This window comes from Actinacidiphila bryophytorum, assembly GCF_016916835.1.
GTDB lineage: Bacteria > Actinomycetota > Actinomycetes > Streptomycetales > Streptomycetaceae > Actinacidiphila > Actinacidiphila bryophytorum.
This window is the reverse complement of sequence record NZ_JAFFIX010000039.1, coordinates 1-44,395: the sequence shown is the minus strand read 5'-3', so window position 1 is coordinate 44,395 and position 44,395 is coordinate 1. Positions and strand designations below refer to the sequence as shown.

At 73.5% G+C, this 44,395-nt stretch carries 47 protein-coding genes and 1 pseudogene; 18 read left to right on the top strand and 30 right to left on the bottom strand.

All coding sequences use genetic code 11. The features are described 5' to 3' along the window. Positions 1–164 precede the first annotated feature (164 nt). Positions 165–1,097, bottom strand: a complete 933-nt coding sequence (locus JT723_RS33110; RefSeq protein WP_205048583.1) for a class I SAM-dependent methyltransferase — start codon at positions 1,095–1,097, stop codon at positions 165–167. Positions 1,098–1,148: 51 nt separating this feature from the next. Here JT723_RS33110 and JT723_RS33105 point away from each other — a divergent pair, with 51 nt between their 5' ends. Both JT723_RS33105 and JT723_RS33100 read left to right on the top strand, forming a co-directional pair. Next, positions 1,149–1,751 (top strand): helix-turn-helix domain-containing protein, encoded by a 603-nt coding sequence (locus JT723_RS33105; RefSeq protein ID WP_205048582.1) that lies wholly within the window; start codon positions 1,149–1,151, stop codon positions 1,749–1,751. A 136-nt stretch (positions 1,752–1,887) separates the two neighbouring features. Then, positions 1,888–2,439 (top strand): COG4315 family predicted lipoprotein, encoded by a 552-nt coding sequence (locus tag JT723_RS33100; RefSeq protein ID WP_205048581.1) that lies wholly within the window; start codon positions 1,888–1,890, stop codon positions 2,437–2,439. 81 nt (positions 2,440–2,520) lie between these two features. On the opposite strand, the gene katG is transcribed toward JT723_RS33100, so the two are convergent. After that, complete coding sequence (gene katG, locus JT723_RS33095) at positions 2,521–4,761, bottom strand: catalase/peroxidase HPI (protein ID WP_205048580.1); 2,241 nt, start codon at positions 4,759–4,761, stop codon at positions 2,521–2,523. A 213-nt stretch (positions 4,762–4,974) separates the two neighbouring features. On the opposite strand from katG, the gene JT723_RS33090 reads away from it, so the two are divergent. Continuing rightward, a complete protein-coding gene (locus JT723_RS33090; RefSeq protein ID WP_205048579.1) occupies positions 4,975–5,409 on the top strand; it encodes a Fur family transcriptional regulator in 435 nt (144 codons plus the stop codon). Here JT723_RS33090 and sigJ read toward each other — a convergent pair. Next, positions 5,406–6,362 (bottom strand): RNA polymerase sigma factor SigJ, encoded by a 957-nt coding sequence (sigJ, locus tag JT723_RS33085; protein ID WP_205048578.1) that lies wholly within the window; start codon positions 6,360–6,362, stop codon positions 5,406–5,408. The genes JT723_RS33090 and sigJ overlap by 4 nt on opposite strands. A 500-nt stretch (positions 6,363–6,862) precedes the next feature. Between sigJ and JT723_RS33080 the strand changes: the two genes are divergently transcribed. Beyond that, on the top strand, positions 6,863–7,492 hold the full coding sequence (locus JT723_RS33080; protein ID WP_205048577.1) for an LUD domain-containing protein: 630 nt from the start codon (positions 6,863–6,865) through the stop codon (positions 7,490–7,492). Here the strand turns inward: JT723_RS33080 and JT723_RS33075 are convergent. From JT723_RS33075 to JT723_RS33055, 5 genes are all read right to left on the bottom strand, one after another. Further along, positions 7,461–7,967, bottom strand: a complete 507-nt coding sequence (locus JT723_RS33075) for a hypothetical protein (protein WP_205048576.1) — start codon at positions 7,965–7,967, stop codon at positions 7,461–7,463. The two genes, JT723_RS33080 and JT723_RS33075, sit on opposite strands and share 32 nt — an antisense overlap. A 177-nt stretch (positions 7,968–8,144) precedes the next feature. After that, on the bottom strand, positions 8,145–8,732 hold the full coding sequence (locus JT723_RS33070; protein WP_205048575.1) for an AAA family ATPase: 588 nt from the start codon (positions 8,730–8,732) through the stop codon (positions 8,145–8,147). Next, positions 8,729–9,685, bottom strand: a complete 957-nt coding sequence (locus JT723_RS33065; protein WP_205048574.1) for a nucleotidyltransferase domain-containing protein — start codon at positions 9,683–9,685, stop codon at positions 8,729–8,731. The genes JT723_RS33070 and JT723_RS33065 overlap by 4 nt, the downstream gene beginning before the upstream one ends. Before the next feature lie 16 nt (positions 9,686–9,701). Beyond that, positions 9,702–10,592, bottom strand: a complete 891-nt coding sequence (locus tag JT723_RS36335; RefSeq protein WP_205048573.1) for a TIR domain-containing protein — start codon at positions 10,590–10,592, stop codon at positions 9,702–9,704. A 122-nt stretch (positions 10,593–10,714) separates the two neighbouring features. Next, a complete protein-coding gene (locus tag JT723_RS33055; protein WP_205048572.1) occupies positions 10,715–11,704 on the bottom strand; it encodes an ArsR/SmtB family transcription factor in 990 nt (329 codons plus the stop codon). Between the two features lie 55 nt (positions 11,705–11,759). Between JT723_RS33055 and JT723_RS33050 the strand changes: the two genes are divergently transcribed. Next, entirely contained in the window at positions 11,760–13,031 is a 1,272-nt protein-coding gene (locus JT723_RS33050; protein WP_205048571.1) for an MFS transporter, read from the top strand. A gap of 60 nt (positions 13,032–13,091) precedes the next feature. Continuing rightward, positions 13,092–13,655, top strand: coding sequence for a DinB family protein (locus tag JT723_RS33045; RefSeq protein ID WP_205048570.1), 564 nt, complete (start codon positions 13,092–13,094; stop codon positions 13,653–13,655). A 19-nt stretch (positions 13,656–13,674) separates the two neighbouring features. On the opposite strand, the gene JT723_RS33040 is transcribed toward JT723_RS33045, so the two are convergent. Continuing rightward, positions 13,675–14,190 (bottom strand): O-acetyl-ADP-ribose deacetylase, encoded by a 516-nt coding sequence (locus JT723_RS33040; protein WP_205048569.1) that lies wholly within the window; start codon positions 14,188–14,190, stop codon positions 13,675–13,677. 85 nt (positions 14,191–14,275) lie between these two features. Next, positions 14,276–14,914, bottom strand: a complete 639-nt coding sequence (locus JT723_RS33035; RefSeq protein WP_205048568.1) for a winged helix-turn-helix transcriptional regulator — start codon at positions 14,912–14,914, stop codon at positions 14,276–14,278. Between the two features lie 91 nt (positions 14,915–15,005). Between JT723_RS33035 and JT723_RS33030 the strand changes: the two genes are divergently transcribed. Next, complete coding sequence (locus JT723_RS33030) at positions 15,006–15,788, top strand: SAM-dependent methyltransferase (protein ID WP_205048567.1); 783 nt, start codon at positions 15,006–15,008, stop codon at positions 15,786–15,788. Positions 15,789–15,806: 18 nt separating this feature from the next. Here the strand turns inward: JT723_RS33030 and JT723_RS33025 are convergent, their stop codons facing one another. The 4 genes from JT723_RS33025 to JT723_RS33010 all read right to left on the bottom strand — a co-directional run bounded on the left by JT723_RS33025 (position 15,807) and on the right by JT723_RS33010 (position 19,087). Next, entirely contained in the window at positions 15,807–16,814 is a 1,008-nt protein-coding gene (locus JT723_RS33025) for a hypothetical protein (RefSeq protein WP_205048566.1), read from the bottom strand. A gap of 139 nt (positions 16,815–16,953) precedes the next feature. Then, positions 16,954–17,346: a hypothetical protein gene (locus JT723_RS33020; RefSeq protein WP_205048565.1), complete on the bottom strand. Its 393-nt coding sequence runs from the start codon at positions 17,344–17,346 to the stop codon at positions 16,954–16,956. A 12-nt stretch (positions 17,347–17,358) separates the two neighbouring features. After that, on the bottom strand, positions 17,359–18,222 hold the full coding sequence (locus JT723_RS33015; protein WP_205048564.1) for a heavy metal-binding domain-containing protein: 864 nt from the start codon (positions 18,220–18,222) through the stop codon (positions 17,359–17,361). Further along, positions 18,215–19,087, bottom strand: a complete 873-nt coding sequence (locus JT723_RS33010; protein ID WP_205048563.1) for a heavy metal-binding domain-containing protein — start codon at positions 19,085–19,087, stop codon at positions 18,215–18,217. The genes JT723_RS33015 and JT723_RS33010 overlap by 8 nt, the downstream gene beginning before the upstream one ends. 166 nt (positions 19,088–19,253) lie before the next feature. Between JT723_RS33010 and JT723_RS33005 the strand changes: the two genes are divergently transcribed. The 4 genes from JT723_RS33005 (at position 19,254) to JT723_RS32990 (ending at position 22,595) form a co-directional block, all read left to right on the top strand. Continuing rightward, positions 19,254–19,796 carry a GNAT family N-acetyltransferase gene (locus JT723_RS33005; RefSeq protein WP_205048562.1) on the top strand — a complete coding sequence of 181 codons (543 nt, stop codon included), beginning with the start codon at positions 19,254–19,256 and terminating at the stop codon, positions 19,794–19,796. Positions 19,797–19,930: 134 nt separating this feature from the next. Continuing rightward, a complete protein-coding gene (locus tag JT723_RS33000) occupies positions 19,931–20,989 on the top strand; it encodes a ketoacyl-ACP synthase III family protein (protein ID WP_205048561.1) in 1,059 nt (352 codons plus the stop codon). A 141-nt stretch (positions 20,990–21,130) separates the two neighbouring features. Then, positions 21,131–21,760 (top strand): LUD domain-containing protein, encoded by a 630-nt coding sequence (locus JT723_RS32995; protein ID WP_205048560.1) that lies wholly within the window; start codon positions 21,131–21,133, stop codon positions 21,758–21,760. Positions 21,761–21,818: 58 nt separating this feature from the next. Further along, complete coding sequence (locus JT723_RS32990; RefSeq protein ID WP_205048559.1) at positions 21,819–22,595, top strand: glucose 1-dehydrogenase; 777 nt, start codon at positions 21,819–21,821, stop codon at positions 22,593–22,595. A 78-nt stretch (positions 22,596–22,673) separates the two neighbouring features. On the opposite strand, the gene JT723_RS32985 is transcribed toward JT723_RS32990, so the two are convergent. Both JT723_RS32985 and JT723_RS32980 read right to left on the bottom strand, forming a co-directional pair. Then, positions 22,674–23,486 carry an LLM class F420-dependent oxidoreductase gene (locus JT723_RS32985; RefSeq protein ID WP_205048558.1) on the bottom strand — a complete coding sequence of 271 codons (813 nt, stop codon included), beginning with the start codon at positions 23,484–23,486 and terminating at the stop codon, positions 22,674–22,676. Positions 23,487–23,517: 31 nt separating this feature from the next. After that, a complete protein-coding gene (locus JT723_RS32980; RefSeq protein WP_205048557.1) occupies positions 23,518–24,702 on the bottom strand; it encodes a cytochrome P450 in 1,185 nt (394 codons plus the stop codon). A gap of 309 nt (positions 24,703–25,011) precedes the next feature. On the opposite strand from JT723_RS32980, the pseudogene JT723_RS32975 reads away from it, so the two are divergent. After that, a pseudogene (locus JT723_RS32975) lies at positions 25,012–25,548 on the top strand (sigma factor); the annotation flags it as partial. 37 nt (positions 25,549–25,585) lie between these two features. Here the strand turns inward: JT723_RS32975 and JT723_RS32970 are convergent. Next, a complete protein-coding gene (locus tag JT723_RS32970; protein ID WP_372441408.1) occupies positions 25,586–26,767 on the bottom strand; it encodes a metallophosphoesterase in 1,182 nt (393 codons plus the stop codon). Between the two features lie 214 nt (positions 26,768–26,981). Here JT723_RS32970 and JT723_RS32965 point away from each other — a divergent pair, with 214 nt between their 5' ends. After that, positions 26,982–28,220: a chitinase gene (locus JT723_RS32965; protein WP_205048554.1), complete on the top strand. Its 1,239-nt coding sequence runs from the start codon at positions 26,982–26,984 to the stop codon at positions 28,218–28,220. Positions 28,221–28,381: 161 nt separating this feature from the next. Here JT723_RS32965 and JT723_RS32960 read toward each other — a convergent pair whose 3' ends face one another. Beyond that, positions 28,382–28,963 (bottom strand): TetR/AcrR family transcriptional regulator, encoded by a 582-nt coding sequence (locus JT723_RS32960; RefSeq protein ID WP_205048553.1) that lies wholly within the window; start codon positions 28,961–28,963, stop codon positions 28,382–28,384. 86 nt (positions 28,964–29,049) lie between these two features. Here JT723_RS32960 and JT723_RS32955 point away from each other — a divergent pair, with 86 nt between their 5' ends. Together JT723_RS32955 and JT723_RS32950 are read left to right on the top strand one after the other, a co-directional pair. Next, a complete protein-coding gene (locus JT723_RS32955) occupies positions 29,050–29,931 on the top strand; it encodes an SDR family oxidoreductase (RefSeq protein ID WP_205048552.1) in 882 nt (293 codons plus the stop codon). A 167-nt stretch (positions 29,932–30,098) separates the two neighbouring features. Beyond that, a complete protein-coding gene (locus JT723_RS32950) occupies positions 30,099–30,683 on the top strand; it encodes a TerD family protein (protein ID WP_205048551.1) in 585 nt (194 codons plus the stop codon). 67 nt (positions 30,684–30,750) lie between these two features. Here JT723_RS32950 and JT723_RS32945 read toward each other — a convergent pair whose 3' ends face one another. Continuing rightward, positions 30,751–31,434, bottom strand: a complete 684-nt coding sequence (locus JT723_RS32945; RefSeq protein ID WP_205048550.1) for an ArsR/SmtB family transcription factor — start codon at positions 31,432–31,434, stop codon at positions 30,751–30,753. A 65-nt stretch (positions 31,435–31,499) separates the two neighbouring features. Between JT723_RS32945 and JT723_RS32940 the strand changes: the two genes are divergently transcribed. After that, complete coding sequence (locus JT723_RS32940) at positions 31,500–32,012, top strand: hypothetical protein (protein WP_205048549.1); 513 nt, start codon at positions 31,500–31,502, stop codon at positions 32,010–32,012. Here the strand turns inward: JT723_RS32940 and JT723_RS32935 are convergent. The 8 genes from JT723_RS32935 to JT723_RS32900 all read right to left on the bottom strand — a co-directional run bounded on the left by JT723_RS32935 (position 31,993) and on the right by JT723_RS32900 (position 39,665). Then, complete coding sequence (locus JT723_RS32935) at positions 31,993–32,973, bottom strand: Dyp-type peroxidase (protein WP_205048548.1); 981 nt, start codon at positions 32,971–32,973, stop codon at positions 31,993–31,995. The two genes, JT723_RS32940 and JT723_RS32935, sit on opposite strands and share 20 nt — an antisense overlap. 72 nt (positions 32,974–33,045) lie before the next feature. Further along, entirely contained in the window at positions 33,046–34,563 is a 1,518-nt protein-coding gene (locus JT723_RS32930) for a M4 family metallopeptidase (RefSeq protein ID WP_205048547.1), read from the bottom strand. Between the two features lie 7 nt (positions 34,564–34,570). Further along, positions 34,571–35,818, bottom strand: coding sequence for an NAD(P)/FAD-dependent oxidoreductase (locus JT723_RS32925; protein ID WP_205048546.1), 1,248 nt, complete (start codon positions 35,816–35,818; stop codon positions 34,571–34,573). Next, positions 35,819–36,136 carry a Rieske (2Fe-2S) protein gene (locus JT723_RS32920; protein WP_205048545.1) on the bottom strand — a complete coding sequence of 106 codons (318 nt, stop codon included), beginning with the start codon at positions 36,134–36,136 and terminating at the stop codon, positions 35,819–35,821. Positions 36,137–36,206: 70 nt separating this feature from the next. Continuing rightward, on the bottom strand, positions 36,207–37,421 hold the full coding sequence (locus JT723_RS32915; protein WP_205048544.1) for an NAD(P)/FAD-dependent oxidoreductase: 1,215 nt from the start codon (positions 37,419–37,421) through the stop codon (positions 36,207–36,209). Between the two features lie 231 nt (positions 37,422–37,652). Then, a complete protein-coding gene (locus tag JT723_RS32910) occupies positions 37,653–38,471 on the bottom strand; it encodes an SAM-dependent methyltransferase (protein WP_205048543.1) in 819 nt (272 codons plus the stop codon). Between the two features lie 79 nt (positions 38,472–38,550). After that, the gene (locus JT723_RS32905) at positions 38,551–38,802 is read right to left on the bottom strand and encodes a DUF397 domain-containing protein (RefSeq protein ID WP_205048542.1); all 252 of its coding nucleotides are present in this window, start codon (positions 38,800–38,802) and stop codon (positions 38,551–38,553) included. After that, positions 38,799–39,665 carry a Sco1979 family transcriptional regulator gene (locus JT723_RS32900; RefSeq protein ID WP_205048541.1) on the bottom strand — a complete coding sequence of 289 codons (867 nt, stop codon included), beginning with the start codon at positions 39,663–39,665 and terminating at the stop codon, positions 38,799–38,801. Before JT723_RS32900 ends, JT723_RS32905 begins: the two co-directional genes overlap by 4 nt. Positions 39,666–39,862: 197 nt before the next feature. On the opposite strand from JT723_RS32900, the gene JT723_RS32895 reads away from it, so the two are divergent. Both JT723_RS32895 and JT723_RS32890 read left to right on the top strand, forming a co-directional pair. Then, the gene (locus JT723_RS32895; RefSeq protein ID WP_251513082.1) at positions 39,863–40,327 is read left to right on the top strand and encodes an ATP-binding protein; all 465 of its coding nucleotides are present in this window, start codon (positions 39,863–39,865) and stop codon (positions 40,325–40,327) included. Further along, positions 40,324–40,704: a recombinase family protein gene (locus JT723_RS32890; RefSeq protein WP_251513084.1), complete on the top strand. Its 381-nt coding sequence runs from the start codon at positions 40,324–40,326 to the stop codon at positions 40,702–40,704. Before JT723_RS32895 ends, JT723_RS32890 begins: the two co-directional genes overlap by 4 nt. 75 nt (positions 40,705–40,779) lie before the next feature. Here JT723_RS32890 and JT723_RS32885 read toward each other — a convergent pair whose 3' ends face one another. From JT723_RS32885 to JT723_RS32875, 3 genes are read right to left on the bottom strand one after another with little or no spacing between them, the layout of a single operon-like run. Then, a complete protein-coding gene (locus JT723_RS32885) occupies positions 40,780–43,227 on the bottom strand; it encodes an FtsX-like permease family protein (protein WP_205048540.1) in 2,448 nt (815 codons plus the stop codon). After that, positions 43,221–43,358, bottom strand: a complete 138-nt coding sequence (locus JT723_RS32880; protein WP_240166570.1) for a hypothetical protein — start codon at positions 43,356–43,358, stop codon at positions 43,221–43,223. Before JT723_RS32880 ends, JT723_RS32885 begins: the two co-directional genes overlap by 7 nt. Beyond that, positions 43,352–44,092: an ABC transporter ATP-binding protein gene (locus JT723_RS32875; RefSeq protein ID WP_205048539.1), complete on the bottom strand. Its 741-nt coding sequence runs from the start codon at positions 44,090–44,092 to the stop codon at positions 43,352–43,354. The genes JT723_RS32880 and JT723_RS32875 overlap by 7 nt, the downstream gene beginning before the upstream one ends. Positions 44,093–44,395: the final 303 nt, after the last annotated feature.

The window sequence follows — 44,395 nt, the reverse complement described above, 5'->3', positions numbered from 1 at the left end:
CGGGTCGGTGACCACCCGCGCGCGTGGGGGCTGAGCGCGCCCACGCGGTGACAGCCGCAGATCAGGTGCAGCCCCGCGGCCCAAAGACGCTCACCCTCCGCCCAGAGGGCACCTGTCCAGGGGCGCGGGGGACGGCGCGGCCTGGTGCGTGACCGCCGTGGGGGCTAGGACGGGCGGAGGCCCGCGAAGATCGTGGTCGGGGAGAGGAGGAAGGCGTCCGGGCGGTGGAGGATGCTCGTCGGGGCGGAGGGGGAGAGGAGGGCGTCGAGGGTGGTGAGGTCGGACGGGGGAAGGGACTCCGTCGCGGTGTCGCGGATGCGGGTCAGGTAGGACGCGAGGTAGGTGCGGGCGGGGGTGGGGAGGGGGGCGGGGATGTCGAGGACGCGGGTGAAGGACGTCACCTCGGTCAGGCCGGCCGCCGCCAGCATGGCGGGCCAGTCGTCGACGGCGGGGACGTAACCCGGCAGCTCGGAGCGCATGAGGGCGAACCACTCCTCCTGCACGGCGTCCAGGCGTGCCTGGATTCCGGGCGCGCCGAGACCGATGTCCCGCGGCAGGAACCGCATGGGCAGCCCGCCCTCGGCGACGGCGAGCACGCCCCCGGGCCGCAGCACGCCGGCGAGGGCGTCGAGCGCGCCCTGCTGGTCGCCGAGGTGGTGGACGGCCATGCTGCTCCAGACGACGTCGGCGGTGCCGAGCCCTGCGTCGAGCCCGTCGGGCAGGTCGGCGTGCCGTACGGTGACCCGGCCGCCGAGGCCGAGCCGTTCTGCCCGGGCCAGCGTCCGGTCGAGCAGGGCCTGGGTGCCGTCGACGGCGACGACCTCCGCGGTGGGGAACTCCTCGGCGAGGACGCAGGTCATCACGCCGGGCCCGCTGCCGGCGTCGAGGATGCGGCGGACCTCGTGGCCGGGGCCGAGGAGTTCCCGCAGCCGGGCCGCGGTGGCCCGCAGGACGGGGAGCCGCAGTTCACCGGCGTTCTCCAGGGTGTCGGCCATTGCCTCCCAGTCGATGTCGGTCTGGTGGCCGTGGCCATGCCCATGGCCGTGCCCGTGCCCGTGCCCGGCGTGGTTTCCGTGCGTGGTTGCGTCAGCGCTCATGCCGGGCAGCGTGCCCCGCACCTCACGCGTTCGGCAACTATTGTTGCCGTTATGGAAACACCGGCACCCCACCGCGACCACCAGGCCGTACTGGACGAGGTCGGCCCCCGCCTGAAGCGGCTGCGCGCCCAGCGCAAGCTGACGCTGGCTGCCCTGTCGGAGACGACCGGCATCTCCAAGAGCACCCTGTCCCGGCTGGAGTCGGGCCACCGCCGCCCGAGCCTGGAACTGCTGCTGCCGCTGGCCGCGGCCTACCGCGTACCGCTGGACGACCTGGTCGGGGCGCCGGAGGTCGGCGACCCCCGGGTGCGGATGGCGCCGCGGACGATGCCGTTCGGCGGCACCGTCGTACCGCTGTCCCGCGGGCCCGGGCCGCTGCAGGCGTACAAGATGATCGTGCCGGACCGCGGCAGCGAGCCGGAGCTGCGCACGCACGAGGGCTACGAGTGGCTGTACGTGCTGGACGGCAAGCTGCGGCTGGTGCTGGCCGAGCACGACCTGACGCTGGAGCCGGGGGAGGCGGCGGAGTTCGACACCCGGCTGCCGCACTGGTTCAGCGCGACCGGCGGCGGGCCTGCCGAGGTCCTGAGCCTGTTCGGCCGGCAGGGCGAGCGTATGCACGTACGGGCCAAGCCCCGGGCCGGCGGCAGCTGAAGCGCATGCCCCGGACGGCGCTCCCGTGTGGCCGGAGGGTGGGCGGCGGCGTGTAGTGGGTGGTGGTGCGGCCCCGGCGAGGCGGGCCGCCCGCCGCCCGCCACGGGCGCCCCAGCCGAGGATCCGAGGAGTAGCCGTGAGGCCCCACGTCCGAGTCATCGCCGCCCTGGCGGGTACGGCCTTCGCCGCCGTCGCGGCGTCCGCCTGTTCAGGGAGCAGCAGCCCCAGCGCCGCGTCCGACGGGGGGACCGCGTCCCCTCCGGCGTCGGTGGCGCTGCAGGAGGCGGCGAAGACCGCTCCCCCGACGGTCACCACCAAGCAGGTGTCGCTGGGCAAGATCCTCGTCAACGACAAGAACCTCACCCTGTACTTCTTCGAGGCCGACAAGACCTCGAAGTCGACCTGCACGGGCGCCTGCGCCGCCGCCTGGCCGCCCCTGGTGGTGAAGAACAAGCCGACCGGCGCCGGCGGTGTCCAGAGCAAGCTGCTGTCGACCAGCGAGCGCTCCCAGGGCACCAACCAGGTGACGTACAACGGCCACCCGCTGTACCGCTTCGCCGGCGACCGCAACCCCGGCGACGTCAACGGGCAGGGCCTGAACAACTTCGGCGCCAAGTGGTACGTGGTCGGCACCGACGGCAAGACGATCACCACCGCGACCACGACGAACCCGGGCTCGGGCTACTGACCCCGGCACGGCGGAGGGCGGCCCCGCAGTCCGCTCACGGACTGCGGGGCCGCCCTCGGGCCGTACGGCGGGGACCGGCGCTCAGACCAGGTCGAAGCGGTCCAGCTCCATGACCTTGACCCACGCGGCGACGAAGTCGTTCACGAACTTCTCCTTCGCGTCGTCGCTCGCGTAGACCTCGGCGACCGCGCGCAGCTCGGAGTTCGAGCCGAAGACCAGGTCGGCGCGGGTGCCGGTCCACCTGGCCTGGCCGGTGGCCGCGTCGCGGCCCTCGAAGACGCCGGCGTCCTGCGCGGTGGGCGCCCAGGTGGTGCCCAGGTCGAGCAGGTTGACGAAGAAGTCGTTGGTCAGCGTGCCGGGGGTGGCGGTCAGCACGCCGTGCGAGGACTTCCCGTGGTTGGCGCCGAGCACCCGCAGGCCGCCGACCAGGACGGTCATCTCGGGGGCGCTGAGGGTGAGCAGGTTGGCCCGGTCGAGCAGCAGGTACTCGGCCGGCAGCCGGTTGCCCTTGCCGACGTAGTTGCGGAAGCCGTCGGAGGTGGGCTCCAGGGCCGCGAAGGACTCGACGTCGGTCTGGTCCTGCGATGCGTCGGTGCGGCCCGGGGTGAAGGGCACCTCGACCGTGACACCGGCGTCCTCGGCGGCCTTCTCGACGCCCACACCGCCGGCCAGCACGATCAGGTCGGCGAGCGAGATCTGCTTGCCGCCGCTCTGCCCGGCGTCGAAGGCGTCCTTGACGCCTTCCAGGGTGCGCAGCACCGAGGCCAGCTCGTCGGGGCCGTTGACCTCCCAGCCGCTCTGCGGTTCGAGGCGGATGCGGGCGCCGTTGGCGCCGCCGCGCTTGTCGCTGCCGCGGAAGGTGGAGGCCGACGCCCACGCGGTGGACACCAGCTGGGCGACGGTGAGGCCGGAGGCGAGGATGCGCTCCTTGAGCGCGGCCACGTCGGCGGCGTCCACCAGCGGGTGCGAGACCGCGGGTACCGGGTCCTGCCACACCAGGACCTCGCTGGGGACCTCGGGGCCGAGGTAGCGCACCACGGGGCCCATGTCGCGGTGGGTCAGCTTGAACCACGCGCGGGCGAAGGCGTCGGCGAACTCCGTCGGGTTCTCCAGGAAGCGGCGGGAGATCTGCTCGTAGGCCGGGTCGATGCGCAGTGCCAGGTCGGTGGTGAGCATCGTCGGGGCGTGCGTCTTGGCCGGGTCGTGCGCGTCCGGCACGGTGCCGGCGCCCGCGCCGTCCTTGGGCTTCCACTGGTTGGCGCCCGCGGGGCTCTGGGTCAGCTCCCACTCGTAGCCGAAGAGGATCTCGAAGAAGCGGTTGTTCCAGGTGGTGGGGGTGTCGGTCCAGGCGCCCTCGAGGCCGCTGGTGATCGTGTCGCCGCCCTTGCCGGTGCCGTAGGAGCTGCGCCAGCCCAGGCCCTGCTGCTCGATCGAGGCGGCCTCGGGGTCGTCGCCGACGCTGTCGGCGGGGCCGGCTCCGTGGGTCTTGCCGAAGGTGTGGCCGCCGGCGATGAGGGCGACGGTCTCCTCGTCGTTCATCGCCATCCGGCGGAAGGTCTCGCGGATGTCGCGGGCGGAGGCCAGCGGGTCCGGGTTGCCGTTGGGGCCTTCGGGGTTGACGTAGATCAGGCCCATCTGGACCGCGCCGAGCGGGTTCTCCAGCTCGCGGTCGCCGGTGTAGCGCTCGTCGCCGAGCCAGGTGGTCTCGGGACCCCAGTAGACGTCCTCCTCGGGCTCCCAGACGTCGGCGCGGCCGCCGCCGTAGCCGAAGGTCTCGAAGCCCATCTGCTCCAGGGCGACGTTGCCGGCCAGCACCAGCAGGTCGGCCCAGGACAGGGACTGGCCGTACTTCTTCTTGACCGGCCACAGCAGGCGGCGGGCCTTGTCGAGGTTGGCGTTGTCGGGCCAGCTGTTGAGCGGCGCGAAGCGCTGCTGCCCGGCGCCGGCGCCGCCGCGGCCGTCGCTGATGCGGTACGTGCCCGCGCTGTGCCACGCCATCCGGATGATGAACGGGCCGTAGTTGCCGTAGTCGGCCGGCCACCAGTCCTGCGAGGTGGTGAGGGTCTCGGCGATGTCCGCCTTCACGGCCGCCAGGTCGAGGGTCTTGAAGGCGGCGGCGTAGTCGAAGTCCTCGCCGAGCGGGTTGGACACGGCGGGGTTCTTGGCCAGGATCTTGACGTTGAGGCGTTCCGGCCACCACCCGCGGTTGCCACCGCCCTGCGTCGGGTGCGGCGCACGGGCCGCGTGCGGAACCGGGCAGCCCCCCGCGCTCTGCGTCTCCGTCTTGGGGTCGGTGACGATGGCGTCGTGGTTCTCAGTCATGGAAATCCTTCCGGACCAGGCGGGTCACGTGCGGTCGGTCGCCGTACCGGAGTCGTTGTGTCCCTTGGCTACCGCCGGAACCGATCCTACGATGGACACAATCCAAGTCAAGAAGCGGGCCAACTGCACACACCGTCGAAAAACGGGTGCCCGCTGCTAAGGTCCTGGTATCCCGGGAAATCGAAAGAACGAACAGGCGACAGGTGGGCCGACATGAGTGACCTGCTGGAAAGACTGCGAGGGCGCGGCTGGCGGATGACCTCCCAGCGGCGTGTCGTCGCACAGGTCCTCGACGGCGACCACGTGCACCTGACGGCCGACGAGGTGCACGCCAGGGCGGCGCTGCTGCTCCCGGAGATCTCCCGGGCGACGGTCTACAACACGCTCGGCGAGCTGGTCTCGCTCGGCGAGGTCATAGAGGTGGCCACCGACGGCCGCGCGCGGCGCTACGACCCGAACGCCCACCACCCGCACCACCACCTGGTCTGCTCCACCTGCGGCACGGTCCGCGACGTCCACCCCACCCGCGACCCGCTGACCGACCTCCCCGTCGAGGAGCGCTTCGGTTTCACGGTCGCGGCGGCCGAGGTCACCTACCGCGGCCTGTGCCCGTCCTGCACCCGGGCACCGGCCCAGGCGCCCGCCTAGCCCGCCGGGGCGAGGGTCCAGGCGCGGAGTTTTTCGGGGTTGCGGACCGCCCAGATGCGGGTGATGCGGTGGTCGGCCAGGTGGAAGGCGTAGACGGTGACCGTCACGCCGTCGTGCTGGGCGATCAGGCCGGGCCGGCCGTTGACCGTGCGCTCGGTGAAGGTCAGGTGCGGGGCCGCGCGGGCGATGTCGATATGGGCCTGGGCCACCTGCGGTCCGCCCTCGACGGGGTGCAGGATCGCGGCGGCCAGGCCCCCACTGTCGGCGATGAGGGTGGCGCCGGGGTCGAGCAGGCCGACCAGCGCCTCGATGTCCTTGGCCTCCCAGGCCTGCTTGAACTCCCTGACGATGCCCGCCTGTTCGGCCGCCGGGGTGGCCGACGCGCGCTCGGCCCTGATGCGCTGCCGGGCAGAGGAGGCCAACTGGCGGCAGGCACCGGGCGTACGGCCGGTGATCTCGGCGATCTCCGCGAAGGGGTAGCGGAAGACGTCGTGGAGTATGAAGGCGACCCGCTCGGCCGGGGTCATCGACTCCAGGACGACCAGGAAGGCCATGTTGACCGACTCGTCGAGGGTGACGCGGTCGGCCGGGTCGGCCGTTGCGGCGCCTTGCGTGTGCTCGGGCAGCGGCTCGGGAATCCACTCGCCGACGTAGCTCTCCCTGCGCGCCCGCGCGGAGCCGAGCATGTCCAGGCAGATCCGGCTGGCCACCGTCGTCAGCCAGGCGCCGGGCGACTCGACGGCGTCCTGCCTGCGGCGGGACATGGCGAACCAGCGGGTGTACGTCTCCTGGACGGCGTCCTCGGCCTCGGCCAGTGAACCGAGCAGGCGGTAGGCCAGGTTGATCAGCCGGCGCCGCTCCTTCATGATCGCGTCCAGGCGGGGGTCTGCCGGGCCGGTCTCGCCCGGGCCGGTCTCGCGCCGGCCGCTCTCCGGCTCGGATCGGGTCCTCATGGTGTCGACGGCTCCCTCGGTCGCGGCGTGCCCACCCCCTCACGACAACCCCGCCCGCCGAAACGTGACGGCCGGAAGGTGAGGGCGGAAACCGGCCGCGGACGCATCCGACGTGCGCGGCCTGACATTCCGGGGGGCTACGCGGTCGGAAGGGTGAGAGGAAACCGCCGTCCGCGAAGAGGAAGCCGCGCAGCACGATGACCAGTCCAGTCGTCCAGCGTCGCACCTGCCATGCGCCTGCGCCTGTACCTGCGCCGACGTCTGCCCAGGCCTCCCGAACCGCGCCCGGCACCGAAGGGCCGCCGACAGGCGGCCGGGGCACGCGTGGGTGACCGTCGTTCACCGCGACGCTCTTCCTCCCCGCGCCGGACGGCGCCACGCGTGCCCCCCACGACCCGGAGCACGGCTCGCACCACGTCCCGAACCACGGCTGGAAGCACGACCCGAACCACGATTCACCCCGTGACTCACCCCATGACGACAGGTCCAGGAGAGACATCGTGACTTCGCAAGTTCCCACCACCCTCTTCGCCGACCCCGTGTCGGAGGAGCGCCTGGAGCGGACGGCGGCCGCGCTGGCGGAACACGGCTTCGCCGTGGAGATCCTCGACGACGCCACCGCGGCCCGCGCCCGCGTGCGGGAGCTGATCCCCGAGGGCGCCACCGTCTTCACGTCGGCCAGCGAGACCACCCGGCTGTCCGGCATCGAGGAGGACATCAACACCAGCGGGCGCTACGAGGCGCTCAAGCCGGTCGTCCTCGGCATGGACCGGGCCACCCAGGCCGACGAGATCCGCCGGCTGCTGGCCAGCCCCGACGTCGTGATCGGCAGCGTCGCCGCGGTGACCGAGACCGGGTCGATGGTCGTCGCGTCGGCCAGCGGCAGCCAGCTCCCGCCGTACTCAGGCGGCGCCGGCAAAGCCATCTGGATCGTCGGCGCGCAGAAGGTCGTCCCCGACCTCGACACCGCGATGCGCCGCCTGGAGGAGCACACCCTCCCGCTGGAGAACGTGCGCGCCCAGGCCGTCTACGGCAAGCCCAGCCACATCAACCGGCTGCTCATCATGAACGCGGAGCCCTTCCCCGGCCGGGCCACCGTCATCCTGCTGCGCGAGGCCATCGGCTTCTGACCTCCCCGCCCGCCCCGGTCCGGTGCCCGTCGGGGGGTGCCGGGCCGGGGTCCGCCCGGCCGAGGACGTCGTCGCGGTCCCAGGTGGTGGCCAGGATGCGGGCCACGTCGGCACGCTCGGAGCCGGTGACGTAAGGGAGTTCGTCCCGGTCCCGCACCCCGGTGAGCACCGGCGCGTGCAGCAGGTCGTCACCGAAGGGCGGCACCGCGTTGGCCAGCGTCCCGGCGAGGACCAGCTGCTCGTAGTCGTAGGACTCCCAACTCGCCTGCGCCCGCCCGAACTCGGCCTCGCCGACGCGCAGCCACGTCCCGACGACCAGCGTGAAGCCCCCGGTCAGCCGCAGCGGCAGCAGGCAGCCCACGAAGCAGCCGACGCCCTCGGCCTCCAGCAGCGCCCGCAGCCCGCCGGCATGGCGCAGAGCCGTGTCCCCGCCGGCCAGGCAGTCCGGCACGGGGAAGCGCCTGTCGATCCGCATGGGCCGCACTGTAGCGGCGGGGTCCGACACCCGCGGCGCCCCCGGAGGGGGCGAAAACGGGATGCGGCGCCGCGCGCGCCCGGGCGACCACGAAAGCCGGTCCCGCCGCCCGTCCGGCGCACATCGGGCTCAGCGTCGACAGCAGCACACCGGGGATGTCCAGCGGGTTGCCGCAAGTCACCCGTCCGCGGGACCGATGCCGCCGCCCGGCGGGGGAGCGCCGGCCAGGTCCGCCGCCAGGCCGCGCAGCCAGCGGTCGGTCTCCGCCGCCGAGCGGTGGCGGGCGATGCGCGGCAGGTCGCCGGTGCGGGCGGCGGCGGCCAGTTCGTACTCCTGGCGCAGCGGTGCGTGCGAGCGCAGCGCCCACAGCAGGATGGAGCGGCGGCCGAAGAGCCTGCCGAGGCGCTCGGGGTTGCGGGCCTCCGCGTTGGACCGGGTGGCCAGGCGGCGCAGCGTACGCCGGAGCAGGCGGCGGAAGATGACCGGCAGCGGGTAGTCCAGCCACACCACGAGCTGCGCGCGGCTCCAGGTCAGCTGGCGTACGGCCGCGTAGTTCCCGTCGATGATCCACGCGTTTGTGGCCGCGATGGCCGCGACCTGCTCGCAGAAGTCGGTGGTGGCGACCTCGCGCCAGTCCCGCTCGTAGCGCAGGGTGTCGAGTTCGGTGTGCGGGAGGCCGCCGAGGCGGGCCAACTCCCCCGCCACCGTGGTCTTTCCGCTCCCGGTGGTGCCGACGACGAGGATGCGGCGTACGGGCTCGGTCATGACGGGCGGCCTCCGCGCCGGGGCTTGACGTCGCCGAGGTAGGCCCAGACGGCCTCCTCCACCGCGTCGAAGGGCAGCCCGCCGAACAGCGCGAGCAGCCCGCGGTAGTAGTCCTCCCGGGCGAGCTGCGGCGGCCGTTCACGGCACCTGTCAGTGAGCGCCGCGTAGGCGGCGTCCAGTTGCAGGAAGGGCCGGAGCGCGGCCCGGATGCCGTCGAAGCGGTGGCCGCGCAGCCTGCCGAAGGCGGCCAGCACGTCGTCGGCCCGGTCGGGGGCCGGGTAGGCGGCCCGGTGCGCGAGGATCTGCCGCATCAGGTGGACGGGGAAATTCTGCGCGAAGCCCATCAGCTTCAACTGCCCCGCGTCCGGCTCTCCGTAGCGCATCGACCGCAGCGGCTGGCCGCGCCACTGCGTCGCGAACGACATGGCGTAGTCCCTGATCTGCCGGGTCCTGGTCTTCTTGTCGCGCGGCACCCCGGCCAGGTAGGCGGTGTGGAAGGCCTGCCAGGGCTCGCCCTTGGCCGCGGCCAGCGCCCCGATGTGGTCGTGGAAGCGCAGCCCGGTGGCGTCGAAGACCTCGCGCTCGGTCCGCAGCGAGGTGATGGGCATGCTGCCGGTGACCAGGTTCTCCCGGGTGACCAGCCGCTCGGACTCGGCCCCGATCTCGATGACGTCGACCTGCGGGACCGCGTGCCGTCCCTGCACCTGCTCGGTGTATATGCGCAGGACGTCGGCGACGCCCTCGTCGAGCCCGGTCGTGCCCGGGGCGCGGAAGACGGCGACGTCGATGTCGCTGCGCGAGGTCGGCCTGCCCCAGGCGACCGAACCGCACAGGACCGCCGACCCGCCCTGGAAGGCGGGCAGTTCGCTGATCCGGTGGGCGACCCACAGCACGTCGTCGGGCGGTGTCGGCTCGGTGGAGACCGCTTCGCCGTAGGTGAGGTAGCGCGGCATCTGCCCCTCTCCCCCGCTAGAGGTTGCCGTCGAGGAAGCGCTGCACGCGGCTCTCGATCGCGTCCACCGGGGCGCCCTCGGCCAGCCGGAGGTAGATCGTGCCGCCGAGGTCGGCGGGCATCTTCGCGTCGCCCACCCGGATGATCAGGCAGCGCTCCTTGCCCTTGGAGGCGATGAAGTGCCCTGCTTCGAAGACCACGTTGTCGCGCGGCGCCGCGCCGCCCGCGACACCGTCGAGCGGGTCGTCCTCGGTGAAGAGGAAGATCCCCGCGGTGCAGGTGGCGCGGGCGCGCTCGATCTCGCCGAGGATCGAGGCGCCGCTGCGGAAGTCCACCGCCCAGTCGTGCACGGTCGCCCCGTGCCGGGTCAGCAGCAGGTTGATCTGCGCCGCGATGCCGCGGCTCTTGCTGCAGTAGCCGAGGAAGACGTCGCTGCGCCGGCCCATCTCGCCCAGCCACCCGGTGAAGCGCCGCCGGAATTCCTCGCTGCGCGTCCAGTCGGCGGTCGCGTCCTCGGGCAGCCGGGTCAGGACGGTGCGGCTCGCGCCCGGCCAGGTGGCCGCCCGCTCCTCAACGCCCTGCTCGACGATCAGCATCATCGGCAGCCCGAGAGTGCGGGCCACCGCGGTGTCGTAGTGGTTGTACTCGCCGACGAGCCGGGCGGACGCGTCCGGCTGCGACAGCGTCCAGCGCGGGAACCCGATCATCACCGCACCGACGCAGGAGCGCATGACCTGGTCGACGTTGTCGAAGTTCCAGTGCAGGTCGGCAGCCCGCCCCAACTCCCAGAAGGCCTCGGGGGAGTAGCCCGCCGCCCGGATCTCCGCGACGATCGCGGCCTTCACCGCCCGGCGCCTGGCGTCGAGGCTCCGGTCGCCGGTGGAGCTGACGAACACCCTTCTGTCCACGACGGCAGTCCTCACGGTCCAGGTATCGGCGTCGGCCTCCGAGCATTCCACACGGGGGTGCGGGCGCGGCTGCCCTTTGCCCGTATCGCCGCTGCGGCAGCGGGACTTGGGCGCCCCGGGAATCAGCCGCACAGGCTGTCGCCCAGGGCGCTGCGGGCGTAGAGGACCACCCGGCCGTGGCGGGCGCGGTTCAGCAGCCGGGCGTCGTGCAGGACCCGCAGGTGCTGGCTGACCGCGCCCGCGGTGACGCCGAGGCGGCGGGCCAGCTCCGTGGTGGACGACGGCTCGTCCAGGAGCAGCAGCAGCCGGGCGCGGGGTACGCCGAGCAGCCGGGCCAGTGCGGGGCCCGGCGGCGGCGGGTGCAGGTTCTCGGCCATCGTGGCGCGGCCGCGCGCCGGGTAGGTGATGACGGGGGTCTCGCCCGGGTCGATGAAGGTGCTGGCGCCGCGCGCGAAGCAGGTCGGGACCAGCACCAACCCCCGCCCGTCCACGTCGACTTCGTCGCGGGGCAGCGCCAGCGGGCGCTCCCAGTGGATGGACAGCTCGCCGTCCCGCCAGTGCAACCGGTGGGCGAGGTCGGCGAAGAGGGCGTCGGCGCCGCCCTCTGCCAGCATCCGTGCCCGGTGGACCAGGTCGGCCTGCAGCACCGACCGGGCGCGCGGCCACCACGCAGGGGCCAGGCAGCGGTCCCAGTACTCGGCCAGCGCGTCCGCGATCCGCCCCAGCAGGCCCGCAGGGTCCTCGAAGCCGTACGCCAGCGGCGCGGGCACGACGCGGTCGTGCGGCAGGAAGGCCCGCTCCAGGTCGGGCCGCACGGCGGCCGCGGGCGTGGCCACCAGCGCGGCCAGCTCGTCCTGGAAGTCCGGCCACACGGTGGTGGGGCGCGGGGTGAGGAAGTCCGGGGTGAAGCGGTTGGAGGCGACCAGCGACAGCAGCAGGTCGCGGCCCTCCAGCGCGTCGAAGTCCTGCCGCATCCCGCGGAACCACGGCGTCTGCTCGACGTAGTGGCCCGGGTGCTCCCACATGCGCAGGCTCAGCACCGCCTCCAGCAGCGCCGAGCAGGCGAAGGAGGTCGAGGCGAGGTCGGCGAGGCCGAGGCGGAAGCGGATCATTGAGCGCCAGGCTAAATCAGTTCCCGCCCCCGCGGGGAGCCGTTGGGATGGGGCCATGACCTCAGCCGCCGCCAAGGCCGGCCCGCCCGCAGCACCCCGCCGCGGCCTCCACCCCGACCCGGTGGTGCGCCGGCTGTCCTGGACGGTGCTCGTCAACACCTTCGGCACCGGCCTGTTCATGACGGTCAGCGCCCTGTACTTCACACGCGTCGCGGGCATCTCCGTCGGCCGGGTCGGCACGGGGCTGACGGCCGCGGGACTGTGCGCCATCGCGGCGAGCGTGCCCGCGGGCCGGGCCGCCGACCGCTGGGGCAGCCGCCGGGTGCTCGTCGTGCTGTCCCTCGTGCAGGCCGCGGGCATGGCCGCCTACACCCTGGTGCACGGCTTCGCGGTCTTCCTGGTCGTGGTGTGCGCGGAGACCGCGGTGAACAGCGCCTCGGCCGCGGTGCGCAACGCCCTCTACGCCGACACCCTCCCCCGCGCCACCCGCGTCGCGGGCCGCGCCTACCTGCGGGCGGTCACCAACGTCGGCATCGGCGCGGGCGCGGCACTGGCCGCACTCGCCCTCCAGGCCGACACCCGCACCGCGTACGACACGGTGATCCTGGCCAATGCGGCGTCCTTCGTCGCGGTGGCCGCCATGCTCCCCGGCATCCCGCTCGCCGGCCGCGCCCCGGACGACGCGGAGACGGCGCCCGCGCCCGCCGCCCGGCGCGGCGGTGCGCTGCGGGACGGTCCGTATCTGCTGGTCACCGGGCTCAACGCGGTGCTCGCCGTGCAGTTCGCGGTCTTCAGCGTCGGCATACCGCTGTGGGTCGTGCGGGAGACCGAGGCACCGCGGGCGGTCGTCGCCGGGGCGATGATCCTCAACACCGTGCTGGTGGTGGCCTTCCAGGTGCGAGCCACCCGCGGGACGCACGATCCGCGTTCCGCGGCGCGCGCGTGCCGCACCTCGGGGCTGCTGCTGGCCGCGTCCTGTGCGGTCATCGCGGCCAGCCACGGGCTTCCGGCGGCGGCGGCCGCGCTGGTGCTGCTGGCGGCGGTCGTCCTGCAGACCGCGGGCGAGGTGCTGTCGCAGGCCGGCGGCTGGCTGCTCAGCTACGACCTCGCCGACCCCGCGGCGACCGGCGCCTACCAGGGCGTCTTCAACGCGGGCTCGTCCGCGGGCTTCATGGTCGGCCCGGCTGTCGTCACCGCCACGGCCCTCGCGCACGGGCCGGCGGGCTGGGCCGTGCCCGCCGGACTCTTCGCCGCCGCCGGCGCCGCGATGGCTCCCGCCGTGCGGTGGGCAGAACGGCGCCGCCCGGCAGTTCAGGACAGAAGCTGACCGCATCGGCACCTAGCGTGGTACTCGACGGCGGAACCCCCCGAGCGAGAGGCGCAGACCATGAGCGGCAGGACGATCGAGAACGAGCAGGGCACCACCACCTCCCCCGCGGCCCTGAGCGGTGAGCGCACCGACCTGCTGGAGATGCTGGCCAAGCACCGGCACTTCCTGCGCTTCACCACCCGCGACCTCACCGACGAGCAGGCCGGGCTGCGCACCACCGCGAGCGCCCTGTGCCTGGGCGGCCTGGTCAAGCACGTGACGGCCGTCGAGCGGAACTGGGCCGCCTTCGTCGTGGACGGCCCGTCGGCGATGCGCGACGCGGACGACATGACCGAGGCCGACTGGCAGGCCAGGCTGGACGAGTTCAACATGCTGCCCGGCGACACGCTGGCCGGTGTGCTCGCCGCGTACGACGAGGTGGCCGCGCGCACAGACGAGCTGGTCCGCACCCTGCCCAGCCTCGACGCGGCGCAGCCGCTGCCGCAGGCCCCCTGGTTCGAGCCGGGCGCGAGCTGGTCGGCCCGCCGGGTGATGATGCACATCATCGCGGAGACCGCCCAGCACGCCGGCCACGCCGACATCATCCGCGAGTCCCTGGACGGCGCGAAGTCCATGGGCTGACCGCGGGTTCAGCCCCTCCTCAGCCGTCCGCGAGCCCGGCGAACACGGCGTAGGCGGTCTCGTCGTAGAGCACGAACCGCACGTCGGTGACGGCGGTGTCGGCAGCGCGCACGGCCGCCAGCGCGATACGGGCGCCGTCGTCCATCGGCCAGCCGTAGATGCCGGTGGACACGGCGGGGAAGGCCACCGAGGAGGCGCCCAGCTCGTCGGCGACGCGCAGCGACTCGCGGTAGCAGGAGGCGAGCTGTGCCGAGCGGTCCTCCTCCGCCGACCACACGGGACCCACCGTGTGGATGACCCAGCGTGCGGCGAGCCGCCCGGCGCGGGTGGCGACGGCCTGGCCCACCGGCAGACCCTTGCCGTAGTGCCCGGCCCGCAGCTCGCGGCAGGCGGCCAGGATCTCCGGGCCGCCCCGCCGGTGGATGGCGCCGTCGACACCGCCGCCGCCGAGCAGCGAGGAGTTGGCCGCGTTGACGACGGCGTCGGCGTGCTGCTCGGTGATGTCGCCCCGGACGAGCGTGATGGTGGTCGCCATGCCCTCATGGTGGCGCATCCGGGCAGCGGCCTCGGCGGCGTACCCGCGGCGGAGCGGCTGCCTGGGCCACCGGGACTGCCGCGGCTCAGGCCTCCGCGGCCACCAGGCTCGGCAGCAGCCCGCGCGGGTCGTCGATCGCCAGCCCGAGGCCGGTCGCGGCCTGCGGGGTCAGCAGCCCTGACACCACCGCGCCGACGAGCATGGAGGCACCGGTGAGGGTGACGTCGGCGCCGGGTGCGGACCCGCGGTGGATCTCGAAGTCGCCGCCGGGCCGCAGGACCATGCGCAGCGACTCGCCCTCGGAGTCGATCCGGACGACGACTTCGGTGTCGGGGGAGGGGCGGCCGGGCAGCAGCGCCCACGCGAGCGCCGACCAGTGCGGCTGCACCGCGTCCCCGGCGCCGGGACCCGACGGCATGCTCGCCAGCCCCCATTCGGCCAGCTCCCGCAGCACACCCTCCAGTTCCCGGCCGCGGTCGGTGAGCCGGATGAGGGTGGCGGCGACCGGCGGCGGGGCCTCGTAGCGCTCGACCAGGCCGTCGGCCTCCATGGCCTTGAGCCGGTCGGCGAGCAGGTTGGTGGCGATCCCCGGCAGGCCGCGCCTGAGGTCGGTGTAGCGGCTCGGCCCGAGCGCCAGCAGCTCGCGCACGATGAGCAGCACCCACCGGTCGCCGACGACGTCCAGGGCGCGGGCGACGGAGCAGTACTGGTGGTAGCTCTTCATGGGTCCAGGGTAGCGGATCTCGCTTGATTTTCTCAAGCTGCCACTTTAGTTTGACATCCATGGCAATCCACCCAGCCCTGGAGGCCGCGCCATGACCTACACCGAATCCGACATCGTCCGCACCGTCGAGCAGCTGGCCGGGCAGGACGTGGCGAAGCTCAGCCGGCAGGAGCTGGACGGCATCGACCAGTTCCACGCCGGCGGGCCGCAGGCGGTCGACCGGCTGATCCCGGGGCTGCGGCTCGGACCCGGGATGACCGCGCTCGACGTCGGCTCGGGCTTCGGCGGTCCGGCGCGGCAGATCGCCCGCACCACCGGCTGCGGCGTCGTGGGCATCGACATCACCGCCGCCTACGTGGCCGCGGCCGCCGAGCTGACCGCCGCCGCGGACCTGTCCGACCGGGTCCGCTTCGTGCACACTCCGGTGGCCGACCTCGCCGAGGGCGGCTTCGACGCCGCCCTGACCGTGCACGTCCAGATGAACGTGGCCGACAAGCGGGCCTTCTACACCGACATCGCCGCCCACCTGCGCCCCGGCGCCCGGCTCGCGGTCTTCGAGGTCTGCCAGGGCCGCAGGAGCACGCCCCCGCAGCTCCCGCTGCCCTGGTCGCTCGACGGCAGCGACAGCTTCCTGACCACCGGCGACGCGCTGTGCCGCACCATCGAGGCGGCGGGCTTCGACCTCGTCGAGTGGTCGGACGACACCGCGTGGGTCGGCGAGTGGTTCACCGCCCTGGGCAAGCGGCTCGCCACCGCCCCGCCGGCGGTCGCGCTGCCCGCACTGCTGGCCGACGGCCCCACCCGCATGCTCAACTACGCCATCGCGCTGTCCGAGGGCGCGGTGACCGTCCACCGGGGCACGTTCACGAAGTGAGCCGCAGCGCTCCGCCGCTCACCGCAGCAGGCCCTCCAGCAGGTCCGGGTGCCCGGGGCGGACGCGCGAGGCCAGTTCGGCGTCCGTCGCGGTGTGGGCCGCGAGGATCACCTCGCGCAGCGCCGCCCTCCTGCGTGCCGCGTATGCCGCGTCGGACTCCTCGCCCTGCGCCCATACGCCCCCGGTCAGCGCGATCGTCACACCGCCGCGCTGCAGGACGTACCCGACGGCCTCCTGCGACGTACCGCGGAACCACAGGCCGGGGCCGTCCTGCACGCACGGCGGGGACACAGTCCCTGTCGTGTCGCCCTGGGCGTCCAGCAGCGGGCCGCAGGGGTCGGTGCTGCCGAGCGTGACCTGCTCGGCGCCCAGCCAGGCGTCCATCGGGCCCGCGGGGACGCCGAAGAGCGCGGTCAGCCGTGTGCCGTCCCAGGTGTAGCGCTCCTGCGCCATCCCCGGCAGGACGACCACCTGCGCCAGCGCCCTGGACGGTACGGCCTCGGTCCGCATCCACTGCCGGACGACCACGTGCTGCTGCAGGCCGCGCACCGGTACGGCGACGGCGTACACCAGGGCCAGCGCGACGACGGCCACCGGCACCGCACTGCGGGTGCGGACGACCGCCGCCCAGGCCACGCACAGCGCCGGCAGGCAGAAGACCAGGCAGCTGAGCACTCCCCAGCGGAAGGGCAGCAGCCGGGCGAGCAGCAGCATCGCCACCGTGTCGGCCAGCAGCACCCGGCCCAGCATCGGCCGCAGGTCGCGGCCCCAGGTGCGCCGCACCCCGCGGAAGGCCGGCAGCAGCAGCGGCACTGCCACCAGCAGGCCCACCAGCACGACGGCCGCGGCGCCGACCAGCCCGAAGGGCAGGCCCGAGTCGTTCAGCCACCCCTGGACCCCCAGCACCGGGACGACCGAGACCGCGGCCCCGGTCACCGCCAGGCCGAGCAGCGCGGCGCACCGCGCCCCGCGCGACCGCCCGGCGCCGCCGGCCGGCGGCGCGGTCTGCGCCAGTTGAGCGGTCATGTCCCCCCCAGGATCACCCCGCGGTCCCGCCGCGGTCCCGCACCGATCTTCCGACCCTAGACCAGGTCGGAGGCGGCGGAAGAGGGGTGGTCCCGACCTGACCGCACGTCAGTTCCCCCCGCCGGTCCCGCCGGCCGGGTCAGCTCAGGAAGCGCTCGACCGCCTCGCGGGCGCGCGCGTTGGTGGCGGCGGCCTCCGCAAGGGCGCGGGCGAGGGCGCCGATCCACTCGTCCAGCGGCACCTCGCGCCGGGAGAGCACGACGGCACGCACCTCCTTGCGGATCTCGGCGACCACCCGCTCCCGGTCCAGCCGCAGCGCCAGCCGCTGCTCGCCGAGCGCGACGTCCAGCTCGGTGACCGTGCCCTCGCGGCCCGCCATCCGGTCCGCCACCGAACGGCGCCGCCTGACCTGCACCGCGCCGGGCGGCAGCCAGTCCGCCAGGTTCACCGACAGCACCCTGGCGTACAGGCCGAGGTCCGCGCTGTCCTGCCGCAGGGCCGCGGCCAGCAGGTCGACTTCCCGTTCCGTCATGGCTTCCACCTCTCAGGCGTCAAGGCTCAGCACCATCGTGGGGCGCTCGATGACGTGGTCGTCCCGCAGCGGGCGCACCGCCGTGCCGATCGCGAAGAACTCGGTGGTGTGCGGCCCCCAGCTGTGCGAGTGCTGGCGCAGCTGCACCGCGACGATCCCCTCGGCCGCCAGCGCCTCCGCCTCGGCCTGCATGCGGCTCATCGCCAGCTCCCGGGCGTCATACAGGGCCTGGGTGAACTGCTCGACCTCCACGTTGCGGCCGGCGTTGGCGAACGCCTGGCCCACCCGCTGGTGCGCCACGTGGTAGACGCAGCTTCCCATGACCATGTCCAGCGGCGCGTAGCCGGCCCGGATCAGGGTCCAGAAGTCCTGGCCGGACAGGTCGGACGTGAAGGGCCTGCCCTTGTTGTTGAGCCAGCTCCCGGTGTGCCCGGGGTCCGCGCCGTCCGCCTTGACCGCGGTGCCCACCGCGATGAACTCCACGATGTCGGAGCCGAACTCCTTGATCTCGACGTCCAGTCGCACCCCGACGACGCCGTCGGCGCCCAGCTCCGCCGCTTCCGCCTCCATCCGGCTCATCGCCAGCTCCCTCGCGTGGTACATCGCCTGGGAGAGCTTGGTCAGCTCCTGGTTCTTCGACCAGCGGCCGATCTGGATGCCGACGTGGTAGATCGACGAGCCGAGCACCAGGCCGAGCGGGCGGAAGCCCGCCTCGCGGACCAGCAGGAACTCGTTCACCGTCAGGTCGGAGGTGAACAGGCCGCCCGCCTGCCCGGGCCGCAGCTGCGACAGCCGCCGCATCGCGTCCTCCGGCACACCCGCCGCAGCCAACGCCCCCGACCCGGGCGCCCCGGCGCCTGTGGACCGCTCAGCCATTCCCGCTCCCCCGCTCCAGTCTCATGATGGTCAGTGGCCCCGGTCCGCTACGCCGCCCCTGGCGGCCGAACCGGGCGACGGAGGTGCCGGCGAAGACCGCCTCCGCGACATGGTCGTGTGCACCCTGGCTGCACGGGCGGTCGCGCACCTGCAGCTGCATCGCCTCGACCACCACGCCGTCGCCGCCGTTGGCCGCCGCGTTGCGGGCCAGCTGGGTGCGCGCGTCGCGGCGGGCGTAGGTGATCAGCCGGGTGTAGCCGTCGACCTCCTGGTTGCCGGCCGTCCACCGGGTCTGCCGCCTGAGGGCCAGGTCGCCGTGCAGCGCGGCGATGCTGATGCCGAAGGCCAGCCCGGTGGGCACCCAGCCGCCGATGATCAGCCGGGCGAAGTCCTGCCCGCCCAGGTGCGAGGTGAAGACGCGGTGCGGCCGGGTGCGCGACCGGGCGCGTACCGCCGTGCCCAGTGCCGTGAACTCCACGCCGCCGGAAGGGAATTCGCGCATCCGCAGGGTCAGCCCGACGACCCCGTCGCCGCCCAGCGCCCGGCACTCGGAGGCGGCACGGCCCACGACGGTCCTGCGTGCGGTGTACAGCACCCGCACCAGGGGCGCGTACGGCGCCCATCGCGAGGACGACAGGTCGGGGATCCCCGCGGTCTGCCAGGGACCGGCGCAGTCCCACGCACCGGTGTAGCCGATCTGGAAGACGGCGGTGCCCAGCACCTGCCCGACCGGGTCGAAGCCGACGCTCTCGACGGCCGCGAACTCCTGCGCCGACAGCGCCGAGTCCCATGTGCCGCCCGCACGCGACCGCGCGGTCCGCTCCCGCCCGGCCGCCGCCGGGTCCGCGGCTTCAGGTCCTGCCATCGGCTCCGGTGCCACCGGCCTCTCGCCTCGCCCCCCGCGCGCCTCGGCGCCTTCCCCGGAAGCCTAGGACAAGGCATGAGCAAAAGCATGAGCAACGGCATGAGCAGCACAAAGAGCCGCAGGGAGGTTAGTCTGCCTCGTCCGGAACAGCCCAGGAGGTCCCACCATGAGCGGCACCGCGTCGCCCTTCCCCGACCGGATCGAGCTGACCGGGGAGGGCCTGGTCCTGCGCGACTGGACGGAGGCGGACCTGCCCGCGATGCCGGGCCTGTTCGACCACCCCGACATCGCGTACTGGACGCCCATCGTCTCGCCCTTCGACGACGCCGCCGCCCGCACCCGGCTGGAGCGCGCCCGCAAACTGCGGGCCGAGGGCGTCGCCGTCCTGCTGGCCGTCACCCTCGACGGCGGTGCACCGCTGGGCGAGGTGATGCTGCGCCGCGCCCCCGAGGGCACCGAGATCGGGTACGCCATCGGCCCCGCGCACCGCGGCCAGGGGCTGGCGGTACGGGCGGTGCGGGTGATGGCAGCCTACGCCGCCGGGCAACTGGGCGCCTCCCAGGTGATCCTGGAGCTGGAGGCGGAGAACGCGGCCAGCATCGCGGTCGCCGCCAAGGCCGGTTTCGAACGCCTCGACGTCCCCCTGATCGAGGGCGAGGAGAAGGGCCGCCCGTACGCGCTGCAGACCTGGGGCCTGACGCTGCTCTGAGCCCCGCCGCCCGGACGCGGCACCCACCGGGCGGACCGGCGTAGCAACATATTGCCTGCCAGGCGCACTTGATTCCGCAGCCCGACTTCGGCAACCTGCCCGAGGCTGCCGCACTCGACCTGCCTGGAGGCACGATGACTTCGCATGTTCCGGCACCGCCTCCCTTCGCTGCCGGAAGCCCCACGGCCACCGACTTCACGTCGGGTCCCGCCCTCTACATCGCGTCCGCCGCAGCCGAGATCCCCCCGGGCTTACCCCTCGCCGACGCGGTGCGCGACGGGCTGATCCCGGAGGAGAACGCCAAGGTCACCGGGATGAGCACGGTCAGCGTCGCCGACGAGTCGACCAGCCTGTTCGACCTCGTCACCGCCGCGGCCTCCTCGGCCGTCAGCCGCGCCGGCTTACCCGCGACCGACATCGGCGCGGTGCTCTTCGCGAACGTCTTCCCGTACACCCGCCCCCGGCTCTACAACATGGCCACCGGCATCGCCGAGGCCGTGGGAGCGCCGGTCGCCTTCGCCACCGAGCTGTCCGGCGGCTGCGTGGCCAGCATCAACGCCCTGGTCCTCGCGGCCCTGCGGATGCTGCACTCGCAGGAGCGCGCCGCCCTGGTCGTGGCGGGCGACGTCTGGCGGCAACCGCACATCGACCGCTTCAACACCGAGGTCGGCTACATATTCGCCGACGGCGCCGCCGCCGTCGTCCTCAGCCGCGAGGCCGGATTCGCCCGGCTCATCTCCGCGGCGACCCTGACCGACCCGAACCTCAGCGGCATCCACGCCGAGGTCCCCTCCGACCGCACACCGGTCGACATCACCGCCCGCGCCCGCGCCTTCCTCACCACCCGCATGGGCACCGACCAGGTCCTGCCCCGGCTGCGCGGCGGCCTGCGGGCCACCCTCGACGCGGTCCTCGCGCCCGCGGGTGTCGACCTCGCCGACGTGGACCACGTCCTCGTACCGGCCATCGGGGAGCCGTTCCTGTACCGGAACTACCTCGACCCGCTGGGCATCCCGATCTCCCGCACCACCTGGGACCACAGTGCCGTCACCGGCCACACCGGCGGCGCCGACCAGTTCAGCGCCCTCTCGTACCTCGTGGACCAGGGCCGCTGCAAGAGCGGCGACACCATCCTGATGATCTCCGAGGGCCTCGGCTTCCAGTGGAGCGTCGCGGTCCTGCGGGTCGAATAGCCCCCGCCGCCGGACATCACGGACACCGGCCGACATAAGGCACCCGCCTCGGGGCAGCGCACCTGACATTTCGGCGGGCTGTCCTGTCGTAGTGGTGAGGGACATACACACAACAAGCAAGCAGGAAGCTCAGGAGGCACCATGACCACCCAGGTTCCGGCCACACCGTTCACAGAACCGGCGCCCGCCGAGCTCCTGGAGCGCGTGGCCACCGCCCTGAAGGAGAAGAACTTCGCCGTCGAGATCCTCGACGACGCCGAGGCCGCCCGCGAGCGCGTCAAGGAGCTGATCCCCGAGGGCGCCCTCGTCTTCACCGGGGCCAGCGAGACGCTGCGGCTGTCCGGTATCGACGACGACATCAACACCAGCGGGCGGTACGACTCCGTCAAGGCGCGCAGCGGCACCATGGACCGCGCCACCCAGCTGTCCGACATCTGGCGGCTGCTCGCGGTGCCGGACGTCATCGTGGGCAGCGTCTCCGCGGTCACCGAGAGCGGCTCGCTCGTCGTCGCCTCGGCCAGCGGCAGCCAGCTGGCCGGCTACTCGGGCGCCGCGCCCAAGGCCATCTGGGTCGTCGGAGCGCAGAAGGTGGTGCCGGACCTGGACACCGCGCTGCGCCGCATCGAGGAGTACTGCCTGCCGCTGGAGACCGAGCGCGCCATGAAGGTCTACGGGGTGCCCAGCTCCGTCAACCGGCTGCTCGTGCTGAACAAGGAGCCCATGCCCGGACGCGGCACCGTCCTGCTGGTCCGAGAGGCCATCGGCTTCTGACCCCGGGGCCTTCCGTTTCTGCCGGTCCACCGTGTGAACACCAGAAGGGACGACGACCATGTCTGGTCTGCAGGGCAAGGTAGTGATCGTGACCGGCGGCTCCGGCGGACTCGGCGTGGCGACGGCTGCCTGCCTGGCCCGTGAGGGTGCCAGCGTGGTGCTCACCGGCCGGGACGGCGAGGAGGGCGAGAAGGCCGCCGCCGAGGTCGGCGGGGTCTTCCTGCGCCACGACGTGACCAGCGAGGACGGCTGGCGGTCGGTGGTCGAGGCGACCGTCGACCGCCACGGCCGGCTGGACGGCCTGGTCAACAACGCCGGGATCGACACCTGGTCGCTGATCGAGCACGAGACGCTGGAGAAGTTCGAGCAGGTCATGAAGGTCAACCTGACCGGCGTCTTCCTCGGGCTGAAGGCGGTGGTCGGGCCGATGCGCCGCGCGGGCGGCGGCTCGATCGTCAACATCGGCTCCGCGACCGGTCTGTCCGGGCACCCCATGACCGCCGGCTACGGGGTGTCCAAGTGGGGCGCCCGCGGGCTCACCAAGATGGCGGCGGTGGAGTTCGGCCGCTACCGCATCCGGGTGAACTCCGTCCACCCCGGCCTGATGTACACCCCCATGACCGCGGCCCGCGGTGTGCAGCCGGGCGAGGGCAAGTTCCCGCCCTCCCCGCTGGGCCGGGTCGGGCTGCCCGCCGAGGTCGGGGAGGCGGTCGCCTTCCTGATATCCGACGCGGCCACCTACACCACGGGCGCGGACATCTGCGTGGACGGCGGCTGGACGGCCGGCGAGGCCGGCCTGATGCAGCACGCCCCCGCTCCCGACGACCTCGACTGACCGCCTGGACCTTCTTTTCTTCCCCGTATGCGGAACGCCCCGGCCCTCCCAGGGCCGGGGCGTTCCGCGTATCCAGCGTCAGCCGATCAGCTCCGCCATCGTGTCGAGGTTGCGCAGCGTCTCGTCGTGCGGCTCGACGGGCAGGTTGAAGGTGATCTCGTCCACGCCGGCCTCCGTGAAGGCCGCGACGGCCTTCGCTTCGGGCGCCGCCGCGTGCAGCACGATCTGCAGCGGCCGGCCCGCGCGTTCGCGCAGCTCGGAGACGGCGGCGGCGAGCACCACCGGGTCGGCGGCGTAGGGGAACCAGCCGTCGCCGTACTCCAGGACCCGGTCGAAGGTGCCGGGACCCCAGCCGCCGACGATCACCGGTATCGGGTGCAGCGGCTTGGGCCAGGAGTAGGCGGGCGGGAAGTCCACGTACTTGCCGTGGAATTCGGCCTTCTCCTGCGTCCACAGCTCCTTCATCGCCAGCACCCGCTCGCGCATCAGCGCCATCCGGGTGCGCGGGTCCGTGCCGTGGTCGCGCATCTCCTCCCGGTTCCATCCGGCGCCTATGCCGAGGATCGCCCGGCCGCCCGACACCTGGTCGAGCGAGGCCATCTCCTTGGCGAAGAGGATCGGGTCGCGCTGCGGTATCAGCGCGATGCCCGTGCCGAGTTGCAGCCGCTCGGTGACGACGGCCGCGGCGGTCAGCGCCACGATGGGGTCGAAGGTGCGGTAGTACATCGGGGGCAGGTCGACTCCGCCGGGGAAGGGCGTCTCCCTGCTGACCGGGATGTGCGAGTGCTCGGTCACGTACAGCGAGTTGAACCCCCGCTCCTCCAACGCCGCCCCGAGCGCGTCGGGCGCGATGCTCTCGTCGGTCACGAATGTCGATACGCCGAATTTCATTGCGGTCACCTCACCGGTCAGCGGAGCGTGGTCAGCGGAGCTTGATCGTGGTGGGCAGCGAGGAGAACCCACGGATGTTGGTGGTGTAGACCCGGACGGTCTCGTCCTGGTCGATCTCGTACTCCTCGACCCGGGAGGCCAGCTCCTCCAGGATGATGCGGCTCTCCAGGCGGGCCAGCGGGGCGCCGATGCAGAAGTGCGGGCCGCCGCCGAAGCTGATCGCCCGGTGCGTCTCGCCGCGGCTCAGGTCGTAGGTCTCGGCGTCCGGGAAGACGTCGCCGTCGCGGTTGGCGGACGCGATCAGCAGCAGGACGCGGGCGCCCGCGGGCAGCGTGACGCCGTGCAGGGTGCGCTCCTCGGTGAGCGTACGCAGCACGTACTGCACGGGGTTGTCGTAGCGCAGGGTCTCCTCGACCCAGTCGGTGATCCCGCCGTCGAAGGCGTGGGCGCGCTGCTCGGGGTTGCGCCACGCCCAGTACCAGGCGTTGCCCAGCAGCCGCAGGCTGGTCTCGTAGCCCGCCGTGACCAGCAGGCCCAGCAGGGCGATGATCTGCGGGTCGGTCAGCGGCACGTCGTCGACGGTCGCCTGCGCCAACGTTGTCAGCAGGTCGCCCGCGGGCTTGCGGCGCCGCTCCTCGACCCACCGCACGAAGTAGCCGGCCAGCGCGCCCATCGCCTGCGCGTTCTCCGGCGTCATGTCGCGGGCACCCGGCGGCCGGTAGAAGCCGAGGTTGATCAGCCGGCGGGCGTCGGCCCTGTCGTCCTCGGGGACGCCGAGCAGCTCGGAGATCACGTCCATCGGGACCGTGGCCGCCACGTCCGCAATGAAGTCGAACCGCTCGCGCCGCAGCGCCGGGTCGAGGTGACCGCGCACGATCTCCCGCAGCCGCGGCTCCATCGCGGCGACCCGCCGCGGGTTGAACACCGGCGAGACCAGGGCGCGCGTGAGGGTGTGGTCGGGCGCGTCCATGGCGCTGAAGGACATCATCTTGTGCGCGTCCGGCCCCCAGATGGCCGGGTCGAGGACGGGTCCGTTGGCGCTGGAGTAACCCGCCGGGTCCCGTAACGCGGCATCGACGTCGGCGTGCCGCGACAGTACCCAGATGTCCAGGTCCTCGTTGCGGAAGACCGGCGCCTGCTCCCGGAGCTGCGCATACAGGGGGTAGGGATCAATGTTGAGCTGCTCGTCGTAGGGGGTGTACTCGACTGCCACCATCCATCGCCTCCACGTTTTGTGAACGGTTCGAGAGACTTTGCGCAGAAATCCGCTCTCTGGTTGCTCCTGGGTGTCCTGCTCGCTGGGTGACGCGTGCGCCTCATGAGTACGACAAGGCAACCCGTCGGAATGTGAGGCGTGTTGCTGACGTGGAGTGGCCGGACGGGTGGGCCGCGTGATGACCCTGCCTGACATTCCGGTGCGCTGCGTTGTCGAAGGTGTCGAAGAGCGACGGCACAGCAGACGGCACGACGACGGCACACCGACAGCAGAAGCCGCGGCGGACGCGAGGGAAGGGCTGGTGACGCGATGACCACCGATTCGGAGTCGGAGCCGGAGCCGGGCGACGGCGGGTCCGACCCGAGCCTGAGCGCGGTCATGAGCGAGCGGCGCCGGCTGACCAACCTCGCCTACCGGCTGCTCGGTTCGCAGTCCGCCGCCGAGGACGCCGTACGCGAGACCTACGCCCGCTGGTACGCGATACCGCGGGAGGACCAGGACGCCGTCGGGTCCCCCGGCGCCTGGCTGACGACCGTGACCAGCCGGATCTGCCTCGACCTGCTCGGCTCCGCGCGCGCCGCCCGGGCGCTGCCGGCGCCCGGACAGGCCGGCGCCCCCGCGGACCCGGCCGACCGGGTCACCCTGGACGAGTCGGTGAGCACGGCCTTCCTCGTCGTGCTCGGGTCGATGACCCCCGAGGAGCGGGTGGCCTTCGTCCTGCACGACGTCTTCCGGCACCCCTTCACGGAGGTCGCCGAGATCGTGGACCGCACACCTGCGGCCTGCCGGCGGCTGGCCTTGTCGGCGCGGCAGCGCATCAGGGCCTCGCAGGCCGCCGCGGCGCCCGACCTGCTGCCCGGACCGCCGGACTGACGGTCAGTCCTCACCTCTTCTTTCGGTCGGCGCGCAGCGTCAGCAACGTGATCTCGCTGGGTGCGAAGACCCGGAAGGGCGGACCCCAGAAGCCGGTGCCGCGGCTGGTGTAGAGCTGGGTGCGCTCGCCGTGCCGGCTCAGGCCGTGCACCACCGGCTGGTCGATCCTGACCAGGAAGTTGAACGGCCAGATCTGGCCGCCGTGCGTGTGCCCCGACACCTGCAGGTCGACGCCGGCCGCCGCGGCCTGCCCGACGAACTTCGGCTGGTGCGCGACCAGCAGCACGGGCCGGTCCTGGTCCGCGTCGGCCAGCGCGCCCATCAGGTTCGCCCGGTGCCCGGCAAGCCCGGAGGACTCGGCGGTCACGTCGTCCACCCCGGCCAGGACGAGGGCGTCCCCGCCGCGTTCGACCACCACATGGCGGTTGTGCAGCGGCTCCCAGCCCAGCTCCGCCATCCGGTCCAGCCAGCCCTGCGCCTCGCCGAAGTACTCGTGGTTGCCGGTGACGTAGACCTTCGCCAGCCGCGCCCCGACCGTCCCGAGCGGTGCGGACTGCTCGCGGCGGCGGGCCGGGGTGCCGTCGGCGATGTCGCCCGCGTGGACGACGACGTCCGCGTCGAGCGCGTTGACCGCCTCGGTGACCCGGGCCGACCAGCGCGCCCGGTCGATCGGCCCGTAGTGCGTGTCGGCCAGCACCACGACCCGCGTCCCGTCGAGGCCCTTGCCGAGCCGCGCGATCCGCACGTCGAGCCGCTTCACCCGCGGCAGGCGCATCGCCTCGTAGTGCCCCCAGGCCAGCAGCACGGCCGCGACGGCGGCGACCCCCACGGCGACGCCCCTGGCCCGGTCCGCACCGCCGACGCCGAGCCCGATCAGCACCAGGTGCAGCAGGCCGCCGAGCACCGACCAGCTGAACAGCACCCACACCACCCCGAGGGTGGTGTCCGCGACCCGGGCCGCGCGGTCGTTCTGCCGCCCGTGCCCGGCGAACATCAGGAAGGGGAAGGAGACCAGCGAGCACCCGAAGACGGCGGTGCCGGCCACGAACACCGGCAGCGGCCACCCGGCGCCCGACCCGAACAGCGTCCACCACGGCAGCACGAACAGCAGCGAGAGCACGAGCAGGACGACCCCGATCCGTCCCCGCCCCGGCCCCCGTGCCCGCCCCTGCTCCTCGACCCCGGCCTCCACGACCTGCCCGTCCACCACAGCCCCACCCCTCGATCGGATGCCCCCATCATCCGCCTCCTTCCTGCTCGCCGGTGCAGGGGCCGCGGCCGGTCGACTCCGGCCGAAAAAACGGAAGTTGGTCTAGTCCTCTTGACGGACTGGGCTCGCGCGCGGTTTGGTACGTACCAACTCAGGCCCGAGATGCACCCCCACCACTTCAGCCCGAGGGACTTCCATGCACTTTGCGAAATGGGCGGCTTCCGCCTCGGCACTCACGCTCGCGACCGCGGGTGCGGTCCTCGCCATGGCCCCCGCGGGCAACGCCGCGGCGACCAGCGTCTACTCCGTGGCCCCCTACGTCGACATGTCGAACAGCCAGGAAGGCCTGCTCGACCAGGCCATCACCGGGCACGGGCTCAAGGCCTACACGGCGGCCTTCGTGCTCGGCAGCGGCTGCAACCAGATATGGGGCGACACCCTCCCCATCGGCAACGACTCCTTCACCGACCCGCTGATCGCGAAGGCGAAGTCCGAGGGCGCCTCGCTCATCATCTCCTCAGGCGGCGCGAGCGGGCTGCCGCTGGCCTGGACGTGTTCCAACCAGAGCCAGATCGACGCCGGTTACCAGGCGCTGATCAACGACTACGGCGTCACGCAGCTGGACTTCGACATCGAGGGCGCCGCCATCGCGGACACCGCCGCCGCCGCACGCCAGATGCAGGCGATGAAGGACCTCAAGGCGTCCAACCCCGGCCTCACGTTCTCGGTGACCCTGCCGGTGCTGACCAGCGGCCTGACCAACGACGGCGTGAACATCATCAGGGCCGCCAAGACGGCGGGCGTCAAGATCGACGTGGTCAACATCATGACCATGGACTTCTACGCGGGCACCGGCACCCAGATGGGCCAGGGCTCGGTCTCCGCCGCCCAGGCGACGCTGGCGCAGATGCAGTCCGTCGACTCGGGCTACGGCTACGGCAACCTCGGGATCACCCCGATGATCGGCAAGAACGACGACGGTTCGACCTTCACGCCGGCCGACGCCCAGACCGTGGAGACCTTCGCCGAGCAGCACGGCGTCGCACGGCTGGCCTTCTGGGCGGTCACCCGCGACCAGGCGTGCGGCGGCGGCGCCAACTCGCTGCCCACGTGCAGCCAGATCAGCCAGAGCCCGCTGCAGTTCACCGACATCTTCATGAAGTACGCGGGCGGCTCCGGGGGAACCAGCGGCGGTACGACCACCGGCGGCACCACCACCGGGGGTACGACGACGACCGGCGGCACCACGACGACCGGCGGGACCACCGGCGGCTCCACCTGCACCACCGCCTCGTGGAGCTCGTCGGCGATCTACACCGGCGGCAACACCGTCTCGTGGAAGGGCCACAACTGGAAGGCCAAGTGGTGGACGCAGGGCGAGGAGCCCGGCACCACCGGCGAGTGGGGCGTCTGGCAGGACCTCGGCGCCTGCTGACCCGCCGCCCGCACGGCCCGCGGACCTGAGAACGCCGGCCCGGCCCCCTCCCCGGGGCCGGGCCGGCGGCATGCCGCCGACTCCCGCGGTCGCTAGGCCGTGTTTTGGAAGTCCCGCCTTCCCCGCCCTGTGGGCGGACGGCGCTACTTCCAAAACACGGCCTAGTGCAGTTCCGCCGCCGCCGAGCGGAGTTCGTCGAAGGCGGCCCCGGTGTGGTCGGCCAGCTCGCCGGGGGCGTCGTCGCGGGCGGGGTCGGTCCAGCGGGCGTATCCGACCTTGAAGGCGAGCACGCCGATCTCCGCGGCCACCTGGGCCGCAGGTTCCGCGACGCCGCGGCGGGTGAGGGCGGCGACCATGGCCGCGGCCATGCCGATGCTCTTGAGCGCCTGGCGGTTGCGCAGTTCCTCGTTGGCCTCGATCGCGGCACGCAGCAGCGGGCCGAGTTCGCGGTTGAAGGCCGTCATCTCGCCGGACGCCCGCTCAAGGCCGGCCGCGACGGCCGCCATCGGGGTCGCGCCCGCGGGGGCCGTCTCGATGCCCTCGGCCAGCAGGCGGCTCAGGGCGTTCTGGCCGGCGGTGAGGATCTCCTTCTTGTCGGCGAAGTGCCGGAAGAAGGTGCTCCGGGTGAGCCCGGCACGCTCGGCGATCTGGGCGACCGTCGTGGTGTCGTAGCCCTGCTCGGCGAACAGGCCGAGCGCGGCCACGACCAGTCGCTCCCGCCCGTCGGGCTTCCATCTCGGCATATGTTCATCGTAGACGATGCGACATGCGTCGCATCACAGGTGTACGGTGATGGGACACCTGTCGCATCACTTACGGGAGCTTCGCCATGCGCGTCTTCATCACCGGCGGCACGGGCCTGATCGGCTCGGCCGTCGTCGCGGAACTGCTCGCCGCCGGCCACACCGTCACCGCACTCGCCCGCTCCGACGCCTCCGCGGCCAAGGCCAGGGACGCGGGCGCCGGCGTGCTCAGGGGCGGGCTCGCCGACCTCGCGGTGCTGCGCACCGGCGCCGAGCAGGCGGACGGCGTCGTCCACCTCGCCTTCAGCAACGACTTCAGCTCCCCCGAGGCACTCGCCCAGGGCATCGCGGAGGAGGGAGCCGCACTCGGCGCGCTCGGCGACGTCCTGATCGGCACCGGCCGGCCGCTGGTCACCGTGTCCGGCACCCCCGCCACCCCCGGCCGCCCCTCGACCGAGGACGACCCGCTGCCGACGGTCGGACCCGTCGCGGGACGCGCGGTGTCGGTCAACCGCGCCCTGGAGCTGTCCGCCCACGGCGTGCGCAGCTCCGCGGTGCGGCTGCCGCGTACGGTGCACAACCGGGGCGAGGGCGGATTCGCCGGGCTGCTCACCCGGATCGCCCGCCGCACCGGCGTCGCCGGCTACCCGGGCGACGGCTCCCAGCGCTGGCCCGCCGTGCACGCGCTCGACGCGGCCGTTCTCTTCCGGCTCGCCCTGGAGGAGGCGCCGGCCGGCAGCTCGTGGCACGCCGTGGCCGACGAGGGCGACGCCGTACGCGACATCGCCGCCGTCATCGGCCGGCGCCTCGGGGTGCCCGCCCGGCAGGTTCCGGAGGATGACTTCGGCGCGCTCGGCCCGGTCTTCGCCGCCGACCAGCCCGCCTCCGCCGCCCGCACCCGCGCGGAACTGGGCTGGAAGCCGGTGCACCCGGGCCTGCTCGCCGACCTGGAGAACATCCCGGCCTGAGCGGGTGTCCGCGGGGCGGACGCGGCCGGGGCGGCCGGCGGGGCACGCCGGGAAGTGCTCACCATGTCCCGGTGATCCGGCGGGTCCTGCGCCTGGTGGGAGCGCAGGATGCCGGGGAGCAGGCACACTTCACCTGTTCGCAGTCCGAACCGACAAGAGGACCAAGCATGATCACGCTCAAGAAGGACGACGAACCGGCGGATCTGGGCGGGGTGACCCATCTGTCCATCGGGGTGTCCTGGGACCCCACCGCCGGGAGCAGCGGCGGGCTGATGGGGAAGATCCGGCAGAAGACCGGCACCGACCTCGACCTGATCGCGATAGCGATGCAGGGGACCGAGCCGGTGCGGCTGGCCGGCCTCGACTCCTCCGACCCGTTCGGCAACGGCTCGCTGGTGCACAGCGGTGACAACCAGACCGGGCGCGGCGACGGCGACGACGAGACGGTGACCGTCGTCCTGGACAAGGTGCCCGACACCATCACCTCGATCGTGTTCGTCGCGGCGGCGTACAAGAAGCGCAGCGCCTTCCAGAACGCCCGCAACGTCAGCTTCAAGGTGTACGACGCGACCGGCGGCACCACGCAGCAGGTGGCCGACATCTGGCCGAGTCTGCTCACCACCGACAACGGCTGCGCGGTCGCCAAGGCGACGAGGGAGCCCGGCGGGTGGCAGCTCAAGGTGATCAACGAGACCGGCAAGATCAAGCAGGGCGACGAGCAGGCGCTGATGCGCTTCGCGATGAGCAAGTAGCAGCCCGGTCGCGTCGGTCCGGGTCCTGCCGCTCCCCGGCAGGACCCGTGGGCTGCGGCCCCCGGACTCAGACCTGCGGGTCGATCCCGAGCCGCTCCCGCAGGGCCTTCTCGCCGCCCGGGGTGACCTTGAGCGCGCGGCCCGAGCCGATCCGCTCCACCCACCCCAGGTCGAAGGCCCTCCTGCACAGCGCGGCACCGACCGCGCCGGCCAGGTGGTGCCGCCGCTCCGTCCAGTCCAGGCACCAGCGGACCATCGGCCTGCCGCCCCGCAGCGCCTGCACGTCGATGCCCAGCTCCACCAGCCACGACCTGCCCGCCTCCGTGACGGCGAGGCCCGCGTCGTCGGCGACGATCTTCCGGTCCACGACCGCGTCGGCGACGGCCACCCCCAGGCGCCCGGCGAGATGGTCGTAGCAGGTCCGCGCGCGTGCCTCGGCGCTCAGCCGCACCGACTCGCGCAGGTTGGCCGGCACGGGGGCGGGCCGCGGGCCCGGGTAGGACGAGAGGTCCTCGATCAGGGTCGCAGCCGCCGGGTCGGCCAGCCGGACGTAGCGGTGCCTGCCCTGCCGCTCCTCGGCCAGCAGGCCGCCCGCGACCAGCCGGGTCACGTGCTCGCTCGCGGTGGACGGCGCGACCCCGGCCATACGGGCCAGCTCGCCCACCGTCCAGGCCCGGCCGTCCAGCAGGGCCAGGCAGAAGGCGGCACGGGTCTCGTCGGCGAGCAGTCCTGCGAGGCGGGCGAGTGACATGACCCCATGATGCGCCGGGCACACGTCGGCGGGCGCCGACGTTTCCCTGTCCTAGCGTGGCCGGCATGGACAGTTCCCTGGACGAACCCGCAGGCTGCGACGTGCCGGCCACCGACGAGCGCGACCCTGCCGAGGTCGTCGCGGCCATGGTGCGGCACACGCTGGACCTCGCCGACACCTGGACGGCCTGGGACGGGCGCCCCGCCCCCGTCGACGACCGCGTCTACACCCCGCACAAGGCGATCCGCCGGGTAGCCGACCACCTGGTCGACCACCTCGCCGAGATCGAGGCGCGGCTGGCGGGGGAGGATCCGCAGCCCGACCACTGGCACGCCTCGGAGACCACCACCGCGGCCGACCTCGCTCCCTTCACCCAGGACGACCTGGACGAGGCGCACAGCCGCCTCACCCGGCTCGCCCGCATCTGGTCCAACCGGCTGTCCGCCCTCACCCCCGACCAGCTCGACCGGTCCCCGGGCCCCGGCTGGACCTTCCGCCAGCTCGCCTTCCACCTGGGCGGTTCGACGTATTACGCCGACGCCCTCGGCGCCCTGCCGGTCACAGACCCAGCGGGCTGAGCCCCAGGACCCCGTCCTGCGCGACTCCGGGGAGAACCGCGAAGACCGCGGAGCCGCGGGTGGTGGTCGCCGGGGTGATCGCGTCGGCGGCGTCCATCCGGCGCTGCATGGCGGTGAAGAGCCGCAGGTCGCGCATGAAGGCGATGAAGAGCAGGCCCTCGTCGCCGGGGCGGTCGCCGGCGTAGGAGTAGCCGCGGCGGAGCATACGGGCGCCGCCGTCCCGGCTGTGGTGGCAGACCCGCAGGTGGGCGGAGGGCGGGAGCAGGGCGAGGTCCGCGGGGTCGGTCTCCAGCCGGGCGCCGAGGGGGGCGCCGGAGGCCAGCGAGCGGCCGATGGCGGCTTCCTGCCGGGGAATCGGCATGGCCGTGAAGGCCGGGACGTCCAGGGCCACCCGGCGTACGACCATGCAGGTGCCGCCCGCGAAGGGGCCGTGCCGCAGCCACACGTCGTCGGCCGGCGGGTTCTCCGTGCCGTCCTTGAAGGCCAGCAGGTTGCGGGGGGTGCCGCGGACGGACTGGCGGAAGCCGGCCTGGCGCCAGCGGGGGCGCTCCCCGGCCAGCCGGGTCAGGGCGGCGGCCGTCTGGTGCAGGACGTGGACGTCGTCGGCGCAGAGCTGTACGAGGAGGTCGCCGCCGCACAGGCCCGGGTCGAGCGCGTCGCGGTCGAAGGCCGGGAGGTCGGTGAGGCCTTCGGGCAGTGGGCGGCCGAGGCGGCGCAGGAGGGCGGGGCCGACCCCGAGGGTGGCGGTCAGCCGGGCGGGGTCGGCGCCGGTGAGTTCGGTGGCGGCGCAGGTGCCCGCGGCCGCGTCGGCCAGCAGCGCTGTCCAGGCGGTCAGCAGGGGGCGCAGGCCGGCGCCTGCCGGCAGGTCGTAGGCGAGGAGCAGGACGTGGTCCTGCGCTCTGGTGGCGACGCCCGCCTGGTGGGGGCCGTGGAAGGACACGGTGGTGGACTTGCGGTTCATGGGACTGCCCACTTTCCTTTCGGGGACGCCGGTCTCGGAGCACGCCGGTGCCGGTGCCCGCCGGCGTCCGTTTCAGAGCACGCCGATGTCCGACCACGCCTGCCGGACGACCCGCGTGGCGACGCTGCCGTAGCGCTTGTCGGCGACGGCGACCGTGCGCTCGGCGAAAGCGGCGAAGGTGGCGGAGGTGCCGAAGGCCACGGGGGCGCCGGGGTCGGTTGCGGTGCCGAAGTCCGCAGGCCCGCCCGGGGGTTGCGGCCCCGTGTGGGTGAGCGCGTGGTACCAGACGGCCCCCGCGCACTCCCACGCGTGGCCGCCGAGCGCGACGGCGGCCCGGTAGAAGGCCCTGCTGGGTATGCCGCTGTTGCGGTGCACGGCGGCCTCGCGCTGCTCGGCCCGCGGCTCGTCGCGGTATTCGTCCATGTGCGCGGCCTGCGGGTCGCTGCCGAGTACCGGGTCGTCGTAGGCGGTGCCCGGCAGCCGGAAGGACCGCAGGCCCTCGCCGTCCACGCCGGGCAGCAGCAGGCCCTCGCCGACGATCCAGCTCGCGTCGTCGGCGGCCTCGCCGTACGCGTACTGCCGCACCAGCAGCCCGAAGACGTCCCGCAGCGAGGCGCCGAGCGCACCGCTCTGGCCCGCGCCGCCGAAGCGGGCGATCTCCGGCATCATGTTGCACAGTTCGGCCACCACGACCTCGGGGGCGACGCTGAAGCGCTTGAACACCAGGTCGTCGCCGTCGCCGATGATGATCCGGTTGCCGTTCCAGAAGGTGTTGCCGAAGCCGTCGCCGAAGTGCACGACGGCGGTGAGCGGTGTGCCGTGGTTGTCGATGGAGCGGCGGCCGAAGACGTCGTGGAAGAAGCCGCAGGTCTGGACGAGGATGTCGTAGGCGTCGTCCACGGCGGGGTCGCCGGTGGGCCGGTCGCCCCAGCCGCGGGCCAGCTTCCCGGGCAGCAGCCTGCTGTGGCCTGCGTCGTAGACGGTGCACTCCACCGGGCCGTGCGCCCGGTGCCTGGCGGTCGGCGGCGCGTCGGCACCGCTGCGGTCGACGATGGTGGCCAGCAACGCGGGCGGCACCGCCCCCGAGTCGGTGAGCCCGCCGCCGGGTTCTGCGCCGCCGGGTCCCACCGGCCGCGCCGAGAGCCTGCGGACCTCCGCGTCCAGCTGGTCCTGCGGGATGCCGGCCACCGCGGCGAGCGCCCGCACCGCACTGAGCAGGTCGGACACGGCCAGGTCGACGAGGTCGCTGCGCTGCGGTTCCGCCAGGGCCGAGTCGGCGGCGATGAACTGCACGCCCTCCAGGGCCGCGTAGCCCCGGTGGACCTCGTGGAAGAGCCCGCCGCCCTGGAAGCGGGCGACCGACGGGCCGTGCTGCTCCCAGACCGTGCGGCTGGTGCCGCCGGTGGCCGCGGGCCAGGTGTCGGTACGCCGGAAGTAGGCGACGGACGTGCAGTTGCGGGTGAGTTCCGCGTAGACCAGCCGGGCGGATGTCCGCACCTCGGAGCGGAGTTTGAGCAGGGTGCCGATCACCGCGACGACACCGCCGCCCAGCAGGGCCAGCGCCGTGTTGAGGAGGTCCAGCGCGCCCATCGCCGGGCTACCGGTGCAGCACGCGGGCGGCGGCCCGCAGGTCGGTGGACGGGTCGCGCAGCTCGGCCGGCGTCAACCGCGCCCCGGCGGCGACGAGTCGGCGCCCGGCGGTGACGTCCCGCGGCCGGTTGAGCGCGAGGACCGCGCGGACGGCGCCGCGCCGCAGGTGGAAGACGGAGTACGACGCCTCGTCCGGCCGCCCCCTGACCACGACCTCGTCGGCGTAGGCCAGGTCGCCCACGGACTGGACGGTGTGGTCGTACTGGTCGGACCAGAACCACAGGGCCTCACGCCCGGGTTCGCCGCGCCCCAGCATGTTCACCGCCGCGTGCCGGCCCTGGCGTACCGCGTTGTCGAAGTGCTCGACGTGCAGCCGGCGGCCGAAGAGCGGGTTGAACTGCTCGGCCACGTCGCCCGCCGCGAAGACGTCGGGGACCGAGGTGCGGCAGAACTCGTCCACGACGATGCCGTTCGCGATCGCGATGCCCGTGCCGGGCGCCGCGAAGTTCTCGGTGTTGGGCCGCATCCCCAGCGCCACAAGCAGCAGCCCGCACTCCAGCCGGTCCCGGTTGGTCTCCACCAGCAGCCCACCGGGGATGTCCCGTACGGCCAGGGCGCGTTCACCGGTCCTGACCTCGACTCCCGCCGAGCGGTGGATCTCGCCGAGGGTGCGGGCCATGTGCCGCCCCACCGACCGCTGCAGCGGTATGTCCCGGGCGTCGAGCAGCGTCACCTCGATGCCGCGGGCGCGCGCGGCGGCGGCGACCTCGGAGCCGATGAAGCCCGCGCCGAGCACCGCCACCCGCTGCTCGGTGCCGAGCCGTTCGCCCAGTTCGCGGGCGTCCTGCCGGGTGCGCAGGTACATCACCCGGTCGCTGTCGGCGTGCGGCATCCTGCGCGGACGGCCGCCGGTGGCGATGAGCAGCTTGCCGTAGCGCAGGCTGCGCCCCGAGGACAGCCGCACCCGGTGCCGCTGCGGGCTGACGCCGGTCACGTCGGTGCCGAGCACCAGGTCGACGCCGTTGTCCGCGAACCAGCGCGCCGAGCGGACCCGGCTGACGCCCTGCGGTCCCGACGCGGCGGCCGGCAGCAGGAACTCCCGGGTGAGCAGCGGCCGTTCGTAGGGCGGCTCGGGCTCCCTGCCGACCATCACGATCTGCCCGTCGTAGCCCTCCGCCCGCAGCGTCTCGGCGGCCGAGGCCGCACAGGCGCCCGCGCCTGCGATGACGACGCGGTCGCGCCCGCCGCCGAACACTCATGCCTCCGGCGGTTCCACGGCGATCCGGCCGCCTGCGGTGACCCGCACCGGGACCGGGGTCAGGCACTGGTCGTCCGGGTCCTGGCAGCGTCCGGTCACCGCGTCGAACTCCCAGCCGTGGCCGCCGCAGACGATGAGGTCGTCCTCCAGGTCGCCGTCCTCGGTCAGCGAGGTGCCCTGGTGCGGGCAGGCGTCGAGGTAGGCGTAGACGGTGCCCGCGACCCTGGCCAGCAGCAGGGTGGTGCCGCCCGCGTCGGCGGCCGTCATGTCGTCGTCGTCCAACTCGTCGTCGTCCAGCACCTCGACCCAGGTCACGGTCCGTACCTCCCTGCGCTCACAGCCCACGTGGCGGCTTCACCCGGGGCGCCGCCCGCCCGGCCGCCGCTCACCTGGCGGCCTTCTTCAACGGCACGGCGGGGTCCGCCGCCCGGTCCTGGTCCAGGGACGCACCCGCCTGGATCAGCCGACGAGCCTGGAGGGCGTCCCTGCCCCAGTTGACCCCCAGGAAGGCGGCCAGGTACTCCCCGCTGAACCAGCACACGCCCCACGCCTCGTCCTGCGGCCCGCCCCGCCACACCGCCCGGTGCCACGCCTCGCGCCGGCCGACCCAGTGCAGGCTGCGCCCGAACTGCTCGGACCAGAAGTACGGCACCGGGTCGTAGACCTCGTCGCCGCCGAGGAGGTTGGCCGCGGCGACCGCGGGGCCGTTCATCGCGGTGTCCCAGTGGTCGACGCGTATCCGGGTGCCGTAGCGCCGGGAGACGAAGGCGGCGCAGTCGCCGACCGCGTACACGGTCGCGAGACCGGTGCGCAGCCCCTCGTCCACCAGGACCCCGTCGCCCAGCGCCACGGGCGAGTCGCGCAGCCAGCCGACGGCGGGGCTGGCCCCGGTGGCCACCAACACCGCGTCGGCGGGCAGTACTTCACCCCCGGCCAGCAACAGTCCCGCGGGCTCGACGCGTTCCGCGACCCGGCCCAACCGCAGGGCGACGCCCGCCTGTTCGTACCAGCCCCGGCAGTACGCCCCCACCTCGGCGCCCGCGATCCCGGCCAGCGGCTCCGCCCCGCGGTGCACCACCGTCACCTCGCAGCCGGCCCGGACGGCGGCCGTCGCCGCCTCCGCCCCGGTCCAGCTCGCCCCGACGATCACCACCCGCAGCCCCGGCCGGAACCTGGCCCGCATCCCGAGGGTGTCGTCCAGGGTGCGCAGCACGTGGTGCGGCGCCCCCGGCAGCCGGTTGGCGACCGCCCCGGTGGCGATCACCACCGCGTCCCCGTCGTAGCGCCGCCCGCCCGCCGTCTCGACGCCCGCCCCGTCCGCCGTCCCGTACAGCACCTCCGCGGTCTCGCCGAGCCGCAGGTCGGCGGCGAGCCCGTCCCAGTCGACGGCGATCGTGGCGCTGTCCGCCTCCCCGCCGAGCACGGCCTTGGACAGCAGCGGCCGGTCGTAGGTGCGGTGCCGCTCGGTGCCGATGAGGGTGATGCCCCCGGCGTAGCCGAGCCGGCGCATCTCCACCACGGTGCGCATCCCGGCGACCCCGGCACCGACGACGATGAGCCGGCCGCCGCCACCGGCGGCACCGGCCTGCAAGACAGCCATGAATTCCCGTCCAGGGGGAGTGCGTTCGTGAATCCGGTCGCTACGGGAGAAATCTCCGCCCGGCGCGGTGGACAAACGGCGGCACCCGCGGTGAGCAGGGGTGACGGGGTCACGGAGTGGGTATTGCAGGGCGCGCGAAACGCATTAGTACGACTAATTCAGGAGCATCTGCCGGCCGCCGCTGTTGCGCTGGGCGACGAGGGAGCGGTTCACGCCGAGCGTCAGTCGGTACTAGCGCTTGATGCCCACCCCCGCCAGGAGGCTGATCTGCGCGTCGGTGATCTCCTCGCCCTCCGGGCCGGTCCCGGGAGCGCGCCAGCGGTGGCAGCAGCAGAGGCCGGGGTCGATCAGGTCGAGGCCGTCGAAGAAGCGGCGGACGTCGGTGTGGGAGCGGAACTGCACCGGGGAACCGGACTTCGTGTAGACCTCGGCGACCTTGTTCCAGGTGACGGGGTCGAAGTCCGGCGTGCAGTGGTTCATCGCGAGGGCGCTGCCCGCCGGGAGGGGGTCGAGCAGCCGGTGGACGATGGCGTACGGGTCGTGCGGGTCGGTGATGAAGTGCATGAGCGCGTTGAGGGAGAGGGCGACGGGCTGGGTGAAGTCCAGGACTCCCGCGTCCTCCACGGAGCGCATCAGCGCCTCGGGGTCGGTGATGTCGGCCTCGACGTAGGCCGTACGCCCCTGCGTCGTGCTGCGCATCAGGCGCTCGGCGTACTTCAGGACGAGCGGGTCGTTGTCCGCGTACACGACGCGGGCGTCGTTCGCGACGGACTGCGCCACCTGGTGCAGGTTGGGCTCGGTCGGTATGCCGGTACCGATGTCGAGCCACTGGCGGATGCCGTGTTCCTGGGCCAGTGCCCGGGTGGCACGGTGCATGAACGCGCGGTTCTCGCGCGCGGTCACGTAGATGCCGGGGTGGGCCTGGGCCGCGACCAGGGCCGCGTCCTTGTCGATCTCGAAGTGGTCTTTGCCACCGAGGAAGTAGTCGTACATCCGGGCCGAGTGCGCCTTGCTCGTGTCAAGGTCGCGGCCTGCCTGCCTGGTGGTCATCCTCTCCCCTTCGTGAGGTTGCGGGTCGGCCCGCAGGCCAGGGGCGGGGCCGTGTCGTACCCTGCCGTACGCCGCCGGGTCACCCGGCGGCCAAGTGGTCGGCCAGGCCCTCTTTGACCCCGCGGAGGAAGGCGGCGATCTCCTCCGGCGTGTAGATCAATGCAGGACCGGCCGGGTCCGTGGACTGCCGTACGGCCACCCGGCCGTCGGCAAGCTGCTTCGTCTCGACGCACTGACCGCCGTTCGGCCCGCTCCAGGGGCGCTCCCAGCCCTGCTCCCCGAGATCGTGCGCCGGCATGCCGTTGTAGACGCCCTCGTCGGTCATCGTCATGAGTACTCCTTGCGCATGCGGTTCAGAAGTGCCTTGCTGTCCTCGGACGACGTCATGAGCGCCATGCGGGAGTGCGCCTCCAGGTGGGAGACGACGTCCGCACGCTGGTCCAGATAGACCGAGGCGGACAGCAGCTCGCTGTAGACGACGTCGGGCAACTCGGGTTCCTCGAAGCGGAAGTAGGTGAACGGGGCGCACGCCCCGATGTGCGCGCCCGCGGAGAAGGGCACGATGTCGAGGCTGATGTGCGGGAGTTCTGAGAGGTCCAGGAGCCGTTCGAGCTGCTCCCGCATCACGTGGGGGCCGCCCACCATCCGGTGCAGGACGGCCTCGTCCATGACCGCCCATAACGTGGGGGCGTCCTCCCGCTCCAGCAGGCTCTGGCGGCGCAGCCGCAACTCCACACGGCGGGCGAGCTCTTCCTCGCTGCCGTTCGGCAACCCGCCGCGCAGGACGGCGTGCGCGTAGTCGTGGGTCTGCAACAGGCCGGTGACGTACTGGGGTTCGTACGTGCGGAGCGTCTTGGCGCTGGTCTCCAGGCTGACGTAGGCGGTGAACCAACTGGGGACGGCATCGCGATACGAGTGCCACCAGCCGGGCTTGTTGGCCTGCTCGGCCATCTCGACGAACTCGTCGATCTCCTGGCGGTCCGCGCCGAAGGTCTCCAGGAGCTTCTCCGCATAGAGCGGCTTGAGCGCGACCTCGGCCTTTTCCAGCCGGCGGATCGTCAGCGTCGTCACGCGCAGAGCCCTCGCCGCGTCCTCCAGCGAGGCACCGGCGGCCATCCGCATCTCCTGCAGCCGACGGCCGAGGATCATACGCAGGACTGTCGGCGCGCTGGTGCCGGAACGGGCATCGCTCACACCCAACCTCCTGAGTGACCGTCAACAGCGCCATTCTTGCAGCGACTTGATGTTCACGCCAGGGTGATACCCGCGAGGCTGAAATTATCAGGGAGTCGGTTGCGGCGTGAACTCCACCACACGCATAGTGGACGGGCGAGCAGTCCCGTATCCCCTCACCGCGCTCCGCTCTCCGAAGGCGCTGGAAGGCGACACCCGTGACTCTGTCCACGCCCTCAGCCCCGGCCCCGGCCCCGGCTCCCGCCTTAACCGGGACCGCGCCGCGCCGGGAGCACTGGTTCGACCTGCCCGCCCTGACCACCAGCGTCAGACGCGCCCGCGACACCGTGCACGACCGGCTCCGTACGTGGCAGGTGGACGGCGAGACCTGCTCCGACGCGGTGCTGCTGGTCTCCGAACTCGCCACGAACGCGGTACTGCACGCCGGCGGCGGCCACGTCCTGTCCGGCCTCATGCTGACCGGCGGCGGGCGGCGCCTGCGCATAGAGCTCCACGACGAGGGCAGCACCCCGGTCCGGCGGCCCGATCATCTGGCCGGCCCCGGCGACGAGCGCGGCCGAGGACTGTTCCTGGTCAGGCAACTCGCCGCCACGTGGGGCTCCGCCCGCTCGACCCGGGTGGAAGGCAACGTCGTCTGGGCTGAGTTGGCGGTCCACCCGTGACGCCCCGCGAGCAGACCGCCGCCCCCGTCGTGCTGTACGTGTGCGCCGACCGGGCCGGGCGCGCGTCCAGTGAAGCCACACAGCGCGCGGAGGCGGAGGGACAGGCGTTCGCCCAGGAGCGCGGACTGACGATCACCGAGGTCGTCACCGACACCTACGGCGAGTCCGACCCGGTCCGGCGCAGCGGCTGGCGGCGGGTCCGACAGCTGGCCCAGACCGGCGACGTCACCGCCGTACTCGTCCGGTGGCCCAGCGTCATCGCCCCGGAGTGCGCCAGCGACCTCCGCCACCGCGAGGCCGCCTGGCTCCGCGACCACGGCGTACGCGTCCAGTACACGTGGGCGCCCTTGTCCTCGAAGAGCTCCGAGGCCGGCTGACCCCGCCACCCGGCCGGCCCTCCGCGAGCGAGCTGCTGCGGAGCCGCCATGTCCGACAGGCCTCGGCTGCTGAGATCACGCCGGAGCCGGTCGGCGGGGGCGGTCGGTGAGGGCGGCGGCAAGGACCGAGGCCGACACCGCCAGAATCGCGCAGCCCGCCGCCACCGCGGTCGTCGCCGCCCACGGGAGGCTCACGCCGACGGGTCCTGTGAGCTGGGCCAGGGACACCCACAGGCCCGCGAGGGCCAGTGTGGCTGTGCCGCCGGCCAGGACCGTGCCGATCGCCGCGACCACCAGCGCCTCCGCCGCCACGAAGCGCAGCACCTGGGCTCGTCGGGCGCCGAGCAGGCGCAGCGCCCGGCGTTCCGGCGTCCGGTCCGCCACCGCGATCAGCACCGTGTTGACCAGGGCGATCGCGGTGTAGGCCAGGATGACGGCGAGGACCGCCAGCAGGCCGACACGGCTCGCGGACCGGCCGCCGGCCCCGGCGTCGCGCGCCCATGCGGCCCTGGTGACGACGCGGGCGTTGTGCCCGGCCGCGGCCTGCCGCAGGACAGACGCGGCCGCGGCAGGCGACGTACCGGCGCGCAGCTTGACGTAGGCGACCGACGGCAGCGCGGAGAAAGCGTGCGCGCCGGTCGCGTAGGCGTCCGCGGGAGCGCCGTCGGCGAGCACGCCGACGACCGTGAGCGTGACCTTGCTGCCGTCGGCGCGCCACACCGGCACCCGGTCGCCGAGCCTCCTGCCCCACGAGCGGGAGACGACGATGCCGCCGTCGTCCAGCCGGTCCAGGGAGCCCGCCGCCAGCGGCAGGTCGAGCACCGCCCGCAGCGCCTGCGGGTCGACGGTCTCGACGGGGCGCCCGATGAGCACGGTGTCGCCCTCCAGGGTGCAGACGTCGGTCTGCGCCTCGGTGGCGACGTCCACACCCGGCAACGCCCGCAGGCGGTCGACGAGTTGCCGGTCGAGGCCCGATCCCGCGGCGGGCAGCACGAGGTAGTCCGCCCGTACGGGCCTGGTCTGCACCGCCTCCTTTGCCGCGTCCCCCATCGCGGCCCCGCCCAGCAGCGCGGCGGTCAGTCCCACCGTGACCAGCACCGGCCCCGCCGTCATCGCCGTCTGCCGGACCGAGGCGAGCAGCGCCGCGGGCACCACCTCCCCGGTCGCGCCGCGCAGCCGGCGCAGCGGTGCGACCAGCAGCCGGGTGACCGGTCCCGCGACGGCCGGCGCGAGCAGCCCCGCGGCGGCGACCAGCAGCATCACCACCGGCATCGACGACTTGCTGTGCGCGGCCGAGGCGGGGTCGCCCACCGCGGTCACCACCATGCACACCAGCGCCGTGCCGAGCGCGCCCAGGCCCAGCACCCAGCGGGCCGGCGTCATCGCCCGCGCCTCGACGTCCGCCTCACGCATCGCTTCGGCCGGCGCCACCCTCCCGGCCCGCCGGGCCGCGGCCGCCGCCCCGAGCAGCGCGACCAGCACACCGGTGGGGAAGGCGACCAGCGCGGGCACGACCGAACGGCTCGGCACTGTCCACTCCGGCGCCATGCCCAGACCGATCAGCCGGTCCAGGAGCCGGCGGCCGGCGAACGGTCCGGCCAGCGCCCCGAGCGAGGCCGCGGCCAGCGCGACCGCCCACGCCTCCGCGTACACCATCCGGCGCACCTGGCGCCGGGTCGCCCCGGCCGTCCGCAGCAGCGCGAACTCGCGGCGGCGCTGCGAGACGGCCAGCGCGAAGGTGGACGACACCACGAAGACGCAGACGAAGGCGGCGAAGCCGCCGGCGATCCCGACGACGGTGTCGGCGTCGTTGCGGGCGCGGTCGTCCGCGGGCCGGGACGGGTCGGGCAGCGCCCGGTCCTGCCCCGTCAGCACCACCGCCCGGCCGCCGACCGCGGCACGCACCCGCCCGGTGGGCTCCCACAGCGCCAGCGCGTCGATGCGCGGGGAGAGCTGCGCAGCGCGCGCGTCGCCGAAGAACACCGTGCCCTGCGGCCCCGCCGTGGTGACGCCCACGACGGTGTACGCCGCCGCGCCGCCCGCCGTGACCACGGTGACACGGCGGCCCACCTGCGTACCCGCACCGGCGCGAAGCGCCGAGGAACTCACCGCGACCTCGCCGTCCCCCACCGGGGCGCGGCCCCGGGTGAGCCGCTGCGGTGCGGTGCGCGCCGCCGACCAGGGCCGGCCGACAGCCGGCGGGCCGCCGTCGAGGCGGGCCGCGAAGACCCGGTCCACGACCGCGCCGGGGAAGCGGGCGGCGAGCCCCGCGGGCAGCCCCCGCGGCTCGGCCAGCGGCACGCTGGTCACGCCGTGCGCGGTCCGCACGGTCAGTGTGCCGTCGGGGACGACGACGACCGGCGCGGCGGCGTACCGCTGCGGCCCGCGGTCGGGCGTGCCGACCGTGCTGGCCAGCACCTGCCCCATCGCGGCGATCAGCGCCGTGCCGAGGAAAAGCGCGGCGAAGCAGCCGGCGAAGGACACCCAGCGGTTCCTGAGCGTGCACAGGGCGACGGTCAGCACGACGCCTCCGCATCCGCGCCAGGGTCGGTGAGTTCGTCGCGGACCCGGCCGTCGGCGAGGAAGAGAACCCGGTCGGCATGGGAGCCCGCGGCCCGGGCAGGGGCGGTGAGTTCGACGGCGACCGTCAGCACGACGCCTCCAGCCGCAGCATCCGGGCGGCGACGCCGCCCGCGTCCGGGTCGGTGAGTTCGTCGCGGACCCGGCCGTCGGCGAGGAAGAGAACCCGGTCGGCATGGGCCGCCGCGGCCGGGTCGTGCGTGACCATCACCAGGGTCTGCGCGTGCCGGTCGACCAGCGTCCGCAGCAGGTGCAGCACCTCGCGGCTGGTGCCCGCGTCAAGCGCGCCGGTCGGCTCGTCGGCGAACAGCACGGCGGGCCTGGTCACCAGCGCCCGGGCGATGGCCACGCGCTGCTGCTGGCCCCCGGACAGCTCCGCCGGGCGGTGCCGTGCCCGTTCCCCGAGCCCCACGGCCGCCAGCCCCTGCCGCACGGTGTGCCGGTCGGGGCGCCGGCCGGCCAGCCGCAGCGGCAGCGCGACGTTCTGCTCCGCCGTCAGCGACGGCATCAGGTTGAACGCCTGGAAGACGAAGCCGATGCGGTCCCGCCGCAGCGCCGTCAGCTTCCGCTCGCTCAGCCGCCCCAGGTCCTGCCCGGCCACGACCACCCGGCCCGAGGTGGGCCGGTCGAGCCCGGCGGCGCACTGCAGCAGCGTCGACTTGCCCGAGCCTGACGGCCCCATCACGGCGGTGAAGGTGCCGTGCCCGAAGCGGACGGTCACACCGTCCAGCGCGGTGACGCGGCCGTCCCCGCTGCCGTAATGCCTGGTCACCGCCTCCAGTACGACCGAGTCGCCGCTGCCGTCCATGGGTTGCACCGCGATGCACATCCGTCCTGGTCGTCGCCGTGAGCCGGGCCGCCCGACCCGTTCAGGACGCTACGAGCGGCACGGCGGCGGGCGGTACCGGACAGGTGACCAGTGCGTGCGAGGCGTCCTCACACGCAGAGACCCGCCCTCCGGGGGCGGGACCGGCAGCCGGCCGCGTCGCGGCGGACCCGCCCGCGGGTGCGAGATCGCGACCTCGCGACCGCTCTCGGCACGGCATTGCAGCCGGACCCGCTCCCGGGCGCGGGACCGCGACGGCGCGTCGTCCGCCCGACGGCGTCCTAG

What these genes read in the sequence shown, in the direction of transcription:
- JT723_RS33110 (WP_205048583.1), bottom strand. Translation starts at nt 1,097, where the DNA reads ATGAGCGCTGACGCAACCACGCACGGAAACCACGCCGGGCACGGGCAC.
- JT723_RS33105 (WP_205048582.1), top strand. Translation starts at nt 1,149, where the DNA reads ATGGAAACACCGGCACCCCACCGCGACCACCAGGCCGTACTGGACGAG.
- katG (WP_205048580.1), bottom strand. Translation starts at nt 4,761, where the DNA reads ATGACTGAGAACCACGACGCCATCGTCACCGACCCCAAGACGGAGACG.
- JT723_RS33090 (WP_205048579.1), top strand. Translation starts at nt 4,975, where the DNA reads ATGAGTGACCTGCTGGAAAGACTGCGAGGGCGCGGCTGGCGGATGACC.
- sigJ (WP_205048578.1), bottom strand. Translation starts at nt 6,362, where the DNA reads ATGAGGACCCGATCCGAGCCGGAGAGCGGCCGGCGCGAGACCGGCCCG.
- JT723_RS33075 (WP_205048576.1), bottom strand. Translation starts at nt 7,967, where the DNA reads ATGCGGATCGACAGGCGCTTCCCCGTGCCGGACTGCCTGGCCGGCGGG.
- JT723_RS33070 (WP_205048575.1), bottom strand. Translation starts at nt 8,732, where the DNA reads ATGACCGAGCCCGTACGCCGCATCCTCGTCGTCGGCACCACCGGGAGC.
- JT723_RS33065 (WP_205048574.1), bottom strand. Translation starts at nt 9,685, where the DNA reads ATGCCGCGCTACCTCACCTACGGCGAAGCGGTCTCCACCGAGCCGACA.
- JT723_RS33055 (WP_205048572.1), bottom strand. Translation starts at nt 11,704, where the DNA reads ATGATCCGCTTCCGCCTCGGCCTCGCCGACCTCGCCTCGACCTCCTTC.
- JT723_RS33050 (WP_205048571.1), top strand. Translation starts at nt 11,760, where the DNA reads ATGACCTCAGCCGCCGCCAAGGCCGGCCCGCCCGCAGCACCCCGCCGC.
- JT723_RS33045 (WP_205048570.1), top strand. Translation starts at nt 13,092, where the DNA reads ATGAGCGGCAGGACGATCGAGAACGAGCAGGGCACCACCACCTCCCCC.
- JT723_RS33040 (WP_205048569.1), bottom strand. Translation starts at nt 14,190, where the DNA reads ATGGCGACCACCATCACGCTCGTCCGGGGCGACATCACCGAGCAGCAC.
- JT723_RS33035 (WP_205048568.1), bottom strand. Translation starts at nt 14,914, where the DNA reads ATGAAGAGCTACCACCAGTACTGCTCCGTCGCCCGCGCCCTGGACGTC.
- JT723_RS33030 (WP_205048567.1), top strand. Translation starts at nt 15,006, where the DNA reads ATGACCTACACCGAATCCGACATCGTCCGCACCGTCGAGCAGCTGGCC.
- JT723_RS33025 (WP_205048566.1), bottom strand. Translation starts at nt 16,814, where the DNA reads ATGACCGCTCAACTGGCGCAGACCGCGCCGCCGGCCGGCGGCGCCGGG.
- JT723_RS33020 (WP_205048565.1), bottom strand. Translation starts at nt 17,346, where the DNA reads ATGACGGAACGGGAAGTCGACCTGCTGGCCGCGGCCCTGCGGCAGGAC.
- JT723_RS33015 (WP_205048564.1), bottom strand. Translation starts at nt 18,222, where the DNA reads ATGGCTGAGCGGTCCACAGGCGCCGGGGCGCCCGGGTCGGGGGCGTTG.
- JT723_RS33010 (WP_205048563.1), bottom strand. Translation starts at nt 19,087, where the DNA reads ATGGCAGGACCTGAAGCCGCGGACCCGGCGGCGGCCGGGCGGGAGCGG.
- JT723_RS33005 (WP_205048562.1), top strand. Translation starts at nt 19,254, where the DNA reads ATGAGCGGCACCGCGTCGCCCTTCCCCGACCGGATCGAGCTGACCGGG.
- JT723_RS33000 (WP_205048561.1), top strand. Translation starts at nt 19,931, where the DNA reads ATGACTTCGCATGTTCCGGCACCGCCTCCCTTCGCTGCCGGAAGCCCC.
- JT723_RS32995 (WP_205048560.1), top strand. Translation starts at nt 21,131, where the DNA reads ATGACCACCCAGGTTCCGGCCACACCGTTCACAGAACCGGCGCCCGCC.
- JT723_RS32990 (WP_205048559.1), top strand. Translation starts at nt 21,819, where the DNA reads ATGTCTGGTCTGCAGGGCAAGGTAGTGATCGTGACCGGCGGCTCCGGC.
- JT723_RS32985 (WP_205048558.1), bottom strand. Translation starts at nt 23,486, where the DNA reads ATGAAATTCGGCGTATCGACATTCGTGACCGACGAGAGCATCGCGCCC.
- JT723_RS32980 (WP_205048557.1), bottom strand. Translation starts at nt 24,702, where the DNA reads ATGGTGGCAGTCGAGTACACCCCCTACGACGAGCAGCTCAACATTGAT.
- JT723_RS32965 (WP_205048554.1), top strand. Translation starts at nt 26,982, where the DNA reads ATGCACTTTGCGAAATGGGCGGCTTCCGCCTCGGCACTCACGCTCGCG.
- JT723_RS32960 (WP_205048553.1), bottom strand. Translation starts at nt 28,963, where the DNA reads ATGCCGAGATGGAAGCCCGACGGGCGGGAGCGACTGGTCGTGGCCGCG.
- JT723_RS32955 (WP_205048552.1), top strand. Translation starts at nt 29,050, where the DNA reads ATGCGCGTCTTCATCACCGGCGGCACGGGCCTGATCGGCTCGGCCGTC.
- JT723_RS32950 (WP_205048551.1), top strand. Translation starts at nt 30,099, where the DNA reads ATGATCACGCTCAAGAAGGACGACGAACCGGCGGATCTGGGCGGGGTG.
- JT723_RS32945 (WP_205048550.1), bottom strand. Translation starts at nt 31,434, where the DNA reads ATGTCACTCGCCCGCCTCGCAGGACTGCTCGCCGACGAGACCCGTGCC.
- JT723_RS32940 (WP_205048549.1), top strand. Translation starts at nt 31,500, where the DNA reads ATGGACAGTTCCCTGGACGAACCCGCAGGCTGCGACGTGCCGGCCACC.
- JT723_RS32935 (WP_205048548.1), bottom strand. Translation starts at nt 32,973, where the DNA reads ATGAACCGCAAGTCCACCACCGTGTCCTTCCACGGCCCCCACCAGGCG.
- JT723_RS32930 (WP_205048547.1), bottom strand. Translation starts at nt 34,563, where the DNA reads ATGGGCGCGCTGGACCTCCTCAACACGGCGCTGGCCCTGCTGGGCGGC.
- JT723_RS32915 (WP_205048544.1), bottom strand. Translation starts at nt 37,421, where the DNA reads ATGGCTGTCTTGCAGGCCGGTGCCGCCGGTGGCGGCGGCCGGCTCATC.
- JT723_RS32910 (WP_205048543.1), bottom strand. Translation starts at nt 38,471, where the DNA reads ATGACCACCAGGCAGGCAGGCCGCGACCTTGACACGAGCAAGGCGCAC.
- JT723_RS32905 (WP_205048542.1), bottom strand. Translation starts at nt 38,802, where the DNA reads ATGACGATGACCGACGAGGGCGTCTACAACGGCATGCCGGCGCACGAT.
- JT723_RS32875 (WP_205048539.1), bottom strand. Translation starts at nt 44,092, where the DNA reads ATGGACGGCAGCGGCGACTCGGTCGTACTGGAGGCGGTGACCAGGCAT.